At 65.6% G+C, this 57,671-nt stretch carries 12 protein-coding genes and 1 pseudogene (2 of these 13 running past the window's edge); 9 read left to right on the top strand and 4 right to left on the bottom strand.

Annotated features, from left to right (window positions below; translation table 11 throughout):
• Nucleotides 1-372 carry the 5' end (the start) of a type VII secretion integral membrane protein EccD gene (gene eccD, locus KO481_RS28130; RefSeq protein ID WP_245401625.1) on the bottom strand. The gene continues 1,089 nt to the left of window position 1, outside the view, so the window shows 372 of its 1,461 coding nt (coding positions 1-372); it begins with the start codon at nucleotides 370-372; its stop codon lies beyond the left edge, outside the window.
• 207 nt (nucleotides 373-579) lie between these two features.
• Here eccD and KO481_RS28125 point away from each other — a divergent pair.
• The 9 genes and pseudogenes from KO481_RS28125 to KO481_RS28085 form a co-directional block, all read left to right on the top strand.
• Nucleotides 580-873 (top strand): annotated as a pseudogene (locus KO481_RS28125) (type VII secretion AAA-ATPase EccA); the annotation flags it as partial.
• A 345-nt stretch (nucleotides 874-1,218) separates the two neighbouring features.
• Nucleotides 1,219-1,710 carry a YbaB/EbfC family nucleoid-associated protein gene (locus KO481_RS28120; RefSeq protein ID WP_215921490.1) on the top strand — a complete coding sequence of 164 codons (492 nt, stop codon included), beginning with the start codon at nucleotides 1,219-1,221 and terminating at the stop codon, nucleotides 1,708-1,710.
• A gap of 14 nt (nucleotides 1,711-1,724) precedes the next feature.
• Entirely contained in the window at nucleotides 1,725-2,081 is a 357-nt protein-coding gene (locus tag KO481_RS28115; protein ID WP_215921488.1) for a YbaB/EbfC family nucleoid-associated protein, read from the top strand.
• Nucleotides 2,082-2,115: 34 nt separating this feature from the next.
• Complete coding sequence (locus KO481_RS45035) at nucleotides 2,116-3,852, top strand: hypothetical protein (RefSeq protein ID WP_245401624.1); 1,737 nt, start codon at nucleotides 2,116-2,118, stop codon at nucleotides 3,850-3,852.
• Nucleotides 3,849-4,634, top strand: a complete 786-nt coding sequence (locus KO481_RS28105; protein WP_215921486.1) for an ESX secretion-associated protein EspG — start codon at nucleotides 3,849-3,851, stop codon at nucleotides 4,632-4,634. The genes KO481_RS45035 and KO481_RS28105 overlap by 4 nt, the downstream gene beginning before the upstream one ends.
• Nucleotides 4,627-5,148 carry a hypothetical protein gene (locus KO481_RS43390; protein ID WP_245401623.1) on the top strand — a complete coding sequence of 174 codons (522 nt, stop codon included), beginning with the start codon at nucleotides 4,627-4,629 and terminating at the stop codon, nucleotides 5,146-5,148. The genes KO481_RS28105 and KO481_RS43390 overlap by 8 nt, the downstream gene beginning before the upstream one ends.
• 182 nt (nucleotides 5,149-5,330) lie before the next feature.
• Nucleotides 5,331-7,736, top strand: coding sequence for a hypothetical protein (locus tag KO481_RS28095; protein WP_215921484.1), 2,406 nt, complete (start codon nucleotides 5,331-5,333; stop codon nucleotides 7,734-7,736).
• 37 nt (nucleotides 7,737-7,773) lie between these two features.
• On the top strand, nucleotides 7,774-8,073 hold the full coding sequence (locus KO481_RS28090) for a YbaB/EbfC family nucleoid-associated protein (protein WP_215921482.1): 300 nt from the start codon (nucleotides 7,774-7,776) through the stop codon (nucleotides 8,071-8,073).
• Nucleotides 8,074-8,303: 230 nt separating this feature from the next.
• Nucleotides 8,304-9,206 carry a class I SAM-dependent methyltransferase gene (locus tag KO481_RS28085; protein ID WP_215921481.1) on the top strand — a complete coding sequence of 301 codons (903 nt, stop codon included), beginning with the start codon at nucleotides 8,304-8,306 and terminating at the stop codon, nucleotides 9,204-9,206.
• Between the two features lie 118 nt (nucleotides 9,207-9,324).
• On the opposite strand, the gene KO481_RS28080 is transcribed toward KO481_RS28085, so the two are convergent.
• The 3 genes from KO481_RS28080 to KO481_RS28070 all read right to left on the bottom strand — a co-directional run.
• The gene (locus tag KO481_RS28080; protein ID WP_215921477.1) at nucleotides 9,325-9,978 is read right to left on the bottom strand and encodes a hypothetical protein; all 654 of its coding nucleotides are present in this window, start codon (nucleotides 9,976-9,978) and stop codon (nucleotides 9,325-9,327) included.
• Nucleotides 9,979-10,002: 24 nt separating this feature from the next.
• Nucleotides 10,003-11,403, bottom strand: a complete 1,401-nt coding sequence (locus tag KO481_RS28075) for a hypothetical protein (protein ID WP_215921475.1) — start codon at nucleotides 11,401-11,403, stop codon at nucleotides 10,003-10,005.
• A 415-nt stretch (nucleotides 11,404-11,818) separates the two neighbouring features.
• Nucleotides 11,819-57,671 carry the 3' portion of an IQM protein middle domain-containing protein gene (locus tag KO481_RS28070; protein ID WP_215921473.1) on the bottom strand. It continues 7,706 nt past the right edge of the window, so the window shows 45,853 of its 53,559 coding nt (coding positions 7,707-53,559); its start codon lies off the right edge, out of view; its stop codon occupies nucleotides 11,819-11,821.

The following is a 57,671-nucleotide window of genomic DNA, read 5'->3' as shown; positions in this document are numbered from 1 at the left end:
GCGGAAAGAACTTTCCGTCAGCCGTGCCACCGCATCGATGACATCGTCGAACAGGGCGGGTGCCTCCACGGTGTCGACCGTGCGCAGGACCAGCAGTTCGCCGTCGAACACGTCGGCCTCGGTCAACGACCGGTGCGGTTCGATCGGCTCACGCCCCAGCCGCGCCAAGGTCCAGTGCTGGGCGCGCAGCAGCGCGCCGCCGCCGTCGTCGTGCTCGGACAGATCCGGGTTGCGAGAGGCGATGAGCGATACCACATCCGGGATGAAGTTGGCGACCGGGATCGAGGCGGGTAACGCCATGTCGACCTGGGTGTTGCCGCCGATCACTGAAACCCGGCACAGTTGTGGCTCGGTGGCCGATAATTCGATCAATGGACGAACTCCCGCATCTCAGGTCGTGCGTTTCTGGAAGTAATCAGATGCTGCTGCGCTACGCCTCTCAGAGTTGCAGCGCGGTCGGCAGTTTAGCCATCGGCGTGGCAAAATCCTTAGTAGCGGCCCAGTTTTCATGGTAGCCAGATGTGAACCTCCTGTGCCTGCCGGAGATTTCGGTTCACCTTCTTCAGGGAATGTTCAAGCATGACCGCCATTCGGCAAGCACAACAGATCTTCGACGCGGGCGTGCTGTCCCTGGGTTTGATGGTCGATGGCCGGCAGGCCGCCAAGGATCTGGACTACGCCAAGGCCGCGTTCCGGCGGGCCACCGAACTCGACCCGGAGATGTGCGATGCCTGGCTCGGCCGCGCCGCCGCTGGTGAGCTGACCCGCGAGGTGCTGTTCAACCTGCACAAGACGTGCGCCTCGGCGCTGCTGCGCGAGCAACGCCGGCTCGGGCTGCCGTTCCGTCAGCTGGCCGGCCGGTTCCAGATCGGTCAGTGCATTTGTTCGGTAAACGCTTCCATCATCATCTCGGCATCGGCTCGCAGCCATTCGTTCGCCACCAGGAGCCTCCGCATCGTAGGTCGATCCGCACCACGTTGTCGCGCTTGATATTTGCCGCTGATCAGAAGTCAACACGAGGCCGGTAAGTTTCGAGTTATATCGGCATAACACGGCATCGCAGATCGGTAATAACGGCATGACAAATGCGTCATTTGCTGCGGTTTCGGGGTTCGGCATGTTAGGTGCGCAAGGGGACGGCGACGCGAATCTTTTGCGGCGCAGTGTAAGACGTTGTAGCGTTGCTCAGCAGTAAATCAAAAGGTGTGGTGAGGCGTTGTGTCCCAAACAAACGATCGGTTGATCACCGACGTAACCCAGTTCCTGGACTCCTTCCAAAGTGCCATGGCGCAGGTGAGCGACGCACGTCGGCAACGTGACGCGCTGACCGCGTCGGCCAGTGTGGAACGCGGGCGAATCACCGTGGTGGTCAACGCTTCCGGTTCCATCGTGCAAACCCGCTTCAGCGAAGACGTTGACGATCTCAGCTACAGCCAGGTCGCCCGGGCCACCGTAGAGGCGGCGCAGCAGGCGGCGGCGGAGGTGAAGCGAAAGAGCGAGGAGCTGCTCGCCCCGCTGCGTGCGGCGCGAGCCCAGCTGCCGCAACTGCCGGATCTGATCGAGGGTGCACCCCGGCTGCGGGACGAAATCACCGAGCCGCCAGTGGCTCCGCTGACCCCGCCCGGTGAACGGCAGACCGCCTCGGCGACCGCCGAGTTCGAGGACGCGGTGGAGTATCGACCGTCCCGGCGTAGCACATTCGATCGCTGAGAGGAGTCCTGCGAATGAACGATGAGACCGCCAAGACGATCGAGCAGTACCGCACTCGGTTGGATGAGATCAACCGCCTGCAAACCGAACGCACCCGGCTGATGGGCGTCGGCACGGTCGAGCGCCGCCGGGTCACTGTGACGGTAAATGCCGACGGCATCACGATCGACATCAGATTCTCTTCCGATATCGGCGATCTGGACTACGACGAGATCGCCACCGCGATCACCGAGGCATCACGGCTGGCGGTGGCCGACGTGGCCGAGCAGACTACCGCGCTGTTCGCGCCGATCGCCCCCGATCCGGCCGGGCGCATCGAGACAGACGAAATCCTGAGCGGTATCGCAAATATGCGAGACCAGTTGCGCTGAACGATAATCACACATAGCACGTGGGAGTTTGACCATGGCACCCCGAACGAACACTTCAGACAACATCGGCTGGTCGGGCCTGAGCACGGTCGCGAGCGACGGTCAGCTGATGATGGAGCCTGGAATCGCACAGAAGTGCGCCCAGCACGTCGAGACCATGCTGAATTCGGTTGTCGGCGTGAATGCCTGGATCAACAAGAACTCCAAGCAGGCGAGCCCGACCATCGCAGGCACAAAATCGGGCACCCTCCTGGCCTGGGCCTTCGAGCTGAAGATGGCCACCGAGATGCAAGACCGGATGTGGCAGCATCAAACCGTCCTCACCGATATGGGCAAGACGTTCGTCGCGGCAGGAAAGGCATACGAGGGCAGCGAGACCGACTCGAAGGCGAGCTTCGACAGCATATCGTTCGACCATCCGAGCGGGACCGCACCCGTCGGTGCGCCCGTTGTGCAGGCGCTGCTCCCGAATCAACCGGTGCCGAAGTATCCGGACACGGTGATGGAAAAGCTGGGCATCACCCCGGAGGACGGCAGCAATTACAACTGGCAGCAGTTGTATGCGATCGGCCAGAGCATCGACCCCCACGCGGTGGCCAATGCCGCGGGTGTCTGGTATTGGCTGGCGATTGATCTCGCCAACAACTTCACGACGCTGCGCGGCAATATCAACGCGGCGGCGAATCTGTGGACCGGAACCGGTGCGACACGGGCGATCTCCGCCACACAGCGATACGCCACCGCATCCGAGCAGTTCACCAGCGATATGAACAAGATCGGCGACGTCATGCTCTACACGTCGCACTGGTTGCAGCGGACCAAGAACAGCATGCCGCCCACGCCCAACCCGCCGACCACCAGCGGCTCGGGCCATCAGACCACGGCCGCCGATATCGCCGCGGCGACCGCGCCCTACCAGAGCGCGTTCACCACGAACTACACGAACTCGTTCGGAGACGCCAGCAACAATTTGGTCGTGCTCCCCAAACCGGAGCAGGTGACACGCAAGCCGGCCAACGGCGGCGGCGGCCCGAACGGCAGCCCCTCGAACACCGGCAACAATCAGATCCCAAACAACAACATAACCACCGCCTCACCGAGGCTGATCACCCTGGCGCCCACCTCCGCGGTCACCCCCTCACCGGTCACCCTCACGCAGCACTCCACCTCACCGGTCACCACCACTGCGCCGGTCACCACCACCCTGCCGGTCACCGCCATCCCGCCGGTCAACACCATCCCGCCGAACAACACCATCCCGCCGAACAACACCACCCCGCCGGACAACACCACCTCGCCGAACAACACCCCACCGGACAACACCCCACAGACCACCTCCGCATCCGCGATTCCGAAGATCCCGTCGAACCCGCTCAGCAAGCTCAGCAACTCGTCGAGCAACCTGCCGACGTCGGACAAGATGCCATCCACCGGCGACCTGGCCAAGCAGCTCAAGGATGCGAAGGGCATGTTCTCCGGGTTCGGCGGTGGGCTGGGAGGCGGACTCGGCGGCGGCCCCGTGGCCGCAGCGCAGCAACCCCTGCAGTCCTCGAAACTGTTCCCGCGCTCGAGCCTGGCCGAGCAGGAGGGGACCGGCCGGACCGGGCCGGGGCAGGGGCAGGAACCGGGCTACCCGGGTGGCTCCCGTGGCGGCGCAAAGAAGGACGAGGAGAAGCAGCGCAAGCACTCCGATCTACTCAACTCCACCGAGCATCTGGACGAGGCAATCGGCAAGCTCGACCGCAGTGTCCGCCCGGTACTGGATCGATGACCGTCACCTGGAATCTCAGCGATGCCGAACTGGTTGTCGCATGGGACAAACTGTTCGCCGAGCGCCTGCCGTCCCCGCTGTGCGCACTGCTGCCGGTGCACTACACCGAGGAACGCGACCGGTTGGCCGCCCGGACCTGGGCGGAACTGCAGGACCGCTTCGACGGCTCGCTGCACGATGCGCTCGGCCGCGTGGCGCATGCCGACGTGCGGGTCGTTGCACATGCCGTGGATCCGGAGCATCCCGAGGACTCGCAAGCCCGCGTCCGCGTGCTCGGTGCACGGCAGGGCTCGGTCGGCGTGCTGATCCGGCAGCTGCCCGGCGAATCCATGTGGCACAGCGGCGGATTCGTGATCACCATGGGTGAGGCCGAACGCCTCGCGGGCGCGGTCGTGGGCGCCCTGCCCGAGCGCGCCCCGGGCCGGCTACCGGATATCCCCATGGTGAAACCGCCGGATCGCAGCGACACCGACCACTGGTATGGGCAATCCGAGGTGCACGACAGCTATCCGGAACTCGAGCGGCGCAGCACCGCATTCCTGAATTGCCCTGTCCGGGTGCTCGGTTCCATCGAAACATCCCAGGGCAGCTCGGTTTTCGGCCCCCGGGGTATCACCACCCGCTACATCTATTGGCGCGATCTGGCCGACGACGGCCGCTATGCGATCCCCGACGGTGCCCGCCCGGTCGCGGTCGGCGTGGACCGGCACCAGCTGGCGGCGCTGATCGCGACCGACATCGCCACGGTGCTGCAGACGTTGGAGGACGAGCGCAGTGCCTGAACAGCCCTGGTACCACACCGGCGAGACCACGGATTTCGGAGCCGCGATCCACGAGACCGCCGTCTACGAGGGGCCCGGCGGCGGGGCCGATTTCGAGGATGACGCAGATCCCGGCGGCGCCGATCCGGCCGAGCACACAGCGCCGGAGACCGACGGCACGCCGCAGGACAGCGGATTCACCGCATATTCGATCGGCGAGGCCACCCTGCGCAACGGTGAGATCGTCGTCAAGGCAACCGAATCCGGTCTGCTGCTGGACCTGCACGTCGACTCGGGGCAGCTCCGTCGCGACCTCGACGACCTTGCCGAGGACCTGCTGCGACTGTGTCAGCTGGCAGCCAACCGTGCCGGACTGGCCAGGCGCGCCGAGTTGACGCGTCTGGGCCTGACCGAACGGGCCCTGGACCTGCTCGGCCTGCCCACCCAGGACGCTGTGGAACAGACCGAACTCGGCGCCGAGAACAACTATGAATACGAGCCGCGCAGCTGGCTCGATCACGAGGGGAGTATGTAGTGGTCAGCGAGGGAGCACCGTCGCCGGGAGTGCATGATAAGCCGGGGCCGTCCGGGGCATCCGGGCCGTCGGGAGGATCCGGGCCGTCGGGAGGATCCGGGGGGTCGGGAGGATCCGGGGGGTCGGGAGGATCCGGGGGGTCGGGAGGATCCGGGGGGTCGGGAGGATCCGGGGCGTCGGGTGTGGGTGATGACAATTCCGCGTGGCCGTCCCTGTTCACCGGTGCCCTGGTAGGGCTTCTACAGTTCGACCCCAAGGTGGCAACCACCTGCTACAACGCCTGCCAAACCCTGCTCAACGGTGTCACCGGCATGATGAACGCCGTCGGCAACCTCAAAACCCCGGCCCAACCCCTGCTCACCAACAACAGCAATGCCGCCGTGGACTCCATCGGCTCGGCCGCCAGCTTCCGCGCGCTGCTCGTGGGTAAATGGACCGACCTCTACAACGACCTCTACGAACACTCGCTCATCCTGACCGACATGGCCGAAACCTTCGTCCTTGCCGCGAACTCCTACGCCGACACCGAGGGCGGCAGCGCCGGGAACTTCGCCGCCCTCATCCCCGCACCACTGAACGTCAACCCCGACGGCGGCAGCGGCGCCACCGGCGGCAACATCCCCGACTGGTCCACCTACGCCTCGGGCTCCTCAGGCGCCTCCGGTGCCTCCGGCAACCCCGGCGGCAACCTCGTCAGCGCCGACAGCTACGCCACCACCATCGCCGACATGGCCGAAGACGGCACCTCCTTCACCCTGGAAGACTTCCTCCACATCGGCCAATCCATCAACGACAACAACACCGCCCTGGACGCCACCGCCAAACAATGGAGCTCCCTGCAAGGAACCTGGAACACCTGGGCCACCGAATTCCACGAACACATGCAACAGGCCCTGAACTCCGGCGCCTGGACCGGCGCGGCCGCCACCGCCGCGACCACCGCGGTCACCAACTATGTCAACGGCGCGGTCGCCGCACTCGGCCAAACCATGGGCGCCATGAGTAAAAACATCACCGAACTGGTCAGCCTGCTCAAAGACATCTACAACAACATGCCCTCCGAATACAACTACACCGACGCAACCAACAGCGACGGATCCACCACCGAATCCGGCTCAGCACAAACCGGAGACGGCAATTACTACACCTACAGCGGCTGCAACTCAACCACCCACAACGTCGGCACCCTCCAAACGTACTGGAACCAAACCTACCCACCCGGCCTCCAAAGAATCGCCGCCAACACCCCCTCCTTCTCCGACCCCGGCACCCAAACCCCCAACGCCGCAAGCGGACCCAGCGGCGGCACCGGAGCCAGCGGCAGCGGACACGGCGGAGCCAGCGGCCCCATCGGCGCCAGCGGCCCCACCGGAGCCAGCGGCCCCACCGGCGCCTCCGGACCCGTCACCACCACCACCACAACAACAACCACCACAACCGGCGCCTCCGGACCCGTCACCACCACCACAACCACAACAACCACCGGCGGCGCCTCCGGACCTGTCACCACCACCACCACAACCGGCGGTGCCTCCGGACCCGTCACCACAACCACCACCACCGGCGGCGCCTCCGGACCCGCCACCACGCCACCCCCTCCCGCCACCACAACTTCCCTTCCCACCACCACGCCACCCCTTCCCGTCACCACGCCACCCCTTCCCGTCACCACAACTTCCCTTCCCGTCACCACGCCACCCCTTCCCGTCACCACAACTTCCCTTCCCGCCACCACACCACCTCTTCCCGTCACCACGCCACCCCTTCCCGTCACCACGCCACCCCTTCCCGTCACCACAACTTCCCTTCCCGTCACCACACCACCCCCTCCCGTCACCACCGCCCCCGTCACGACCCCCAGCTTCACGACCCCCAGCTTCACGCCACCCACCGGCGCCACTACTTCCGGCGCCTCCGGCCCCATCAGCTACACCGTCTCATCGCCCACCAAGACCACCACCTCGGGCCCCACCTCCACCTCCGGCCCCGCCAATACCATCACCGGCGGCATCTCCGGCCCCACCTCCACCTCGGGCCCCAGCTCCGCCGACGCAACAGGCAGCAACCTGTCCTCGCTGTTGCAGGGCGCCTCCGGCCTTGCCGGACTGATCAGCGGTCCGTTCGGAATCAGCGGTCCGTACGGAATCAGCGGTCCGTTCGGACACAGCGGACCGATCGCTGTCTCGGGCCCCGTCGATCTCGCCCACATGCCGGGTGCGAGCGGCCCCCTGCCCGGCCTGCTGTCCAAGACCGGTGGCGGTGGCGGTGGCGCGGTCGGGCCCAACGGTCCGAGCCCGCTGTCGAAGGATTCCGTCGACGGAGCCGCTCAGTTCCCCCGCGCCACCTCCCCCGGCGACTCCGCGACCAATCAGCAACAGTCGGCCGAGCAGGCGAGCCGGGCCGGGATAGCCCCCGGGGCACCGGGATCGCCGATGATGCCGATGGGCGGCGGCATGGGCGGCGGCGGTGCGCAGGGCGGCAATCAGCAGAAGGACCGCAAGCGTTCCTCCGCCCTGGACGGTAAGCAGCACTTGGAGGAGGCGATCGGTGAGGATCCGTTGAGCGTGCGCTCGATCATCGACCGATGAACTCGCACCGGCAAGGGTACGGAAGGACGTGGGCTTTATGAATGACGAGTGGGCGCGGCTGGAGGCTTCCGTGCAGGCACAGCTGACACGCATGCAGCAACTCTCCGACGACCTGGCCGCCATCCGGGTCCGGTACACCGCGGCCGGCGGCGCGGTCACGGCGGTCGTGGACGGTTCCGCGCGTTTGCTGGATCTCCAGTTGTCCGAGGCGGTATCTCGTATGCAGCCCGCCGAGTTCACCCGCGCGGTTCTCGGCGCGGTCACAGCCGCCGCGCAGCAGGCTCTCGGTGCGCGGAGCGAGCTGATTGCCGAATATAACTCGCAGGCAAGCGATTAGCCCGCCAGCTCCCGGGTTGCCAAACCTCTTGTGCACGTGGACGATGCGGCTGGTCACACGACTATCGACGGTGGTGCGTGCACCGATGGCAATGCGTCATGCCGAGGGCCCGATCCTCAACGCACACAAGGTGACTCCGCAGGGCTCCGAGCACGCGCTGCACCCGGCGATCCGAGCCGGGTCGGGTTTCAGGTTGTGCCACAGCTGTTTCTACACATCGGAGGAATGCCATGCGTGCCGAGGGAGATTCCTGGGACATCGGGAGCGGCGTGGGCGCGACCGCGCTGCGCGTCGCGACCGCCCGGGCCCTGGAGACCGTCAAGCCCGACCCGCTGGTCCGCGACGAGTACGCCGCGCGGTTCGTCCTCGCATCCGGGGACGCTAAAATGATCGGGCAGCTGGAAGATCCAGGGGGAGAACAGGAATGGGTGCTCGGCTCGGGCATGGTCGCCCTGCGCACCAAGTTCTATGACGACTACTTTCGGTCCGCCGCCACCGACGGCATACGCCAGGCGGTGATCCTGGCCGCGGGCCTGGACGCGCGCGCCTATCGGCTGCCCTGGCCCACGGGCACTACCGTATTCGAACTCGATCAGCCCGAGGTGCTCCGGTTCAAGCGCCAGGTGCTCGCCGACAGCGGCGCGGATCCGGGCGCGGATCGGCGCGAGGTCGCGGTGGATCTGCGCGACGACTGGCTCGCCGCCTTGCTCGACGCGGGCTTCGACCCGTCCATCCCCACGGCGTGGACCGCGGAGGGTCTGCTGCCGTACCTGCCCGGCGCGGCGCAGGACGAGTTGTTCCGGCAGATCGTGCGGTTGTCGGCACCCGGCGCCCGCCTGGCCTTCGACGCGCTGGGCAACCATCGCGACCTGGACCAGGTGGCCGAGGTCCAGGCCGAGCACACGCAGAACTCGCCGATGGCCGAGATCAATGTGCGCGAGCTCTTCTACGCCGACGAGCGCGCCGAGCCCGAGGACTGGTTCACCGCCCACGGCTGGTTGGCAACCCCGGTGACCGTACCTGCACTGGCAGCCCGATACCACCGCACGCTGCCGCCGATTCCGGAGCAGCTCCAGGCGATCTTCAACGGTTCACGCTATTCGACGGTCATCAACCCCCGCACCGTGAAGTAGCGGTCCGTCGGCCCGCAGGTGGTGACCGAACGAGCTGTTCGGTCACCGCGCATTGCGCCGTGCCCGCCCACTGCCGAGCACGATCAACGGGAGTCGGCGCCCTCGTTCTCACGGCGAATTATCGAGACAGCCCGATCCCCTCGGTCTCGAGCGGTAGGCCGGTGTACTCGACCAGGTAGTCGATCACCCCGGAGGGATCCTGCTGTTCCTCGGTATCGGGTAGCAGGATCAGGAAGCGGCTCGGCTCGGGACCCTCCTCGCCCACCAGGCCGACCAGTTGGCCGGTGCGCAACCGCAGCACCAGCAGCGGCCTCTCCATGTCGGACGCGGCAGTGAAGGATGCCTTCACCGCCTCCTGTACCAGCGGCAGCGGCAGCTCCATCCATGCGATCGGCAGGCTGGAGCCGAGCGATGGCCACTCCTCGGCATCGGCCTGCACCAGCGCCGGATCCGGCCACGGTCGTCGCCGCTCCAGCTCGGCCAGCAGCCGCCCCAGAAATAGCAGAATCGTTGCCTCGGAATGGTTTTCCGCGGCGGCCAGTGCCATCGGCGGCAGCCTCGCGGCGCTCACCGCCCGGACGAACGCCCGATGAAAGTCCGCCACGGTGGCCGTGTAGCTGATCCGGTCGATCAGGTCGTCGGCGGCCTGGGAAACCAGCGTGCGGTCGGCCAAATCCGGAACGTCATTCGCCGAGGCACAGAACATTTCGAGCAGCGTCTCATACCGCTTGCCGCCGGTGAGCGAATTCTGTTCCGCGGGTTCGGGGTTCACGGGTCATCTACCTTTCGTGGCAACTCACGTGTCCGGCTGTCGCCCCGAACGCTTCCACACATCGTCATCCTCCTCGGGCGGGTCCGCGGGGGGAGTGGACTGCTCGGGCGTGCGTTTGGTGGCGTCGCGGCGCTTGGTGCGGTCGGATTCCGAGGACTTGCCCCCGCCGGAGGAGCCCGGGCTCGACGACGAGGAGGGCATGTTCCCCTGCGTACCGGCGCGCGACAGCGGCGCGGGCACGCCGGTCGACCGCGCGAGGTGCTCGCCCTGGAATGCCCCCTTGGCCATGCCCTGCTTGGCCAGGTCCGCGGGGGTCGTCGCGGGAGTGCTGGCGGCGCTGGACAGTTGGGAGTTCGGCTGGCCGCTGGAATTATCGGTTCTCCGGGAGTACGGGTTCAGTGCGTCGCGGGACGAGGACGGCCCGCCGCTGCCGGACCCTGACGATCCGGTGGCGCTCGTGGGGTCGATAGGGCTGTTGCGCGTGGTGTCGGCAGGGCCGGTGGCGCCGGTGGGGCCGTAGCTGTGGGGCGTGGAGTTAACCGTGCTCCGTTGCGTATCGCCGTTGCTGGAACCGGTTCCGCCCGAGTTGTCGTAGGCGTCGTTGTGGGTGAGGGGGGTCGTATTGGGCGTGTTCGTGGAATTTCCGCTGCCGCTGTTGCTGCTGCCGCCGTTACCGCCGCCGCCGTTACCGCCGCCGCTGCCGCCGGAGTTGTCGTTGTTGCCGTCGGAGTTTCCGCCAGGGCGCTCGATGGCTTGCCTGGATTGTTCGTCGGCGTTGTTTCCGTTGTTGCCGTCGGAGTTCCCGCCAGGGCGCTCGATGGCTTGCCTGGATTGTTCGTCGGCGTTGTTTCCGTTGTTGCCGTCGGAGTTCCCGCCAGGGCGCTCGATGGCTTGCCTGGATTGTTCGTCGGCGTTGTTTCCGTTGTTGCCGTCGGAGTTCCCGCCAGGGCGCTCGATGGCTTGCCTGGATTGTTCGTCGGCGTTGTTTCCGTTGTTGCCGTCGGAGTTCCCGCCAGGGCGCTCGATGGCTTGCCTGGATTGTTCGTCGGCGTTGTTTCCGTTGTTGCCGTCGGAGTTCCCGCCACGGCGCTCGATGGCTTGCCTAGATGTTTCGCCGGAGTTCCCGCTGCCGCCGCCGGAACTCCCGCTGGCGCCGCCGATCGCCTTTATAAATTCTTCGCCGTAGGCGTCTTCGCCGTTCTGGAACGCTGCGGCCGCGTCGACGATTTCACTGCCGTATATGCTGAATGCGGACTCGAACGACGTCAGCGCGCCGCTGGCGCCGATGAGAGAGTCCCTGGAGGCGAGGTATCCCGATGCGCCGTTGGCGAACTTGTCACCCAGGTCGTCATCGCCCCAGGGCTGGCCGAGAGCGTTCAGGCTGTTGGTCAGGCTCGAGATGAGCGACGACACGGGGTCCGACATATTCTCGAAGTTCTTACCCGCCGTGCTCAGAGCATCTGTCTGAACTTCCAGCGGTGCGTTCGAGTCTGAGGAACCAGGCGACACGAGCCCTCCTGACAGTGCATCGAGATAGCCGTGGCGCTGGAACCATCACGGCGATGTATGCAATAAAGATAGTGAACGCGAAGGGATTTCGCGAGCCGGGACGGTCTCCTAGAGGTTCGGTGGGGGAGTCTCAGACATCAGCGAATCCGGCCGCCAGGACGGGATTACGTCGTGCAGCACGGTCCGGGCATGGTTGAAACGCTCGAGGTGGATGAGTTCCCGGACGACGGCGCACGTCCGGCCGAAGGGATCGGGATCGCGCGGATCAGGGTGGCGGCGAAGGTATCCACCACCTACCAGGGGCGACCTCCTGTTCGCTGGACGCACGGAATCAATCGCTATGCGGCCGGTAACGGGGGTTCGGAATGATCTCTCCGGTCTCCCGGTCGAGGATCTCGACAATGTCCTCGCGAGGGATGGTTCCAGTAAAGGCGACCTCCTTCTCCCAGGCGTACGGGTAATAGATTCCCTGCAGGGCGAAGGTCTCGGCCACGTGGACGCCGGAGGTCCGTGGTCGGATCGTGCAGCGGTAACGGGAGTTTTGGTAAACGAAGTCCGGGTCCAACGATGTGGCTACGAACTGTGTCATTCCGGTCGTTCTGACGTGGAACTCAATGGACCTGAGCGCGGCGGGGTTCAGGGGCAGAATGCCCTCCTCGAACAGTACGGCCGGCGCCACGTCGGTGGTGTGGTAGACGAGCTCGGGTGTGATCTCGACGACCCGGCCGTGGTCTTCCGGGACGAGCAGGTCATCGTTGACCTCCGGCGGCAGGTCGAACTCGTCCTGTGCATGGTCCTCGCCCTTCGGCTGCCGGCTCGCCGAACGCGCAATGTCGGGGCGAGCCGGCAGGAACGGGGCGGCCACCTCGACGATCTGTGCCAGGTGGTCGGCCAGGACCGTGTACAGGCCGCCGGTATCGCTCAGCGCACCCATCACGTCACCGGGTTGCGCCTCGGCACGCGGACCAAACGGACGCAGCAGAGCACGCGAGGGCAGGTACGCGTCCTGCGGTCCATACGAGTGCAGGATCTCGTGCTTGAACTTCACCGGCGGCGCCGCGGCGAACCATCGGCGCTGATTCATCGGAAGATCCTCGCGCGGCAGCCCCGGCAGGGCCTCCACCACCAGGTGCGCCTTGCTCGGGTCGTTAACGAACTCCACCGACGACGACATCGTCGCGCCGGTACCAGGCAGTGTCATGCCGGACTCGTCGATGTCCCGATTAAGGCTCTGGTTGGCGATCCCCGCCTTCTCGATGATCTCGGCCAGCGTGGACTCCGTCGCACCGGCACCGGGCTTCAGATGGACCCGCAGCCGGAACTTCCATTCGTCCGGCCCGGGAGTGAGGTCGTACCGCACGACCTGCCGGATTCCGCTGCTCCTACCTCGACTCACCGTGGGCGGCCCGTCCGGGGAACCTGGCCGCGGACGAAACACGAAGGCGTCCTCCCCGTCCTGATCCGCCCGCAGCGGCCGCCACCGCTCTGTGTCGATTGTGTACGGGGGCGCCGGCTCGGGCGTGGTCTCGTTCTCCAGATGACTGAAGCCGACCGGCTCGTCATCGCGGCTGCCCTTGCCGATGCGGATGTCTCCGAGGGCTGCGGCCCCGGTGAGCGGGTAGCCCGGAACAGTGAATGCCCGGCCGGGCCCAGCATGGGAGGGCGCGGTGAAGAATGCGGCGGCGGTGGCCCGGGTGTCGGCAGGGGGACGGTATTCCTCCAAGGCACCACCGGACAAGCGCAGCATCCCGGAGATACCCGATGCCGGGTGGTGGATTTCGATGCCGGTCGGCTGGAATCTCTGGATGTGCGTGGCGAGCAGGCCGACGGTGTTGTGAATGTTGCGGGCAGGTCCTTCGGGTCGAGCGCTCGGGTTACCGACGAACTGGTAATGGGGGGTGAGCACCAGGCCGTCGCCGCCGACGACGGTGAGGCGCAGTCTCCCCCGGTTGTCGCGCAGATAGAAGCGAGTGCGGAGTGGGTAATTGCCGGCCATCGCACCCGATGCGAAGTATGCCGGGAACATGTCGACGGGGCCTTGGAACACTTCGATGTGGCGAGAGGTTTCTCCGGCCGACTCCGGACCACTTTCACCATCTGCCGGCGACAAGGGGCGGTGCCCTTGTATTTCGATGACGTTGTGCGTGTGGATGCGGTCACGAATCAGTTGCAGCGCATCGTCACTGCCGAGCGGGGGGCCGGGTAGCTGAACCTCCGCGCCACCCGCAGGACGGTAGTGCACGATGAACCCGTCGGCGGCAACGGTCACCCGCACCCGTCCGTCGCTGTCGAGCAGATCGATGCTCGAGGTGCGGGGAAGACCGGCGAGCCCGGGATCATTGGGCGCTCGGAAAAGCTCCGGAGACAACTCGAACGTCTCGAAACCCACAGCGACGGTAGCCGTTCGAGTGTCCGCATCGTCGCGAGCCGGTGGTGCGCGGAGTACGGACGATTGGGGCGCGGTGGAGGGTCCGGGTCCGTAGAGGGCGTGTGCGCCGGGGCCGGCGATCCAGATGGAGTCGAACTTCGGGAGGTGCTCGATACCCACGAAGATGATGCCGCCCCGTTCGGGGATGGTGGCGTCGGGCGGGGCGCGGGTGTCGTCGGGGGCATCCAATTCCGTACCGTCCGCGAGTTTCCACAGCTGCTGCGCGCGGCGCTGGAAGGTCCAGAGTTGGTGGCCCTCGGGCGTTTGCCAGATTCTGGCTTCGGCCGTCACCCACTGCTCCGCGCCGTTGCGGTAGCGAACGTGCCGGTGTTCTCCGGTGGGAGACATGCGATAGGTGGTCCCGTCCGGATCCTCGCGTGATTGCGATTGAATGCGGAACTTGGAGTCGCCGGGGACCCGGCGGTATTCGGTGCGGTACTTGATGCCGTCCGGGTCTTCGCGATGATCGGTGCGGTATTCGGTCTGGTCCGGCGCGGTGCGATATTCGATGCGGTGTGTCGTGCGTTCCGGCTCCTCGCCTGTGCCGTCCGGATTCTCGCGGTGTGCGGTGTGGTCCAGCTCTTCGTAATGTTCGACCCGGTACGTGGTGCCGTCCGGATTCTCGCGGTGTTCGGTGTGGTACGGAGCGGTGGTGTGGCGGGGTCCGCCGGGGGAAAGGCGATATTCGATGCCCTCGGCCGGGGCGGGGTAGCTGTACTTGTCGACGCGCGTGTTCTCCAGCAGCAGCCCGTCCGGGGTGCTCCGGTCGCGTGTGATCGCGAGCAGCGCGTACGCGTGACCACTGACCAGGCCCGGTACCAGCGTGAAATCGCCTTGGTCGCCGTCGAACAGCCCCGTCCCGAGGATGACCGTGGTGCCGCCGCGCAGCGCACGGTCGAACCGCTCGCCGATCCATTCGGCGACGAAAAGGTATTTTTGGGGTACGAGTCGCTTTTCGACAGCCCCGCCGTACATCGCGTCGAAGTATGCCCGCAGGGCGTCCTTCTCGGGTGCCCATCGTCCGGGGAACTGCTCGTCGAGATACTTCCGGAAGCCGGCCGGTGCGAGCAGGTCCTCGGTGCTCAGATAATCGCGCATCGCGCTCTTTCGAGCTTCGGCGTCGCGGGGATTGGCGGCTTTGCTGGCCGCATCCGCGGCCCTGCGCAAGTCTTGGATCTGCTGCAGCGGGTTGTCGAGGAGCTCCGCGATGGCGTGGCGGAATCCTGGTTCGGCGGAGCGGAATTCGGGGTCGGCGTCCAGGAGTCGCTGGAGGGTGTCGGCGTCGAGATGGAGTGGATGCAGGAAGGTGTTGTCGACCAGGATGCGCGAGGGTTGTGGCATTGCACCGTGTTCGGGGCGGTAGAAGGCCGTTTCGAGACGACCGATGGCAATGCCCCCCGTCATCCCGGCGTAGCCGTTCTGCCCGCCGAAGCGCTTCGCCATGGCCTTCTCGATAATGGCGGGCCATAGTGGTTGCCCCGGCTTGTGGCCGGCGAAATGCGCGTCTTTGGTGCCGGGAGTCACGGCGAGGTCCTTCACGGCGAGGTCCCACACCACGCTGTCGTCGTCGAGGGTGAGACGGACATAGACGGTGCCGTCGTCGTTGTCGAGCAGCATGTCCTCGATCAGCTGCGGTTCGTGGTGGGCTTTCGCCATGAGCCAGGCGATTACGGCGCAATCGCCGACGGCGCCTTGCCGCGCGTCCTGTGGTCGCGGCCGCCCGGTCGGGCCGTACAGCTTCTCCCGGCGCCGGTCGACCAGCGTCGGCAGCTCGGGCAGGACCGTGTCCGGAGCGATGACCCAGTGAGCGTCGCCGGCCTTCTTGAGCCAATGCCACGACTGCCCATGATTGGGCCGGACGACAAGTTCGGTGCCGGGCGGCACCCGAATGAGATGATCCCCGCTTTCGGCATCCTGGTGGAGGAAGCGAACTTCCTCCGCGACGTGCCAGGACAGGGTGCCGTGCGAGCCATCCGTACCCGGCTGGTATTCGTCGAAGCCTTCCGTCAGGATCTCGGGCAGCACGATGGGGTTGTCATCCGAGATCACCAGGTTGTAATAAGGACGACCGTGCCCGGGCGAACCGGGCGGCGGGACAACCAAATCCGCCGCCACGCGCCCGGCGATCGGCAGCTGAGCCAGGTGGCCCAGTTCGTTGACGAGGGTGAGAGCGCCCCGGTGGCCGGTGGGGAAGGGGACGCGAATGGATTCGATCGGAATCGCGAGCGGTGCGGCCAGAGCCGCCTTCTCCTCGGAGCTGAGGTTGTTCAGGTACTCGCGGTGTTCGGCGGGTGTGGGTTTGCTGACGGCTTCCCGGTTGTCACGGGACTCGCGGGGTTCGGTGGTGCCGGTTCGTTCGAATGCATCGATTTCTCGCTGAGTGCTTTCGATGAGGTGTTTGCCGAGGTAGGTGTCGTCCGGCACGTCGACCGGACGCTGCGCCGGAACACGCCACCGCTTCCCCGCCGCGGCGCCGTGGATCGTGACGATGGATGAATCGACATGCGGTGCAGCAGATTTAGCCGCCGACTCCGGTGCGGACAGGTCGATCCGCGACAGTACGCCGGAGCCGGTCCCGGCGCGATGCGCATCGGCGAATGCCGACACCGCCGCGCTCAGCCGGTCGGGGGCGCGGGCCGGGACCACCCGGCGCGGCGACGACTCCCGGGGCTCCTGGTCGATCCACACCACCGTCGCGTGATCCGGTTGTGTGCCAGCGGTTTCCGCGTGCCGCGCCGCAGCCGGGCCGACCGCCTGATACACCGCGTCGATCGACGCGTTCACCGAGGCGGACCAGTGCACCGTCGCTGCCATATCGACTTGGCCGAACGCGATGCTCGCACCGGGACGACGGCCCGACGCGTCCTGCTCGAACGAGAGCAGCCGCACTGCCGCGCCATCGGCCTCCGCAGCGGCGATCGCGGACTCGAGTTCCGCGGTCCGCAGATCGGCCAGGACCGTCTTCAGGTTCCCGAACCTGCGGATTTCCTCCGGCGTCCGCTGCTCGGCGGGCAGCGTGTCGAACCGCGCGATCTCGAGCTGAATGTACCTGCGGTTCAGGATGTCTCGCACCGATGCGGGGATGCCCTCGCCATTGCGAAGACCGGGATGGTCGGTGAGCAGGCTGCTTTGGAAGCCCGGCGACAGCTCCTCGAAACGCACCACCTCCCACCACTCGCGACCGTGCTCGTGCCACCACGCCGCCCGATCCCGCGTGGGGAAGTCCGCGTCGTCGAAACCCCGGGGCGCCTGCGGGATGGTCATGCGGTCGTGCGGTCCCGTCGGCGCCGGACGCACGACGAGCTGGTCCCGCAGCTCCGGCTGAATGTGGCCCGCGGCCAAGCCTTCCCGCCAGCGGTCGAGTTCGGACTGCCGGTTCTCCAGATCGTCGTACGCGTCCCGGACGACGTCCTGCGCCGCGGCGTCGTGCGGCGAGTCCGCCAGCGCGACGTCCAGCTGGACCAACGCCTCCCGCGCGGCATCGACCAGGATCTGGCGATGCGCGACCTCGGCGCGTTCGCGGTCCAGCTCGCCGAATCGCTCCTGCGGCTCACCGGCGTAGTCGGCGCGGACGAAGTCGTCGGCCAGCGCCAGGCCCTGCTGCAGCAGCCATTGCAGCGCGTAATCGTTGATCTCGGGGCGCGGCAGGTAATGCCCGCTCGCGTCGCTCCAGAGGGTGACGCGGCCGTCGACCGCGCGCAGGCCGCCGGCCGCGGTGACGATGCGCCCGCCGAGGAACGACGAGTGGAACTTGATGTCGACATTCTGGAACCCGGCATAGAGATTACCGAATTCGTCCATCACGAATGACGCTGTGCGCCCGGCGATGTCGGTGTCGAACGGCAGGCCGTCGGCAACCCGGAACAGCCGGCCGCCCGGGCCGATGAACAGCCGCAGCTCCTTCAGTTCCTCGGGGAACAGATAGTCGGCCTGCTCGCCGATCCGATCGTCCGCCACCGCCGCGCCGTGCAGCAGCGGCAGCTGCGGTGAGGCGAGCATGCGGCGCAACGCCTTCGGCATATCGTCCCGCGGGACCCTTTCGTCGGCGGAATAGGTTCTGGGTGCCGGGATCGGACCACTCGGCGCGGTGAAGACCGCACCCTCCGCGTTCACACCGACCTCGTACCGGCCGTCGGATCCGCGGCGCACGAAAGCCGTCTCCCGCGCCGGATCGCCGACGACCTCGGATATCCGCCCATCCGGATGCTCGAGGACCACGTTCGAGCCGTAGAGATCGGCGGCCAGTTGCAACGGTGCCTCGGCGACGCCGGGTTCCGTCGAGTCCAGCTCGGCGGAGAGGTCGTAGGACGACATCAATCGCCGCGAATTCTCCATCCACGGACCGAACTTCCGCTGCCGCCGGCGGTGCCGGAACCATTGCGCCGCATCGATCCGGCGTTGCCACCGCAGATCGTCGATCTCGTCGTCCAGCTCGCGTTCCCGCTGCTCGGCGTCGTGCAGACTGCCGCGGATCTGCTGGCGCATATATTCCGGTGAGGACTGCCCCCACGCCCGGGCCAGCGCGGCGAACAGTGGGTCGTAGCCGCCCTCGACCGGTTCCCAGTGCGTCGGCATGACGCGGTCGGAGTTCCCGTCCCCGGGCGCTTCGGAGGTGCCGTGGCCGGACGCCGCCGTGTCGCGCGCAGGCCCACGGTCCGCGGGCTCGCCGCTGTCATCCCGAGTTTCGCTGTGCCCCAAACTATTCGGATCATGGACCGACACGGTGCCTGAATCGCCGGTCCCCCGCCGGATCGTTTCCAGCAGGTGGTCGCCGAGGTGGGGCCCCTCGCCGTGGCCGGGGTCGGATCCCGGACGTGGTCCGGTATCGGAGGTGGCCGGTGCGGCGTGGCCGGGTGCCATCGATGCGGTGGCAGGTGTTGTGTCACTGGCGTTCTCGGATCCGGCTTCGTGGAGACCCAGCAGATGCCGCGAGCCGGTGGCGGGTGCGGGACGCACCGGGTTGTGCGTCGGAGACGGGTCCGGGCTGAGACCGATGCCGCCTTCGGGGAACGTATCCGGCACGACGTAGCCGTAGAGCACGGTGACATTGGTGTCGGAATCGTCATACCCCGTGATCACATAGCGCGTGCCGCGAGCCAGCAGCAGCTCGTTCTGATGGGCGTAGTCCGGGTCACCGTCCTGGCCGATGTACACGCCACGGGCGCCCGGCGGCACCACGAGCTCCAAGCGGAAGTTGGTGTCGTGCATGAGATCCGTGAGGTCGGCTCCCACAGAGGTCGACAGAAACGCCGGTTCCTGCTGCGGCACATCGAGTAGCAGGGAGAGGTCCGCCTGCCCTTTCATAGGGTTGCCGTGCCGGTCGGCCAGGAAGTCGATGTCCTGGACCGAGCGGACGACCCGGATCGGTTCGGTCAGCGGCAGCGGCCGGTCGGTTGCCTGATCCAGCAGTTCGATCTGCAGGCGGATGATGTCGGCGTGGAACGGCACACCGAAATGCCGTTGACAGAAATCGTCGAAGTTGCGGCAGATTTCGGCGTCGGTCCGGATGTCTTCCCAGTAAGCGTCCGGCCGGTGTTGCGCCAGAATGGTGTTCAGCGCATCCAGTTCCAGCATTTCGTCCACGCTGCGGCCGGCGCTGCCGTGTAATTCGTTGCGGCGATTCAGCAGCGTTGCCAGGTCCAGTACGGTGCCGAGCGGATGATTCACCAGCGCCGCGAGTTCGGCGTTCCGCCGGATTTTCTCGCAGGAGCGGTCGAAAGCCGCCTCATCCGCGTAGAGGCGCAGTTTGTTGTTGGCCAGCGGCCACTCCTGGTACGAACGCAACACGTCTCGCACCTCTTCCGGCAGCGTGTCCCAGATGCGGAGCCGCAGGGCAGCGAAGACCGCACCGGCGTAATCGGTGTCGAATACGCGCACGCCGTCGAATGCGCGGGGCGGCTCGGAGGCCCACGCCGGGTCCGTGTCGTCCCCGGACAGTGTGATCTGCGGGTGTGCGGTATCGCCGGACAGCAGTACCTGCGCCCCCCAGAGGTTCTGCTCCATCTCCCCGAGACGTTCCACCGGTTCGCCATTGTCGATCGAGAACTGTTGCACCACATCGGATTCCGCGATATGAGTGGGCACGGAGTCGTCCGTCGGAGACGATTCCGGGCCGAGCCCGACGCCGAGTTCGAGGGATGTATCCGGTTCGACGTGGCCATACAGCACGGTGACGTTGGGGTCGGAATCGTCATACCCCGTGATCACATAGCGCGTGCCGCGGGCCAGCAGCAGCTCGTTCTGGTCGGCGAATTTTTCGATGCCGTCCTCGCCGATGTAGACCCCGCGGGTGCCGGGCGGCACCACGACCTCCAAGCGGAAATTCGTGGCGTTGGTGAGGTCGGCGGGTTCGGCCGCTACCGAGGTGGACATGAAGCCGAGTTCCTGCTGCGGGGCGTTGAGCAGCAGGAAGAGGTCCGGCTGCCCCTGCATGGAGTTGCCATACCGATCGACCAGGAAGTCGATATTTTGCAGCGAGCGGACCACCCGGATCGGTTCCGTCAGCGGCAGTGTCCGGTTGGTGGCCAGCTCGAGTTGCTCGATTTGCGCGCGAATGACGTCCGCTCCGAACGGCACCCCGAAATACCGCCGGCTGTAGTCGTCGAAGATGCGCGCGAGGTCGGAGTTGGTCCGGATCTCTTCCCAATGGGCCTCATGGGCCTCCGGACGGGGACTAGCCAGAATGGTCTGCAGCGCCTCAAGCTCCAGCGTTTCATCGTAGCTGCGTCCGGACCTGCCGCTCAGGATGTCATGACGCCGCAGCAATGCTGCGAGGTCCGGAACGGTGTCGTGTGTCTTGCTCACCTGATCCGTGATGTAGGCGTCCCGCCGGATTTTCTCGCACAGCCGGTCGAAGGACCCTTCGTCCGTGTAGAGCCGCAGTTTGTTGTTGACGATCGGCCACTCCTGATAGGACCGCAGCGCGGTCTGCTGCTCGACCGGCAGTTCGGGCCATATGCGTAGCCGCACGAAGGCGTAGACGGCGCCGGCGTAATCGGTGTCGAATATGCGCACGCCATCGGACGGGCCTGGCTGTTCGGGAACGAACGTCGGATCCGCGTCGTCCCCGGACAGCGTGATCGCCGGGAGCGTGTCATCGAGCGACCATCCCTCCCGTTCCTCCGGCTGCTCGTCGATCGGTCGGTGCTGCCCGGCTCCGGGCGCCCAGGGACCAAGGCCGACGTGCGCCTTCGGGATGGGCCGCGTTCGGTTGACCGGCGGTTTGGCGCGTAGATCCGGAGGGATCTCTTCGCCGGTCATGGTGAAGAAGCTGGCGAAGCTGATGTCGATTTCGCGCCGGTGTTTCGGAGGGAAAGGGTGGGATACGCCGAAAGCGCGGTCTACGACGGTGATGGCGCCGTCCGGGTGGGCGACGAGGTAGTAGGAATGTCCTCCGATGCCGTTCTTGTCCGCGCGACCCATGTATTTGTCGACAACGTGGGCGACGGCGGGCGCGTGCGCGCGCAGACGATCTCCGATGAGACTGTGACTGCGATAGGGGTACAGCTTTGCGCGCGAGTGGATTTCGGCTTCTCGGAAGGTACGGCCGCCGAGGCCGGGAGGACGCCCGAACGGAATCATGCGACGGCCGATTATCCGCTCGATATCCTCCAGCGTGAGGTCGAGGCAATTATTGACCGTGAACGGAACCTGTTGCTGCGCAACCGTTACCGCGCCGACTGGGCTTTCACCGATACCCGGCGCAGCCGCGGGAGCGGTGGAGTGGTGCGGGCTGCTGCCGTCCGACGGCGGGCCGCGCAGCGGGGTGATGAGCGCACTGACCATGTCTTTGCCGAGCTCGCCCCGCCTGGCCATGAGATATGCCTCGGCTACCGCTTGCTTTTCGATATCTACGAACAGCCTGTTGTCCGCATGGTGGATCCCGAAGCGTGTCAGCAGCTTCGCCTTCAGGGCTTTTACCGGCCGCAGCGTAATGGAGACTCCGGCAGTTCGTAGCCGTGCGAGGATTTCGCCGGGTTCGACGATGTCCGCGACGAGGTGCTGGAGTATCTTGTGCTGCGATTCCAGTGGCGGCTCGGGTGTATCTTCTGCAAGCGTGTCGATTGTGCCCTGGTCGAGAAGGCTCCAATCGTGGGCGATGGCAACGAGCATCGACAGATTCGCGCTCCGATTAGTGCTCGCATCGATCCCGAGCCGTTCATATATCCTGTACATGATCGTATCCACCGCTGCCGAAGTAATGACGGTCTTTTTCCGGAGCTGTTTGCGATGCTTGGCGACGAGCACGCTCTTGGTGTAGCCGGCGACGAAGTAGTGGAGTACTTCGTGCTCATCGTCTTCCAGTTCGATTTGGGGACGCTCCACGAGCGGCGGATCCAGGATCGTATCGATGACGCCCAGGTCGAGTTTGTTCTCCGTGCGGGCCTTGTTCGCTATCTCGGTGCGCTGAGCGAACGGGGTGGATTTTTGCGGGAGCCCCAGATCGTGGGCCGCTGTCATGAGTATCGTTTCGAGGGCTTCATAAGAGGTGTTGAAATGTTCGACGATCTGCTGGTTGCTATAGCCCTTGATGACGTGGTGGAGGACGCTCTGCTGCTGCGGTGACAAGGTAGCCGGTGAAACGGCAGCGGCAAGTTGCGCGGCGACGGTGGCCTCTGCCTCCAGACGCTCACTGCGGGCTGCTGCCACAGCACTCTCGTCGAGTAGATGCCAGTGGCGGGCTTCGGTCACCGCGGCCGCGACGTCGGAGACTCCCAACAGCTTGCGAATAGCACCGTCGGTAACGACCTGTACCGCAGCAACGCTGGTTCCCGAGAATTCGCCGCCTCGGCGGCGCAGGTGGCGGGCTATGGAGTCGCTTGTCTTGTAGCCCGCGGCGTAGTGCTCGAGAACGGTTTTCAGCAGACGGCTCAATTGGGGGCCGGGCAATGTTGTGACGTACGAGCTGTTGTCGAGATTTCGCCCGTATTCATAGGTGCGGTTTCCAGGAGTTTGTCTCAGGTAGCGAATATCTTGGCCGGCGGCCGGATTACCGATGAGTGTGCGCCAAGTGCCGTCGGGCGCGATATTGACGATATTGTGCTTGGTCAGATCGATGGCGGCGTGGAGCGCGAACAGGATATCCGGGTGCACGGCTGATCGGCTGCCGGTGGTGCGGCCTTCGCGAAGCGCGGCTATTTCGTCGTCGAAAGCGCGCTCGCGTTCGAAAGCGATGCGATCGCGGAACAGGTCGGCTCGGGTGTTCTCGTCGTCGAGCAACTCGGCATCGATAACGCCGTTTTCGTCGCGCCAGTCGGGTGCCGTCCGGAATTGGTGGCGATACACCTCCTCGTGGACTTGTTCGGCCTCGATGTAGTCGGTGGTGATGTGGCCGAGGTATTCGTCGCGGTACCGTCCCAGGTACTCGGCGAGTTCGTGATACAGCTGCTCGGGATCTTGGCCGAGCGCGAGAGCGAGAGCAGTGACGGGTGAGTGCTGGTGGTCGCTCCAGTTCGTGGGCATGGGCATGTCGAGCGTGACGCCGGGGCTACCGAGGGCATCGAGGTGATCCAAGAATTCGGCGCGGTGCAGGGTTTTCACTCCGCTCGGGCTGTCGAGCCGGATCTTGCCGTCGTTCAGGACCGTAGCCGTGGCGCCTGACAGCACGATCCTGGTACCGGCGGACAGGGTGTTGTGGTTGCTCCGGTCGGCGAGAGCATCGCTGGTGATGCGGGTGCCGGGCCGCGAGGCGCCGGGCGCGGGGCGATATTCGACTGTTGTGGTGACAGTGTGGTTCCGGACGTGGTGGTCGAGGAAGGCGAGAATGTCGGCCCCGCGCAAGGGTGGCCCGTCCAGGGCGGTCTGGGGGGCGTGGTTACTGCGATACCGGGGAATGACTTCGTTGTGGCCGGTGACGGTGAGCCGGAGCCGCCCGTGGATGTCGGTCAGGTAGATGTGGCTGCCGAGAGCGTAGGTGAGGGATCCACCGCGCGCGACGTCCGCCAGTTCCGCGAGGAGTTCGCCGGGATTCCGGAAGATCCGGATGCGATCGTCGATCGTGCTGCTGTCCGATCCGGGAGTGAGGCCGATGCGAGGCCCGTCGTCGTCGCGGCCGAGCGAAAGCACCACGGCGTGATCGTGACGGTTGAGGGCGGTTTCCGCGTAGCTTCGCGCGACGCGGGACACCGCCGGCTCCAGCGATTCGAATTCCGCGCTTCCCGTCACCTGCCGATCGATCGTGATCGCGGTGTCCACGGGCCCGAAGGCGATGGTTATGGTGCCGTGGCGACCCAGCAGGTTCTGGCTGAACGACAGCAGCTGCACCACGGGTTCGGCGACATCGGGCCGCCGCGGCGCCAGCGAAGTCTCGAGATCGGCGGTATGCAGCGCGGCCAGCGCGGCCTCGAGATTGTGCAATCGGCGTCGCAGGGAGGGGCGCGGCGCGGTGGTATCGGTGGCCCCCTGCCGCAGCCCGGCGATCTCGAGCTGGATGTACCTGCGGTTCAAGGTGTTTCGCACCACCGCGGGGATGCCGTCGCCGCACAGCCCGGGGAGGTCCGCGAGCAGCCGCGTCTGGTAACCCGGTGCGAGATCCGCGAATTGCAGTGCCCGCCACCACTCTCGGCCGTGCTGCTCCCACCAGGCCGCTCGGTCGTCGTGAGAGCCTTCGGTGGAGCGCAAGGCGTCGGAGGGCGCCGGCGGTTCGATGCGATCGGCCGGGCCGGCGGGTTCGGGGTGGGCGAACATGTTGTCCTGCAGCGCCTTCGAGACCTTCCCCCCGAGCAGCTGGGTACGCCATCTGCCCAGGTGGAACTTCTCCTGGAAGAACTGCTCGCGGGCGGCCTGCACCGCCTCGCGCGTCGCGGAGTCGCGCGCGGCGGATGCGCTCTCGACGCGCTGCAGCGCCGTCCCCGTGGCGTCCGCCAGTATCTGCCGGAGCACGACCTCGGTGCGCTGCCGCCGCAGTTCGCCGACCCGGTCGCGGATCAGCGCATCGCGGTCGGCCCGGGTGAAATCGGAGCCGAGCGCGAGACCCCGGCGGCGTAGCCAATCCAGTGCGTAGTCGTTGAGCTCCGGATGGGATTCGTCCTGGCGGTCGGAATCGAACCATTCCGAGAGCAGACCGTCGGCGACCTCCAACTGGCCGGCGGCGGTCGCGACACGGTTCCCCAGGAAAGACGCGTGCTGAATGCGCCCGCTCGGCTCGGTGACGGCGGCATAGAGATTGCCGAATTCGTCCATGACGAACAGCACATGGCGATAGCCGCCGGGCCCGTGGTCGAGCCTGGTGGTGTCGAACAACAACCCGTCGGAGGCTCGGTACAGCCGGCCGTCCTCGCCCGGGAACAGCCGATGCGACTCGAGTTCCGCGGCATCCATGTAGTGGACGGGGAGGGAATGATCGGAATCCGGGTCGGAATTCTTGCCCCGCACCGCTCCGGCGAGGAGCGGAATCTGCTGTGTGGCCAGGCCGCGGTGCAACGGCGCCGGGATCCGGTCCGCGAGCACTCGGCCGTTCGGCGAGGCAAGCTCGTCCCATCGTGGTTGCTCCGGCCACACCGTGAACGGTTCGCCGGTGTCGGTGACGCCGATCTCGTAGTGCCCCTCGGAGGTACGACGCACGAATACCGTCGCGTCCCTCGGAGAGTGGATGAATTCGCGCACCCCGCCGTCCGGGCGCTCGATCACCACGTTCAGGTGGTAGGCCTCGGAGACCAGCCGCAAGGCGCCGTCGCCGGAATCGGGCGCCGCGAGGCTCCAGGCCGTATTCGCCCGCCAGCGGTCGAAATCTCTCCGCTCCCGCAGTTCTTCCTGCCACTCCGCATCGTCGATGTCACCGGCTTCCCGGCTCTCATCGACGTCCTGGCGGCGATCGAGTTCGCCTTCCTCCTCCCCGCGGAGGTGTTCCACGATGTGCGAGCGGACTTTCCCGGCCTCGGAGACGCTCAGTATGCGGGCGCCGGCGGCGAACCCCGGATCACCGGTGGTCCGCACCGGCTCCCAGCGCGACGGCATCGGGAACGAGGGCCGGGCCACGGCGGGCGGGGATCGCGGCGCCCGCTGCTCGGCGGGTGCGGGGCTCGAGCTGTCCGCGGTGAATTCGGCCTCGCCGGCTTCCATTTGCCGCTGCAGATCCTCGCCGAAATAGGTATAGACGGGGACCTCCGGCCGTTTGATCCGGACGGTCTCCGCTTTCAGGCGGCCTACCAGCTCCTGCAGCGTCTCGGCGTCCAATTCATATTCCCGGTCGGCCTGCGATCCGTCGATTCGCCGGGCGACCACCCGGAAAGTTTGAACGTCGGTAAGGGTCGCGGTGGTGTCGAACAGAGCGTCCTGGAAACCGAATGTCGTGCCGGGCACGAGATGTCTCCAGGTGAAGTTGGAGTGCGACGCTTCGGTCCGGTGGATCTTGACCTGCGGGGTAGCGGTCGGCCCCTCGCCGAGAATGCGCTCGGCGCGCGCGAGGGCAGCGCTCCGGATACGCTTCTCGGTTTCTCGATCGCGCACGGTGAATTGCCCGTCGCTCGAAAAGTAAACCCGCTGGAAGTCGTCGGAGAACCGCAGGCCCTGTGTTTCGAGGAAAGCGAGGGCGTAGTTGTTCGTCTGCTGATCGGGCCAGTAGTGACCGCTGGAGTCCACAATCCTGGTGACTATCCCGTCCCGCGCCGAGATGGCGCCCGCGGCGCTGACGGTCCGGCCGCGCAGGAAAGACGAATGCTGGATCAGCCCCTCGACCTTCTTCGCGATATACAAATTGCCGAACTCGTCCATGACGAAAATATATTTACGTTCCCCGATGAACTCTTCGTTCCGTTCGGCCTGGAACAGACGGCCGTCACTGGCATGGCGGATCCGCCCGTCACCGTCCACGAAGACCCGATGCGCTTCGCGTTCCACATCGTCCATGTAGTGGACCGGCGTGGGCCGGCTGAACGTCGGCCGCGGCAAGTGGCTCGACCCGATGGTCCGGCCCGCGAGTTTGGCAGCCGGGACTATTCGGCGTCGTATCCAGTGCGTTCTCTTCGCTCTTCTCTTTATGATCGTCGACTCCGGGGGTTTCGGCGCTCTCACCGACACCGGTCGCCGTTCCGGAATGTAGATTCGCCGCAGGGCGGCGCCCTCCAGGAGCGGTTCTGGCCCGCCGGCGAGCATTTCGGTGAGGGGATCCGGGATCTGGACGTTCGCCGTCCTCGCCGCATCCCCCGGGGACGGCTGGGAGAATTCCGGCGCGACGACGGTGGCGAAATGCCCGGTCGCGGTGATACCGACCTCGTAGCCGGCGTCTTCGGTATGCCGCAGGAAGAACTTCGGAGTGTTCGGATTATTTATGATCTCCATCCGCGGCCTGCCCGGCCGCACGAATATGAAATTCAGACGATTAGCGCGGGCAACCGCGGCGAGTCCGGATGCGATATCACTCGACGTGACGTTCTCGGCGATACTCTTCCGTGCGGCTGCGGCATCAATTCCGAGAATGGTGGCCAAGGTCGGGACAATATTGTTCCGCTGGTTCGACGGTATGCGATACCATTCGGAAGGCGACGGCGCGGTGACCCGGACATGCTGCAATCCGGACCGGCGCAGCCGGCGCCCGAACTCCGGCCGGCTGATTATTTCCAGCGTATCCGGTGGCAGATCGCCGTCGGTGTGCGGCTCCCGGACAGCCAGATTCCCATCCCTGCGCACCACGGCGACCCGGTCTCGGCCGCCGTCGCGGAAGTGTATTTCCGCCTGGGTGTCCAGCATGTTTTCCATCAGCACCTGGCGCAGGTCGGAGATGCCGAGGATCCGATCGTTCGCGGAATCCTGGAACGACGGCTGCGCGGCCTCCGCCGTGCTGATCTCCAGGTCCTCGTAGCCGGAGCGGAGCAAGCGCCAGAAGTCCCCGATCGTATGGTCCGACGACGCCCGGGCCGGGCCCCGGTGATCCCAGGAGACATGCACCCCGGCCGCGCCGAAGGTGGCACGCATCGCGCGGTCGGGGGTGCGGAAGTACAGCTTCGTACCGGGCGGATACGCCGCGCCGTCGAAGGCGGCCAGGAATTCACCGATACCGAACCGATCGAGATTTCCTTCGGCATGCATCGGGTCGGCGGATGGTTGGGGGCCGGGGGGCGAAGCGAGGCCGATGGTCCCGCCGCCGCGCACCAGACGCCCCGACAGCGGCCGGTCCATCCCCAGCGACGGCGCAACCGCGCCACCCCCGGCCGAACGCGGCCTGAACAGCACAGCAGGAACATCACGCGGCTCTGGCAGCACCCCCGGCCGGAACTCGTACCGAGAAGACACCCACTCACCATCGGCCCCCAACACCTCATCATCAATCCACACAACGCCATCATCATTCGTCATCAAGTACGAATGCGCACCCACACCATCACCGTCGACGTCGAACTCATCCAGCAATAACGCCGTCGAACCCGGACCCAGCAGACGAAGTTCTTCCGAAATAGCCGCACGATCCCGGAAACGCCGGAAATCACCCGGCACCGCCCGCTTGAAATTCTCCTCCGACACCCCGGCGAGGCCGATGCCGTCCTCATCGAGAACACCGATACCTAAATTTCCGGTGCGCAGACCCAATCTCCCCAGAGCACGCGGCGCGCACACATTCCGGCGAACCACCGAACCCGAACTACCACCGCCGAACACACCCGGACCATCACCCACCGAGCCGACCTGCCCATCCACCGGCAACCCCCACGCACGGGCAGCCCGGACCAACCTCGCAGCCTGCACCCCGGCCTGCACCGACGACGTCAAGCCCAGCCGCGCGGACATGGCGCGTATCCGCCGCTCCACAGCACTCAGACCGATTCCGAGTTCTTCGGCTATCGCGACCTGAGATACCTTCCGCGCGAGCCTTACGAGCACACTCATCTCGTCGTCGAAAAATGAGGCCGTGGTGCCTGATGCCGGATCGACACCGCGATATTCGTAATCCAGATCACCCGGCACCGGCGTGGCGGCCAACCAGCCTCGTATACGAGCCATCCGCACCGCGTTCAGCTGATCAGCACCCCCTGCCAACAGTAATTTTCCGTACAATTTCTCGATACGTCTTTTGACCGAGTAGAAACTGAAATGGATATACCCGGCCGCGTTCAACTCCGTCTTGATGTCCTCATAAGTTTTGTGCTCCATATTAGCTTTACGCCGAGCCATGGCCGATAGGACTGCCACATCCTCAACGGACACCGAAGGCACACTTGGGGGAATATCATGGTCCAGGTCATCGGGTTCCGCATGTCGAGCCAGCAACCCCCACCTGCGCGCCGCCCGCACCAGGCTGAAGGGTTTACGGGCGTCATCGGTCAGATCAAACTTGTCGTACAGCGCATGAACTCGACTTTCGACCATGTCCTGGGTCATTCGAGTAGGTCTGATCGCGCTTATTTCCTCGGCTATCTCTTTGAAAGTTCTGCGCTGCAGATCGGGTTTGCGCAGCGACAGCCAGGAAATCACGTCCACCTCGTCGAGCCCGAACTGCTTCAGCTCACCGGATGCCGGATTGCGCCCGAAGTACACATGGTCGATGTCGCCGGGCAGCGGCTCCGGACGCAACCACCCCCGCTTCCGGCCCAATCGCAGCGCGGTCATTCGGTTGCGATCGGCACCCTTCAACTTCATCTTGTTGAACACCCGTCCCATGAAGGTGCTGGCCGCGGTGGGGGTGATCCCGAAGGCAGTAGCCATCTCCGCATAGGTTTTGCCCTGCGCGACCATCTGCAGCCCCTGCCGCTGCCTCTCGTTGGGCGAATCGACAACGGGCGGCCCGGTGGCGACGGCAGCCACTGTCACAGCCCCGACATCCCGCAGACGCATCGGGAAATCCGCCGCCGGCACCATCGACGAGTCCGCACCACCGTCACGAATCTCGAAAACGCCCCCGCCCCGCAGTTCGGCCCGCACCGTCCGCTCCCCGCCTTCCGGCGTCACCTCCCGCCACGACACCTCCGTGCCCACACCGAAACCGCCGGCAGCCGACCTGTCCAGGAACCGGCCCGTCTCCCACGCCCAGCCCGTACTCACCGCCGGCTGCACCACCCGAACGACACCTTCGCCGCCGAGTCGCGGCAATCCGTTCCGCAAACCGTCCCGGAACTCCGCCATATCCACTACACGACTGCCGGCTCCGTTCCCTATCCGTACCCGCCGGCCCTGCTCCGACTGCTCCACCACGACCCGGAAGTCCTCGCCCTCGCGATCGGTGAACTCCAGCCTCGTCCCCACTGGGAAATCGACCTCCGCGAACTTCTCCCGGAAGACCCGCCAGCCGAACTCGTCGACCCGATCTCCCCATTCCACGCCCGAGAAATCAGCGGCTGTCGCCACGAACTGAGTCGAACCGATAGGTGGTGCGTGAGGTCCGGTGCCTCCGGTGGGTGGGCTGGTCACCGGTTGGAGCCGGTCGTCGGTCACTGGCGCGGTCGAGTCGCCGAAAGCGAAGCGGGTGCCGGTGCCGTGGATCGACAGGAATGCGAATTTCGTCAGCTGCGTGGCGTCGAGGGTGAGGCTGCCGTGCGGGCCGTAAGTGAGCCCGTCGATGGTTCGTGCCACCTCCGGGTTGTGTTCCCACGGATTCTTCAGCTCGAGGAGAATGCCGCCGTCGCCGCCGGAGCGCACATCCAGGACCGAATACACGTGGGGCCCAACCAAACCGGGATATTCGGTGGTGTTCTCCAGGTCTCCACCGAAACTTCCGGTGGACAGCAGGACCTTGTCGCCGCGACTGCGCAGGAACCGCACCAGATCCGCGAAATGTTGCCGGGCAACAGCATTGGTCACCGTTCGCCGCGGATCGAGGACCTGGCCCAGATAATCGAGTACCGCGGTGATCTCGGCCTGCCACCGCGCCCGCTCGGCCGGCTCCAGGTAATAGTTCAGGAAATTCGAGAATCGTTCGACCGAGTCTTCCCTATTGATATTCCAGGTAGGCTCCAGTCCGCCGAGTCGTTGCGCGAACGCGAACACCGACTCCGCATCGGCCTCGGCACCGATCTGCTCGACGAGCAGGTCGTGCAGCCCATCGACACCGAACCGCATCGGATGCAGGAAATCGGCCATGTCGATCCCACGCACCGGCTGATCCACGGTCCCGCCCACCTCGTACGGCGGCAGCAACTCCATCATCGCCCGACCGGCGAACCCCGCTTCGATCGATCCGGCCGTGCCGCCGTGCAGCACCATATAGGCCTTCTCCACCAGCGCCGGCCACAACGCCCGGCCCGCGTCCTGGGCCGCATAGATCATCTGCCCGTGCTCATCGGCCCAGAAATCTCTGTTGACCCGCTTCCACCGCGGCACACCCTGCTTCGGGAAAAATCGCACGACGCTGGTGCCGTCGGGATACTCCGAAACCATATCCCGGATTGCCTGGGGGTCACCGGCGGGAATGACTATCAGCGGCGCGACCAGATAACAGTCACCGACCCGGCCCTGCGCCGCGTCTCCGGGAACAGGTCCCGCATCGCCGAATACCGGGCCCTCGGCCCGCCGGATCGTGCGGCCGAGTTCGCGCAACGCCTGCTCCGAGACCCGCGTGCCGCCATCCAACAGCAGCTCGCCGCCGGGCCCGACGTCTACCGATATCGACGCACCACCCGGAATATGCGTCGTGCCACCCGGAATATGCGTCGCCGCCGGGTCCGGCGACAACCGCCGCAGCCCCAGGAACATGCGGGCGGCGGCCGGCGACGACCAGGAGGCCGGTGTCTCCCAGTGGTACGCGCCGTCGCTGCCCCGGCCGAACACGGTCAGCTCACCCAGCAGACTCCGATGCACCGAATGGACCGGGGCCGCCGGACCGTCACCGATCCACACCGCGAGCAGGTCCGGATTCGCCGGATCGTCGACGCCGTGCAACTCCTCCCCCGGCCGCACACTCAGCAATCCACCGTGCTGGTCCACGATGGTCAACCGGTCCGCCGGCGCCGTGATCGTCGTGCTCGGCATCGGCTGCAGCGGCGGCGGATGGACCGGCTCACCGAACGGCCGCACCGACACCGTCACATCGGCCTGAATATCGGGCCGCAACAGCTCATATGCCTTCTGCGCCAACGCCGCCCACAACGGCTCGCCATCGGTATGCCCCGCATGCGCCGGCAACCCCGACGAATCGTGCAGCAGCCGCCGATCCACCCCCACCCAGCGCGGTTCGCCATCAATAAAGAACCGCACCCCCACCGTCCCGTCCGCGTACTCGTGGAACATCTCCACCAGACCCTGCGGATCCCGCACGGCGAGCCGGCCGAGGTTGCGCATCAGCACCGCGTAGTCCGCCCGCGCACCCTCTCGCGCATCCGAGGCCCGCGGCACCGGCCGCGAATCCACCTTCGCGAACAGCGGACCCGTGTGCATCACCATTGCCGCGGCGGCCGCCGGTCCATCCAAGCCCAGCGCCTGCACGCCATTCTCCGGAACGACGACCCGTGAGCTCAGCGACTCGATCCGCAACGCACCAGCCGCCTCCGGCCGGGTGGCCAGCAGCTCGCCGGCTCCCAGCTGCACCACCCGCCGGTCGTAGAACAGCAACTCGCCGGCCGACCCGTCACGCCTCGGCGCGCCCAGCCACCCGCCACTGGGATCCGCGCTCCAGTCGAGGTGGCGCAGCAGTTCGGTGTGCACCCGATACGACACCGCGGGGTCCGAGCTCAACTGGATCCGGGCGTTGCCCCGCACGTCCTGCCCGTCCCACCGGACGCTGTCCGCGGCCCCGATCACCACCGCCTGCCCGTTCCGGGCGATCAGCACCGTGTTGCCAGTCTCCCCGATCGTATCCGCCTGCTGCACAACCGGATTCGACGGTGCCGACCAGGAGTCGATGCTGCGCCCGGCAGCGAGATCGTTCGCCCTCCCGGATGTCACGGGTTCGCCTTCAAAGAGCCACCCCAGTGCGTTCGCGGTAGACGCGAAGTCCCCGTCCTCGAGATATCCGGGCCCGGGACCGGCGTCCGCGGGGAAGTCCTCGGCGTCTGCTGGCCGCGTCGCACTGCCATCGGTTCCCGGAGCGCCCTCGCCTCCGGTCGTGCGGGGTGTGTCATGACCGAGGACGAATGCGGAAGTGGTTGTGCCGCCGCCTGTTCGGCGCACGATCCGGTGGAAGATAGCTCGGATGCGACGGCGACGGCCGCCTGCGGCAGACGGGGTATCAGCGTGCCGCGCACCGGGCGCCGTCGTCACGTCGTCGGATGCGCCAAGCCCACGAAGTTGGGATGCGAAGCTCCGCAACCGTTCTCGCGTGCCGAGCCGCCGTGCGGATGGCTCGTTCGGGGTGCCATCGGCGCGAACGCGAGTGCTGCCGTCGTGCGGCTCGACCCCCGGCGTGGTCCGCGGGGCTGCTTCGGCCTGGTCCGGATCGGATTCGAGGACATCGAGCAGAGCGTCACCGAAATAGGTCTCGTCAGGTTCGGGCTCGAATCTCGAATCCGGTTGCGGCGCAATCGGTTCGAGCCCATCCAGCACATAGTCCTCGGGCCCCTCCAGCAACGCCCGATTCCCCTGCCCGCGACCGGACGTGTGCACGGCGGGGGCGGTCGATAGTTCGAGGTATCCGTAGAGGACGGTGAAGTCGGGGTTGTAGAAGGACTTGAAGGGGTCTTTTCCGATTCCGGTGATCCGGTAGCCGGTATTGCGCGCGAACAGGAGTTCGTTCTCGCGCACGTTGTGCGCGCGGCCGTCGCGGCCGAGATAGGCCCCGCGCAGGCCGGGCGGTACGACGAGTTCGAAGCGGAAGTTCGGTCTGGTGCTGGTGGCGACCGTTTCGGTGGTCAGTGAGGTGGAAAAGAGGCCGGGCTCCTGCTGCAGAACCTTGAAAAGGAGGCTGAGATCTTTCCGTCCGTCGAGCGTGTTGCCGTGCTCGTCGATGGCCAGATAGTCGACGTTGCCGACCGCGCGGATGACGAGGAACGGTTCGGTTGCCAGCAGTGGCCGACTCGTTCCCCGGTCGAGCAGCTCGAGATACTGCCGGATATTTTCCAGCGTGGGCTCGGCGCCGAAATTTTCTCGGTACGCCTTGTCGAGCCGGCGGTAGAGTCCCGCGTCGATTTGGATCTCTTCCCAGTACGCTTCCGGGCGGGCGTGCTGCAGAATCTCGTCGAGCGCTTGCAGTTTCCGAGTTTCGGAATCGTCGAGATTTGCACTCTCCAGTCTTTCCCGCAGTTCTTTTCTCGACTCGACCAGCGTGCTGATATCGGGTGCCCGGCGCCCTTCCATGAGGAGGCCGGCAATGGTGGCATAGTGCTGGAATCGGCCGAACAATTCCTCGAAATTCTCGCCCGCGCCACGCAGCGTCCGCAACATTTTGTTGGTGAGGGAAGACGATTGCTGGTAGGTCATCAGCGCTTTGCGAACTCCGAGTGGCTGCTGATGCCAGGTGCGAAGCACTTCATGGCCGAAGTCGGCCCCGTCCCGATCACTGGTGAATACGCGCACAGCGCCGCGGGGCAGCGCACCAGCCGGGGTGTCCTGGGTCAGGGGGTGCACCGTCACCGTGGACGATCCAGGGTGTGGCAGGGATGTGGCGACCGCTGCGGGTGCGTGCACGTGGATCTGCTGCGCGGCGGGATGGTTGGCGGTGAATTCGGCGATCGCCGTACCCAGCCGGTCCGCGGAATCACCGGATACCTCGGAGCCGTAATCGATCCAGACGACGGTTGCGTCGCCGGGATGCGTGCGAGCCGTGTCGACGTGCAGTGCCGCGACGCGGCCTGGCGCGTCGTACATCGAATCGGCGGAGGTCGCGGAGTATGCGTGCCAGTGCACCGTCGACGCGGTGTCGACCGGCCCGAAACCGATGGCAATGCGGCCGCGCCGCCCCAAGTCGTCCTCGGCGAAGTACAGCAGATGCGCGGCCGGCGGCGCGCCGCCGGCACGAGCGGCGGCCACCCCGGCGTTCGTTACCGCGGCGCGCACATAGTTGCGGGGGATGTCCAGGTTGTTCCACCGTTCCTGCAGGTCCGGCGGCAGCCCGTCGTCGAAGTCGTCATGCTCCTGGAACCAGTCCCGCGTGACGACGAGGTACTGGATGTTGCGGGTGTGCCGGATCGGGGCGGGGACGGCATCGCTGTTGCGCAGCGCGGGGAACCTGTCGAACAGCCGGAGAACTTCGTCGGTCATCCAGTCGTCGACGAGCAGGTTGTCCCACCAGGTCCGGCCGGTACCCGCATAGGTGTAGGGCGAGTCCGGCTCATACAGCTGCCGCACCACATCCGATGGAAGCTCGTCGTTGTCGTCGGCGAGACTTCCGAGTCTGTTCAGCTCGAGTTCGATCAGCCTCCGCCGGAGCGGACTCTGCATCCCCCACGGGATGTTGTTGCGCAGAGCGGGGAATTCGGTCAGCAGACGGAGCTGTTCGGCATCCGAGAGATCGTCGAAATGCAGGTTGTTCCACCAGGTTTCACCAACATCACCCCACCAGGTGGCCGACGTGCCGAGCCCGGCAGGTGGCCGCAAGGGCGAGCCGCGGCCGGAGCTGTCGTCGCCGCTCGGGCGGTCCGCGCCGATTCCGACATCGCCGAGGGCCTCGGCACCGTCGGCGTCACGACCGGTGGGGATGTATTCGGAGCCGTCCGCGGCGTAGATGATGGCGGTGATCGCACGGAGACCGTCGGTGGGATGTTCCGCGAGCGGATAGTGGCGTCCGGTCTCTGGATCGTATCCGCCGACAGTGCCGTTGTGGATCACGAAAACCGTGGTGTGCGCGCCGATTCCGTGTTCGTCGACCGGACCACTGCGGGCATCGACAACCAAGGCGAAAGCCCCGAATCGGCCGAGTATGTCAGCGATCTCGGCGTGACTGGAGAAGGTTCGCAACTGGGCGCCGGCATGACGGTTGAACTCCTCGGCGCTCATTCCGCCGAGGCCGACAGCATTCTCGGCCGGCGGAGTAATCGGAGCGGCGGGGAGTCTGGCAGCGACATAACGCATGGCGCCGGGCGCGCACTGCGAGGGACGAACACCCGCGGTACCGGCCGAACCGGTGGTGTGAGCGTGCCCGCTGCCGTCGCCGGTGGCCCGCGCTGCCGCTGTAGTGAGTGCGGCGGTGGTTTCCTGGTCGAGCAGGCCCTGGCCGGCCAACTCGAGGGTCTTGGCTACTACGTTCTCGCACCTGGTTTTCGGAGACACCCCGCGCACGGGTCCGATTCCGAATTTCTTGAACAGCACGAGCCTGGCCTTCTTTACCGCAGGCAGGCTGGGCGGAGATCCGTGCTCGCCGAGATGGCGGATAACCTCATCATTAGTGGTGCGGCCTGCCCGGAAAGCTAAAAGCACCTTTCGCTCGATATCATTCAACCTGACAGCCGCGGGCGCCGGGTGCGCGACAGCGGCGGCTTCGGCGAGTAGACGCTGCTGACGGGCTGCGGCTATAGCATCCTCGTCGATCAGGCGCAGCCGGCGAGCTTCGGCCAAGGCGGACTCGCGGTCGGAAACTCCGAGCTTGAAGAATACGCCGTTCTTCCCGCCGCTCATCGCATCTTTTATCGACTTCTCGCTGCTGCCTTGTTGTAGTTGGCGGGCGATAGCACCGTGAGTTTCATACCCGGCGGCGAGGTGCTCGAGGACATTTTTTTGTAGGGCAGTGAGTTTGGGGCCGGGAATTGTTGCCGCGTACGGGTTGCCGGTGGACGTGCGCCCATGGTCATAAGTGTCGCTATCGGGGTGTCGGCGGAGATAATGGACCGTGGCGCCAACGGCAGGGCTATTAATGAAGGTGTACCGGGTGCCTCCGGGTTGAATGATGACGAGATTGGGATTTATGCGATCGATAGCGGCGTGGAATGCGAGGGGAAGGCCGGGGTATTTGGTGGAACGGCTGCCTGCGGTGCGGCCGGCACGGAGTTCGCGGATTTCCTGATCCAGTTCGCGGGCGCGGGCGCTGGTGATGTCGTCGCGGAACTGCTCGACACGGATTTCGTCAACGCGGAACTCCTCGAGTCCGAGGAGGCCGTTATCGTAGTCGGTCAGCAATTGGTCGCGACGCGCGTCTTCGAGAGCTAGTTCGCCCTCGAGCTGATCGCTGGTGATATGCCGGCTGTAGTAGTCGCTGTGTCGTTCGAGATGATCGGCCAGGTCGTCGTACAGCTTCCGGTCTTTACCAAGCGCATGCACGAGGGCTGTCGCAGGCGAATGAAAGTCGTTGCTCCATTGCCCAGGAGTGGGGGTCTGGACAGTGACATCGGAGATGTCGAGAGCGTTCAGCTGGGCGAGGAATTGGTGCGTGTAGACGGTATCCGACGGTTCTGCCGGACTGTGGAGTCCGATCGTGCCGTTGGCCAGGAGGGTGGCGGTCGTGTTGTCGGGGAGGTGGATCTCGGTGCCCGTGGGGAGGGCGTTCTGGTGGATACGGCGTGCGAGGTCGTCGCGGGTGGTCGGATCGGTGGCGTCGGCGGCGGGGTAGCCGGGATCGGTCGGGCCGGTGGCTTGGTCGTCGGATGGCGCGCCGATGCGGATGCCACGTGGGAACACCGGGCGCCGAACATCGCGCTGGCGCAGCGGGCGAATCGGTTCGCTGCCCAGGCGAATCGGGCGGGCCGTGGCGCCGGTCGGGGTGTAGAGAACGGCGAACAGGCCAGCGGAGTCGCGGCGCCCGGGCCATCTGCTGGTGTGACCGCCGGCGTCGGGAATGTAGTCGCGGACGACGATGATGCCATCGTCGTTGACCATCCGGTAAGCATGTGCGCCAATACCGTTCGCGTTGACGTCCGGGTGTGCGTGGACGACCAGAGCCTGCGCGCCCGGGCCGAGCAGCTGTAGCTGCTTGGCGATTTGGTCCTCGCCGGCGTATCCGCGGAGCTTGCCTCCGGCGGCCTTCTCGGCTTGCCGCTTCGAATAGCCCGGCAGCGCCGCGCGCCCGCGACGCGGCCGGGTTGCGGATTCGGTGCCCGTGATCGCGCGGAGCCGGATCGCGCTGCTGGTGATGCCGCGTCGTGCGAATCCATTGCTGATGCCGGTGAGCGCACGGGGGAGGCACTGGTTGTCGTCGAACTCGGCACTGCGCGCAGTGGCATACGGGCGGCTGATGACGGCAGTGTGGGTGCCCGTGCCGTCACCGCGGGCGACCGCGACGGCCGTGCGGGCATTGATGCCGCTACCGCGGATTGGGGCGATGGTCGTGCGGGCATCGGTCCCGCCACCGCCGATTGGGGCGGCGACCGTGCGGACGGGAGTTGTTGCGCTGCTGCCTGTTTGGTGCACGAGCTGTTTGAAGGCGGCCCGGATGCCGCGGCGTGGAGCGTGATCGGCCGACGCGGCGGGCGCGTGCGCCGACGCAGCAGGCGCGTGCTGCGACGTCGTCTCGTCGCCGGGTATGCCACGGCCGCGTAGGCGAGAGGTGAAGCGCCGCAGGTGTTGCATCGCGCGCGCTCGCCGTGAACGCTGCTCGCGCGTGGTGTCGCCGGTGCGGACATCTACGCTGCCGTCGGTTCCCAGGGCGCTGGAGTCCCGGCGTTTGGTCGTGGATGTTGTTGTGCCGCTGCGAGACTGCGGGCGCAGTGTACGGCCGTCTTCGGTGTGTGAGGTGTCGCCGATCTGCCCGCCGGGTGTCGCGGGCTCGAAGCCGGGCGCATCGTAGACGAGGTCGGCCACATCCTCGAACGGCCCCGGCGGCCGGATCATTTCGGCCATTCCGGAGGGACGGCTCATCTCGGCCGGACCCAATTCCGAAGCCGCCTGCGATGTTTCGCCCTGTTCCTGTTGCGTCCGGGGGTCCGGAGTGGCCCCATGCCTGCGCACGCCGCGCGGGGGCGCCCGTGTTTCCCGGCTGCGAGACGGCTGCTTCGGCCGGAGTTTCGGCATTTCCGGAGTCGATATCGACAGATCGAAGGTATCGGGCAGTCCGGTGCGCTCGACTTTTCCGTCGGCCCGGTTGTGGATGCTCCTGACCGGAAACCGGTTCTGCCGGAAGGGATCGTCTCGCAACCGCTCGTCCGGTATCGACGCGTGCCGGCCTGGGATATCAATGGTGAACTTCTGGACAGGCGGAGCCTGCCCGGAGGGCTCGGGCTCCCGCGCAGGCCGCAGCGAACCGGATCGGGGCGGAATCACGAAGGGAGCGAACGCAGCATTAGGCCGGTTCTGCGGTTCGATCCCTGACTTCCGCTCGTCCTCGGGCGCCCCGACATCATCCGGCGCGGCATCCTGGGATTCTTCGGTCTGCCGGAGCGGTTCCCGCTCGTGGACGCCGACTGTCGAATCCTCGTCGCCGGAATCGATTAGGGACTCGGGGTGCTCTTGGATCCGGCGGATGGCCGGGTCGATCGCGGAGGTCCGTTCGTCCCCGGTCTGCCCGGATCCGCGCAAAGCGGGTTCGTGGGATCGCGCGGTGCGATCCGGGTCGGCGCTGTAGACCGACGCGTCGTCGTCAGTGCTGTGAACCGACTCATCGGTGTAGTCATCGGACTCGTCGTCGCTGCCGCGCACCGAATCGTCGTCGATACGCAGTGCGGACCGAATATCCCCCAGCCGCAGCGGGATTCGCGGACCGGCGGGGGCGGTGTGTTCATCCTCGGCTTGCTCGAGTTCGTACGTACTCGGCTCGCCGGAGCGTGTGGGCTCGTCCACACCGATGCTGTCGACCGACCCGTCGGAGCTGCTCGGCGATGGGACGCGGCCGGGAAGCGAAGCGGCCCTGCGGAGTTCGCGTGGCCGATCGAGGGGGCTGAACAGGTCGGACAACCGCTTCGCGGCGCGCTGACGCCGGTCCGGATCCAGGTCGAGGTCCAGGCCGTCGGCCGGCGTCTGCGGCCGCGACGAAGCGGCTGGTTCGCGGTGCTCGGTGTTGGTGGTGCCGGTTGCCTCATGCTCGGGCAGCGGTGCGTACACGACGGTGCCGGTGGATTCGACCGTGTCCGTGGACTCGACCGAGCCTGTGGGAGTGGGAGGCCGGACGACAACCGTCGGCGGCCCCCGCGGCGCGTCGATCGAGTCTTCCTCGTGTGCCGCGTCGTCGTGCGACATCTCGCCGAGCTGCTCCTGCGCCAGCGCGTCCAGCATTTCCCGCTGCAATTGCTCCTCACGGGCGAGGTCGGCGACGCCCTGCTGTTGCGTATCCGTCTGGGAGACAGTCAGATTCAGATGCACCTGGTCCGGGTCGATACCGCGCGCACGGAACTGATCGCGCACTTCGGTCCGGAAGTCCTCGTATGCACCGCCGCGGTGCAGGTCGAGCGCCGCGACTATCGCGATGGCCCGGCTCATGCCGAAACTGTGCCGTGGGGTCTCGGCGCCGAAGCCGACACCGGCCAGCACCTGCTCCGATCCGGTTGGCACGTCCCAGTGGAACATGCCGACGTGATCGTCCTGGAACTCCCGCAGCCACCCGGTCACCCGATGCACCGCGTCCAGATCGCTGACGTAGACCACAATGCTGTCCACCCGGGATTCCAACGGCCCGAACACCTTCACTTCGTCAACCCCCGGGAAGCGATCGGGATCGTCGAGGACCTCGCGCACGAGATGACCGGCGACCGTGGACCGTCCGTTACCGGAGGTATTCACGTAGATCTTGAACTTGTTGTCCGCGATGGGCTCACCGGGCGCATACTCCCGGGCGAAATGCACGACCGGGACGTCCTCGGGTGACAGCTTGCCGGCCTTGCGCGGCGAAAGTACACCCGCCTCGTCCATGGAGGCCCCCTGGGCCGTTCCGGGCGCGCGCTGCGCGAGAATGCGCACCATCTCCTCGATGAACGCGTTCGGATCCGCGGGCCGCTCTCCCGCTCCGACGCCCAGGTAATACGTGTTGTAGAGATCGATCGCATTCCGAATCGCGTCGCGGTTGTCCCAAACGGCGCGCAGGAAGGCAGCCAGGTTTTCCTGCGCCACAGTGGGAGGTTCCACCCCGTTGTGCGCGTAGGTGTGCGCCCGCAATTCCCACAGGTCGTCGAACGACAAGTCCGGCCACTCCGGCTCGAGCACGGTGTACAACTGGTCCAGCGTGAGCGGTTGTTCGAACAGGACCTCGAGTTCCCGGGCAGCGCGCGTCATCGCGGACTCCGTTCGGTACGTCGTCGGCGGCACGCCCGGCCGTCCGTGCGCGGACGAACGCTGTGGTGGAACCAGCGGCTCGAGCGGCAGGAGCGACGGCGCCTCGGTCGAGGACGAACCGTCCGATGAACCCGGCACCTCGAACGTCGGAAGCGGCGGCGCCTCGGTCGAGATCGAAAGGCCCGGCGGGCCTTGCGCTTCGACGGGTTGGATATCGGTCGCCAGGTAGTAGTGCTGGCCGGTGACGAAGACCGCGCTGGGGGGATGACGGTTGCTCACCGCGTCGAATTCGGTCGTCACTATGCCCTGAGTTGTTCGGGAATGCACCGTGAGCGGCCGGTCGAACAATCCCGCCGCTATATACATGACAACATCGGCCGCCAGGTTGTGGTTCCATGCGCCGAGTTCTCGAAGGCTGTCGATATTCTCCCGCGTTGCACCGCGGCTCGACATGTAGTCGAACTGCTCGTGCATTCTGTCGGTTATCCCGATCCGCAGTGCCTGAATACGACGGGCCAGCTCCGTGCCCGCATAGCGCCGTCCGGGGAACAGGAGGGCGTGCAGGACATGGAACATACAGTCGTTGTCGAGCGGCGCGGACGCCCACGCCCGGCCGTCGATGTCCGGGCGGCCCGTCTGCAGAGATACGTTGGAGAACGGCGCGCCGTACCCGGAGTAGTCCTTGACGGCTATCCCGTCGGAGAGCATGTTGTGCCCGGGGCCGATCCCCAGCTCGTCGGCTCGGATCATCCAGAAGTCCAGTGCCGCATCGAGTTCGGTGATCGGCTCGAGCCCTGCCTGGACCGAACCCTCGGCCTCGGGCTGCACGACCTGCGGGGTATGCTGCTCATCCGCAGCCGTCTCCGCCACCACCGGCTTGCTCGTCTGCTCGGCCGAATCATCCAGTGCGACACCCTGATCGGCGTCGGTGCCGCGTTCCGGTTGCGCTTCCTCGGTGCTCGTCTCCGGCTGAGACTCCTTGACGTCCTGCTTCAGGTCACGCTCCTCGGTACCCTGCTTCAGCTCAGGCCCCTCGGCGCCCTGCTTCAGCTCAGGCTCCTCGGCATCCTGCCTCAGGTCAGGCTTCTCGGTACCTTGCTTCGGCTCAGGTTTCTCGGAGTCCTGCTTCGGGTCGGACTTCCTGACGTCCAGCTTCAGCTGCGACCCCTCCGCACCCTTCTCCGGCTGCGACTCCTCCTTGCTCTCCTTGGGCCGCGATTCCTCGGTGCCCCGCTCCTGCTGCGACTCCTCGGTGCCCCGCTTCCCCTGAGACTTCTTGGCACGCCGCTTCCGCCGAGGCTTCTCGGTATCCGGCTGCGGCTCGAGTGCGATGTTGCCGGTGGCTGTTGAATCCCTGCTGACGACAATGGGTTTCACCAGCGTATCGGTGGTGCGTGCGAGGGCGTTGCCGAGCACCCAGAGCATGCCGGCGGGGCCGATGAGCTTGATCAGCATGATGGTCCAGACGCGATGGTTGTCCCCACCTGGGCCGTAGCGCATGAGGTTACGGCGCTGGCTGCCCGTACTCCGGCCCGACCCGTAGCCCCCGGCACCGCCGCCCAGGGGCCAGCCGGACGGTGCGCCACGGTTACTGGCGTCCGAAACGGTCGGGATACTCACGCCGAGGGTGGGCATGAAGGTGACGGTGAGGTCAGCCTCGACCTTGAAATTGTCGGCCGAAACCAGCAAGCCATCGTTTGCGAGCTTGTCGGTCGTGTTTTCGATCTCGAGCGAGTAGAGGGTCGCCTCCGCGGTGACGTCGGTGACCTTCCGGCCGCCGGCGTGCGGCACAGGCGTCGGCAGGTTACCGGTCGACGCGTCGACGCTGTTGAGGAAGGCCGACAAGGATGCCGGGCCGAGAACCTTCGATCGCTTGCGCTGGGCCAGCGTGTTCAGGGCGAGAAGCATGGTCTCGAAGGAATGGTTCCGGCTGCTCGCCTCGATGCCCGGTGCGACCGCACGCAGCGCCCGGCCGAGGCGCTCGAAACCATCGAACCAGTAGACCTGGATGGGCCTCGTCGGCACCCAGGGCTCCATCAGCAGATTGCGAACGTCGCGCGGTACCTCCATGTCGATGGCCACGCTGCCCGCGGGCGGAGCCGGGGGCCGGACCGACGGGTCAGACCTGTAGACGTCGGGCGCGACGCGGGTGGCGGCGGCGTTGTCGGCGGCGGTTCTCGTGTCGGCGGCGTGGAACTGGATGAAGTTCGTGGAGTTCAGGGTCCTCGATTCGGTGTAGGACTGTCGCCACAACCCTGAAATATCCTTTCCCAGCAGGGCTCCCACCACGGATCCCACCAGGACCCCACCCGTGTATCGGGCGAGGTTCAACAGGTACGTCGCCTGCGACTTGTCCAAGCGCTGCCAGCTGACCGTGACCCTGTACAGGTACGGAAGGCCGAAGAAGGCGGTGTCCTCGCCGCGCATCCACGTGTCGTCATCGCGCTGGGAGTCGTGGGTTTCGGTGGCGGTGCCGGCACCCCGCCTGGCGAGGCTGACGGTGGGGCGCACACCGTTGACCTGAAAGCTGGGGTTGAAGCTCCACTGGTCGTCTCCGCCACGACTCGTGCTCACCGCGGTGACGCGGCCACCGTGCGCATTGCCGTCGGCCGAGGTGACCAGGAAGGTGTTCTCGATCGCGACGCCCTTGGGGGCTCGCCAGCCACGAATCTTGCCGAGATTCGCCTTGGGATGGGGAACCGCGCTGAATGTCACTGTGACCCGGCGTGGACCGAGCAAGGGCGACCAGTCGTCGTAATAGAATCCGCTGCCGCCGGGCCCGGCATTCGGCAGGGTACGCACGCCGGAAGTGGACGTGTGTTTCTCGATCTGCTCCAGCACCCCGCGGAAAAGTTCGGGCGACCCGGGAGTCGCGAAACGGGGCGTCACCGACTCCACGAGGTCCATGGCCTGCTTCCGGAAAGCGTTGCGGCCGCCCTCGAGGTTGGCGGCGAGCACGGTGCCGAGGGAAATAGCGCCGCCGCTCTGGACGTAGGCGCTGGGCGGATACAGGTCGGCCTTCTTCCGCTTGGGGATTTTGTGCCCGGCGGCTTTGACGAGTCGGGCCAGTTTGGGATGCAGGTGTAAATCCTTGTCGTACAACAGGAATCGCACCACACCGGATTCCTCGACGGCGAGGCTGTTACCCCTGTGGGGTTCTCCCGCCACCTTGCCGGGTTCACCCAGCACCTTGCCGCCGAGGCGCTCCACCAGCCCGGTAAATTCCCGCACCGCACTCTTGGTGAGCTCCTTGGCCATACTGATGACGACAAGGTTGTTGCCACTGCCGGATTCACCCCGCACCTCACCGAGTTCACCCGGCATCTCGTCCAATTCACCAGGCGCCTCGCGTGGTCGCCCCAGGACCTTGCCGCCGAGGCGCTCCACCAGCGCGGCAAATTCCCTCGCCGCACTCTTGGTGAGGTCCTTCGCCACACTGATGACGAAATGCTGGGTGCCGCTCTCGACGGTGACGACACGAACCACGTCCGCGGTGAATTCATAGGCTGGGGTTCCCGAGTTCGTGGTGACCCGATTGCTGCCGATCGTCTCGGCGGAACTGGAGTGTTGTGACCTGGAATAGGTGTGCTGGAAGGTCTCGCCCGGGATGAAGCTGAGGTCGGCCTTGTTGCCCAGGCGGTGGGTCAGGCTGATGCCGAGCAGATCGCTGTGCGCGGTGGCATTGCTCTGGGCCGCGCTGTTGTTGGAGGGGGACCAGTTCTCGGAGTTTATATTCACTGTTACCGGCAGCACCCGCACTTTCCGGAAATAGGAATCGAAGCGGATGTTGTAATCGGTGCCGGCGATGACGCCGGCGGTGCCGATACCCTGGATGTCGTCGGATTGCCGGGAAGTCTGCACCAGCGAAGCCAGCATGGCGTGCGACGACAAGGCAGTGTGAATGACTTGATAGGACAGCGACTCCGGGGTCGTCACAGGCTCCCCGAAGGAATGTTCCCACAACCATTTGCCGCCGGCCGTGAACTTGTCCAGCCCCCACTCGACCCAGCCGATCTCGGGTTGCGGGCCTGGCGCGGGGTCGGCGGGCGCATCGTGCAGCACACCGGATGGATCCGTCACGACGATAGTGGGGGCGTCGGAGGCCCCCGTATCGGTTCGGCGCGGGGCGATCGGCCGGGCCAACTCCGCTGCCTCCTGTTCCTGTTCCTGCTCCTCAGGGTCGGCGGGGAATTCGCCGGGAATCGTCCGCGGAGCAGATGTGAAGTCGAATTCGGTATCGATGTGTGCGCTGTGCAGCACACCGGATGGATCCGTCACGACGAGGGTGGGTGGATCCGGCATCGGCGTATCCGACGGCTGTGGCTCGGTCTGCTGCGGCGGCGCTGCCGGGGGTGTGTTCCAGCGCGGCAGCACGGGTTCCTCGTCGGGAAATGCGCCGGGAATCGTACCGTCGGCGTCCAGGCGAGAATCCTCGGTCTCCTGGTGGGAACCCTCGGCCTCGGCGCGGGAACCTTCCGCCGCTGCCCGAGAACCCTCGCCGTCCGGGCGAGACCCCTCGGTGCCGGTATGGGGATTCGTGAGGTCGGACGCGGTTCCGTCGATGAGCGCGAGGGTGGCCCGGCGTACTCTCGTGCTGGTTCCGCCGTCGACGACGATGGCCTGCTCGGGAATTACCCATTCCGGGTTCTCGAGCTGCTCGAGGTCCTCGGGCGTGACTTCGCGAATGGTGGCCAGCGGCGGCGCGGACGAGTCGGCGGGCTTCTCGGCCAGCGTGCGATAGGTGGGGAGATTCAGCCGAGCGTAACCGGCGGTGCTCTGCGGGCCTAGATCGTCGCCGTGATCATAGGTGATCTTCATCCAATATTTGACGGGGACGGAGAAGGTCTGCGTCCCTTCGTCGGCGGAGCTGATGATCATATTGGTCCCGCCGGTCTCGAAACCGAATGATTTATCCGCCGCTCGATGGTACGAATGAACGTAGCTCGGGGTAACACCCGCGATCAGTTCACTGCCCGGCACGTCGAACGGGTTGTTGAACGCGACATTGCCGCCGCCGCTCGGATTGACCCACACCGAAGTCCTGCCGGATTGCGTACCACCGGACAGGACGATGCCCGCCACATTCTGGTTCTGGCCCTTGGGATGCGTCCAATCGTGCCTGGAGCCCTGGTGCGGATCGTCCTCCGAATCGCAGTGCCGTTTCGCGACGAGCTGGACCGAAATCTTCTCCGTACCGAACCGGTTGGGCTTTTCGAACCAGGTGATAGAACCTCCTTCGATCTTCCCCGTCGTCTCGTCTACTTCGCCATCGATCATCTCCTGTAGCGCCGAACTCAGGTCGAACTGTGAACGCATCCGCTCGAATGCGCCGATATTGTTGTCGCGCGCATCCGCGAGTTCCTGCTTACGGTCGATCATGTCCAGCACGCCCGGGTCATCGTGCTTGCTGGAGAAGAAGCCGTGGTCGGACAGGAACTTCTCGGCCACATCGAAGAGCGGGTCGGTGCCGATGACCCCGGTCGGGGTGGTGTCGAGGCCGAGTTGCCGCAGATGCAGGACGTTCGTGGGCAGGTACCGAACCTGTTCCGGTTTCGGTTTGTAGCCGAGGGCCTTCTTCGACGGACCCAGCACATTGGCCAGATAGAAATTCTCCTCGTTGGCCAGCGGTGTCCCCTCTTCCGGCCCGAATCTTTCGCCGTCGCGGATCAGGATGATACGGAGTTTCATGCGGGGTGTGGTGTGCAGCAGGTCGTCATGTAGACGCAGCGAGCGGCCCGTGTGGGATTTTCTGCCGTAGCCCAGGGACTGCGTGGTCCGATGAGATGCTCCGCCACGGCCGGTGATCTGGCCGCCTTGGCGCGGATACCCGGTGTCCTCGAAGGCATCGCCGGCGCCGAAGGTGGCGCTGAACGCTGGGTGAAAACCGAGTTCATCGGTGATCCTGGACCTCCCGTGCACCCCCAATTCCCGCTTCGTATAGGTTTCCAGGCCGAATTTTTCGTGTATGGGACCGGTGAGCTCCTCACCGCCCTCGAAGTCGGCCTGGATCAGGAAGAAGCCCAGCGATTCTTTCGACTCGGTTTTCCAGGACGGGGAAATCCACGCACCGCCGTACCGCATCAGCGGTATGTTGCCGATAATATTTTCTTCCTTGAAGAAATCCACAAACTTGCGGGCGGAACGTTTGGAGATGCCGGCGAGAAGGGTCCGGTAGCCGGCTACGGCATCGAGGAGAATTTGGTCGTGGTTCGGAATGCTCAGCGGCGCGAATTGGGGGTGCTCTTGCAAGGAGGGAACCTCGTCGTCCTCATCGGGATGGAACGATGGAGGGATGGTGGCGCGATTCTTCGGGTCGACCCGCGGCGTTTCGGTGCTGTCGGCCAGGAATTTCGGGACCATGACCGGAAGCCGTTCGGACACGTCCTCCTCGAGAGCGTGCCAGACCTTGTCCGCCGGATCCACGGACGGTAGTCCATCCGGGCTCTCGTTGTCGCTGATCTCCCACCGCATTCCGTAATGGAACAGCACCGACGGACCCTTGCTGGACTTTTTGTAGGACGCTTCGAGCGCTGTAAACGCTGCGATATTCGAGGACGACTGACCGTATATGGTCGAACCCTGCGGTGTGAAATCCAGACTACGCAGCCCACTTTCGTTCATCGACCACTTATTTCCATAGGAGCCCGCGATGGACCGCAGGTTGTGCTCGCTGGCATGATTGCTGATCTGGGCCAAACCGCGCGAATAGCGGAAATAGGCTGCGGCCGGGACACTTTGTGGTTCGCCGTGGTCGCCCACGGGCGCGAGTTGCTCCACCACCGGCTGGGCATCGTGCAGACTCCGGCGTAGCGAAATCGGGTAGTCGCGGCCTTTATAAGTAAAGCTCAGCGGCAGGCCCGACGCGGTGAACAGACGCGAATTCTCGGCGCTGACGAACCGGGAGGTCAGCACCTGCTCGATCTCAGCTCGGAGCTTCGCCTCCGGACTATCGGAGCCCGCTTTGCCCATGACATATCGGTAGACCTGCTCGACCAGCCGCTGCGCCGTCACTTCCGGAATCGGCCCCACATCGACGAACTCATTGAGGCCGTCGTGCCTCGAACCAAGTTCCCGGACAATGTGATTCAGCTCCGGCACGGGCGGTGTGATCACTATGTCGGGGATGTCGGTGTGTGGCTCGGCACCGGCGCGCGGCGGTTGGGTGGATTGGTGGGTGGTGAGTGGTGCGGGGGCACCAGGTGCGGCCGACGGCGCTGTTGCCTTCGGCGTTTTTATTTGCGCTGCCGGGTGGTCGGCTCCGTAAAGGAGGTGCGCGCCGGGCCCGCTCATCCCGAGGACCGCGAATTTGGGGATATGTACGAGATCGACCGTGAGGACGCCGCGGCGCAGGCGCGGGTCGGCGGGGCGCTCGTCACCGTAGTCGGGGCGGTATTCGACGCCGGGGGCCAGGTCGGGGACGTAATCGTTCTTGTCGTGCGGGTTCTCCAGGACAAGCCGCACGGGCTTGCCGGTTGCCTCGTCGTATTCGACGCCGAGAACGGTGTAGTTGTGCAGGCCCTTCAGACCGGGCACGGTGGAGCCGGACCGGCCCCGTTCGTGGTGCCTGAACGGGTTGGTAGCCAGGGTGACCAGAGTGTGGCGGTCTATGGCCAATGCGATCCGATGGGCGATGGACTCGCCGACGACGCGGTAGATCTCCGGCAATGACCGGCTCGCATCGGGTCCGCTGGTGACCCGCCGGTAATAGTCTAGGATAGCTTGTTTTTCGCGATGCCATTTCTGTGGGAATTCTTCGTCCAGATACTGCCGGATGGCCTCGAATTCGTCGGAGAAGGACCTCTTCGAGCCCTGCTCGAATTCGGCCTCTTTATCCTGCTTCCAGCGATAGAAGTACTCGTAGCCGTCGGCGACGTCGACGGCGAATTCCGGATCGGGTTGCCAGCCCGCCGGAATATCGGTGGACCCCTGCTCGCGCAGGGTACCGACCACCGTGTCGTGGAGCGTGTCTGCGTCGAGTTGCAACGGATGCAGGAAGTTCGCATCGCCGACCGCGCGGGTAGGTTGCTGAATTCCATGGGTGCCCCGCTGGGAAAAGCCCTTATCGATGCGCTTGCCGATCAATGCGATAACGCTGGCGTTGTCGTTTTCCAGGTCCGTGTGCTGTTCCACGAAGTTGTGGTATCCATCACCATTGGTGAACCGGGCGGCGTAGGCCTTCTCGATAATCGAGACCCACAGCGCCAGCCCGGGTTCGTGACGGGCGAAGTATCCCTCCTTGGTGCCCGGTGTGATGTAGATGCTGTTTTCTACGCGTACCCATTCGGGCTTGCCGTCGACGGTGAAAAGGACGCTGCTGGTGCCGTCCTCGTGGTCGTGCATGTACTCGTCGATGATGCTCGGATCGTCGGCGACTCGTGCCTTGAGGTAGGAAAGCAGGATGCAGTCGCCCGCCGCGCCCTGACCGACATCCTCGGGCTTGGCCCCGCCCGGTTCGATCAGGGGGTCTTTGTGCCGGGGTTCGGGTTTCGGCGTCTTGGCGAAGACCGAATCGGGCACCGTGACGGTGACCCGCTCCGGGCGGCCCGGATGCTTGAGGATCCAGGTGGAGTCCCGGTCCACACGCGGCGCGGCCACGATGGTCTCCCCGGCCACGACGAACACCGCCGGGCGGTCGTCGTCATCGACGCCGAGAAACCGCGTCTGGCTTTCGTTGACATGCATACTCAGTTGGCCATGGCGGTGTAGCCCGGTGGGGGGAACGTAACTCAGGCCGGTGGCCTCGGCGAGGGCGACGGGAATTCGCTGGTTGTTCTCGCGGAACTGGTAATAGGCGATGCCCTGCCGATCGCGGACCACCCGCGCGCGCACGGTGAACGAGTCATCGATGGGGCGCAGGACGTTCTCACGCAGCGTATGTATCGTGCCGTCACGGTCGACGAGCTTCAGGGTCTTGATGTCGCGGTCTTGGTTGAAACCCACCGGGACGCCCGGTGCCGGGAGCAGCCGCTGCCTGTCCGCGGGTGAGAGTCGTTCCAGGCGTTCGTGCTCCTGCAGCGGCCGCGGACGTTCGTGTCCGGCCTCGTCGAGACGGCGGCGTGGCGAATTGACCGCGTACCCGGCGGTGGATCCGAAGGCTTCGTCCAGATCGTGCCCGAAGAAGGTCTCGCGGCCCACAGGTTCGAACGCGAGTGCGGGAGGTTCGGGTGCGGCGTGCGGGCCTGGTGCGCCGGAGCCGATGCGTTGCCGTTCGCGGGGTGTGGCCGCCGGGATGTGGTGTTCCGCCGGGGGTGCGACCAGGTGGCCACTCTCGTCGAGATAGATGACCTCGCTGCTGGATATGTCTCGGTGCCGCCGCGGGGGGTAGGGGTGTTCCTCGTCGAGCTCGGGGTCCCCGACGGTGAGCCCGTCGGGGCGCTCGTGGCTGTCGCGGGCCTTGCTGTTGTTGCTGATGAGGTAGGCACGTGCGCCGAAGCCGTGGTTGTCGGCGGTGGTGTAGTTGTCGACGACGATGGCGTGGGCCGCGGGGCCGGGCCCGCGGAGGGTGGCGGCGATGGCGTCGTGGTCGGGCACGGTGTGCAGGCGCGCGCCGGGGATACCGCGTTCGAGTTGTTCGTGGGTGATGCTTTCGGACCCGGCGGGGAGGTGGTCGATTCGGATGCCGGAACTACCGGTGGCGGTGCGAGCCAGGTTCAGGACGCTGGGGCGCGAGTTGTTGGCGAGATATGCTGTGCCACTGTCGATTACATGACTGCCCTGAGGTGTGGGCGGTGGTGGTGTCTGCACGACGCCGCCGGCATGGAGGTGCGAGCCGTCGGAAGGTGGTTCATCCGCACGGTCGTGCGGCGCGCCGATTCGGATGTCGCGGGGGAGTTCCGGGGCCGGTTCGCCGCGTGGGCGCGGCCGGCGGATCGCGGTGCTGCCGGTCAGGTCGAGGCTGCTGCCGTCGACCGCCTCGAGGGCCGGTCGTCCGGGCAGCGGTGTGGCCTGCGGGGGCAGGTCGACCGCCGCGTCCTGCGCATGCGGGATGTTCTCCCGGTCGTGGACCGTCACCTGGCCCGAATCAACCTGTCGGGTAATGGATTTCGCAATGGATTCCGCTGCGAAGACGTGGATCTGCCGCGCTGCGGGATGGGTGACGATGAAGTCGGACAGTGCCGTGCTCGCGTGCTGGGATGCCGGCCCGGAGCTGAGCCACGGCCTGCGGGTCCCGGTAGCGGAGTCGTTGTCGATCCAGATCACGGTCGCGTGATCATGGTGTGCGCCTGTGGCTTGCGCGTGATCTCGGGCTCCAGAGGCTACTGCGCCGGCAGATGATCCGAGAGCTACCTTGGCATGGATGTGCCAGTGCACCGTTGCCGCGGTGTCGATCGGCCCCACACCGATGACGATGCGTCCGCGCCGGCCCGCGGCGTCCTGGTCGAAGCCGAGCAGGTACACGCCCGGTCGCTCGATACCGGCCTGCCGGGCAGTCGTTTCGGCTTCCAGTTCGGCGGTGTACAGGTTGGTGAGTGTGGCCTCGAGATTGTGCAGTTGCCGGCGCTGATTCGCAGGCAACAACTCGAAGGTGCCGGCGAGGGTTCGGATGCGGTGGATTTCGAGCTGAAGGTATCTGGTGTTGAGGGTGTGCCGCACCGGGGCGGGCATGGCGTCGCCATTGCGCAGACCGGGATAGTCGACGAGCATGCCGTGCTGGTAATCGGGCGCGATATCGTCGAAATGCAGGTCGTTCCACCAGGATTTGCCGGTGTAGACCCACCAGTTGCCGGCGTTGTGGACCGATGGCCGGGTGCCATCGATTCCGGGCGGTAGTTGCGGTGGGATGAGCCGGTCGCCGGGGCCTCTGGGGGCCGGGTGCGCGAAGAGTTCGTCCCCGAGGTCGGGCTGGATCATGTTCTGCTCGAGCCCGTTTCGCCAGCGAGTCAGCTGGTTTTGCCGGTTGCGCAAAGACTCGCGTCGCACCTGCAATTGCGGCGCGTCGGCGTTCCCCGTGCGGGTCAGTGCCGCGTCCTCGGCGTCGAGCATGATCTGGCGTCGTTCGACCTCGGCGCGTTGGCGGTCGAATTCGCCGAAGCGGTCGCGGGGCAGACCGTCGAAGGTGTTCCTGGTGAAGTTCGCGGCAGGCCGGAGCCCTTGCCGCCGGAGAGTATCCAAGACGTAGTCGTTGACCTGGACGTTTTCGAGAGCGTACTGGTTGGTTCCGGTGGGGCGTCGGTAGTGACCGGAGTGCTCGTTCATGACGGTGAGTTCGCCGTTGCGCACCGCAATTTCACCGGCGCCGCAGACAGTGCCCCCGCGCCGGAACGACGAGTGATGGATGAGGCCGATGTCCTTCATGCCCGCGTAGAGATTACCGAATTCGTCCATCACGAAGATCGCATGACCCTCGCCCTTCGGTCCTTCGTCGGTGGGAATCTTGGTGGTGTCGAAGAGTCGGCCGTCGACAGCCCGGAACAACCGGCCGCCGGGGCCCACGAACAGGCGATGCGCCTCGAGCTCAGCGGGACTCATGTACCGGACCGGGGTGTGGTATTCCACTCTGGGCAGTTCGTCGAGCGTCCGGGCGTTCGCGATGGGCCCGATCTCGGAACTGCTTGCGATCGGCCTGCGTTCGGCGTGGTTCTTCTTCCGGATGGCCGCGCCGTCCAAATGCGGGATGTGCCGCGAGGCGATCATCCGGGTCGACGCCTTCGGGATCTCGCCCGAAGGCACCACCGGACCGTGCTCGGAGCTCAGCGACACCGGGGCGAGGCCGGCTCCCCGCTCGGCGTATAGATGGCCGTCTTCGGTGACGCCGATCGCATAATGGCTGGGCCTGTCATTCTCTTCCGTGTAGAGCACATACACGCGTGGGTCGCCCTGTGCCGGGCTGTACTCGTATTCGTTGCCGGTCTCGTTCACGACAGTGATGTTGATTCTGTAGGCCCGTGCGGCGAGGCCGAGGAGCTTGTGCTTGGCAAATATGAACGGCGCTGCCAGCGCATCCCTGGGGTTCGCCAGCATCGCTCTCTGCTGGGCTATCCCCTCATCGAAATACTGCCGATTCCTCAGTGCGGCCTGCCATTGTTCCTCGGCGACCTGCCCCTGCTGCCACTTTTGTCTTACCGCACCGAGCCGCTCGTCCTCCTCCCGAATGATGCGGTTCAGATATTCCTCTATCCGGTCGTGTACGCCCTCGGGGCTCCGTACATTCATGATCCGCGCCATGACGGCGGAGGCCGGGTCGCTCGGGTGCTCCACCGAAATCCAGCTCAGGGTGGAGAGAATCCCCGGACCACCGTCGATGCTCGACGAGGCATCGTCACTGGATTCGTCTCCGTCGCTGGTGCCGTCGTCGGCACTGCGCGAAGGCGCGTGCGAGCCGCGCTCGGAGCTGTTGTCGTCACTGTCCTCGTCGTGGGAGCCGGGGTCCCGGGGGCGCCCGGCCGTGATCGTGACCGGGATGGGCGGGAATAGTTTCGCCTCCATCTCGGGCGTGAGCTTTTTCAGGAATTCCTTGTGCTCTTCGAGCGTGGGTGGTTCGAGATTCGTGCGGTCGAATGAGGTTCGCTCGGGATGCGTGGTGCTGGGCCATTCGGCGCCGAGGGCATCGACAGGCAGCTCGGCTTCGAGAGCACGGAGCAGGTGGTCGCCGAAGTAGGTGTCGCCGTCTTCGGGTTCGAAGGCCGGTGTGGGTTGTGCAGCGGCGACGGCCATGTGGTCTGCCGGTGTGTCCTCGTGGTCGGGGCCGAGCCCGACGTACACTTCGGCGGCGGAACCCGCCGCTGGACGTGGACGCGCATCCGAATAATCCAGATCACCCGGCTCGGGCTTGCGAGCCAGCAAGCCCCATCGGCGAGCCACGGGCACCAAATTCAGGTAATTTCGATCCTTACCCTCGAGTTTGAATTTATCGTAGACCGACCGAGCGCGGGAATCGATTGTCGTCTTCGAGCTACCGATAGCTCCGGCTACGACCTCTTGATATTTCCTCCCCCTCCCCGGATTGTATCGCGCCAGCGCAGAAAGATAGTCGATCTCACCCTGCGTAAACGACTCCGCACGATCGGACTTCGGATTTCGCCCGAAATACACAAAATCGATATCGCCGGGCAACGGATCCGGTCGCAACCATCCTCGCTCCCGTCCCATTGACACCGCAATGGGACCAGCCTCATGGACACCCTTCAGACTCAATTTGTCCAGTACACTCCACCAGATATTATTGAACTGCTGTCTTTTGATTTCGAGGTCCTTGATGATCGTCGCCTGAGTTTTGCCCTGCGCAACCGAATCGAGAACCTGTATCTCCTCAGGTGTGGGCTGATCGGCGTCAGGAAGATCTCGTCCGACAGCTGCCACCTCCACCGCTCCCACACCACGCAAACGCTCCTTCAACCCCGCTACGGACAAGACCTCCGACGACCCCACAACCTCGAACCGGCCCCCGTCTCGCAACACCGCCGTCACCGCACGCTCTCCGCCCTCCGACGCCTCACGCCACCGCACCCGCGTCTCCACGCCGAAACCACCATCACCCAGCACATGCACAAACCGGCCCGCCTCCCACACCCGAGCAACCCCAGCAGCCGCCCCCGGCTGCACCACATGCACGACACTCCCGGCACTCAGCTCCGGCCACCCCTTGCCCAAACCCTCCCGGAACTCCTCCACACCCACCACTACCTGGCCTGCGACCGCATCGACATCCCCCGTACCAACGAGCCGCACCGACCGAGCCCCCTGCAACTCCTCCACCGTTCCCACGTACCCCACCCCGCCCGCACTGTCGGTGAACTCCAACTTCGTCCCGACCGGGAAAACAACCTGCGAAAACTTGTCCTTGAACGCCCCCCAAACAAACAAATCAACCCGATCCTCCCGGCTCACATCCGAAAGGATCTCGGCCACAACAGCAGACGGAATCAATCCTGTGGTCCCGCCCTCGCCGCGGTGGTCGGGGCCGAGGCCGAAGGTCTTTTGGGCGTCGGAGGCGGAAAGCGGCTTGGCATGAGGCGGCGACGGAAGGAGCCGACCAGTACCCGTATACCTGGTCGCAAACAACGGATTCGTAGCAGCCAACTCATACCGATCCACCGGCGGGAAATCCTGCACTTCCTCGGAATTAGGATCCTTGTACTTCATAACACCCACCTCATTGACAAACACATCCAACGCATGCCCGCCAATCCGATACTTCCCCACCGGACTGGCATAAACCTGCACCAACAGCGCACTCGCCCCAATCCCATCCGCAAGCAACTGCGCCCCGAACGCGGCATAACTGTCATACGGATCCAACGGCCCACCCGTATAAACCGGAGCCTCACTCAGCGTGACCCCCCGCAGCGAAGTCGTATCCGGAGGATCCGATATCACATCCCCACCGACCCGGCCCTTGATACTGCCAAGAGCAAGCCAGAAACACTGATTCGGCAACACAGCAAGCCCGACACCACCCGGCCGCCACACAACAGGCGCCAACCCACCCGCAAACTCACCGATACCGGTGGAAGGTTGGTGTGAACTGCTGCCGTCGGTCGCTGTCGAGGCTGGCTGTTCGGGCAGTGGCGTTACCAGTGCGGCGAAGAAAAGCTTGTCGAATTCGCCCTGCCTGACCAGTTTGTGGGCATCGGCTATCAGCCACTCAGCCGCTGTAACCTGTTCCGTCGTCGCGGCCGCACCTCCGGCTCCCGTATTTGCGCCGGGAAGAGGTTCGTGGGCCGCACGGCGACTCTCGATACGTCGGAACAGCTTCGACCTACCGTCGGATACCGTTAGCTGGGAAGCGGCAGGGCCGCGTTGAGTAGCAAGAGATCCGTTGACCCGAAGCTTCTCGTAGATATCCTTTGATTGGGTAATGCCGGCCGCAACGGCCTGGAGAACCCTGTTTTCCACGGACCACGGCACTTCGACTGCGCCGGCAAGTCCTGTGATGACGGTCCGCACGAGCAGGTCCCGATCGGCGGCGATAGCCGAGAGCGCCGCAGCCCGCTCGACTGGTTTGAATTCGGTGATCCCGAACTTTCGGTGGATCTCCCGCAGTGCGTCATTTACCCTGGACCTGGTGTTGCCGGTGTTTTTGCCCGCTTTTACGCGATGGTCGCTGATGTCGCCAGAGGTACCGAAGCCCGCGGCACGATACTGGATAATCTCATTTTGCAGGGGCTCCGTCGTGTTCATGGGGTGAACGGTGAGCGGCGCGAGGCGTGGCAGGCCGTTGCTGGTGTCGTGGTCGAGCTGGTTGCGCCGGAGAGCTGCGTCGGCGATTTCGGTGCGATGGACGAAGGGATTGAAATTGGAGATGGGTTGGGAGATGAGGTTGAGGCCGTAAGCCGCGGTGACGAGGAGAGTTTCGAGTTTCCGGTAATTGAAGTGCTCGAATTTCTCGCCGGTGAAACCCTCCGGCGCGAGGGCATTATCGAGATATTCGACGATTCGCTGGTTTTGATGACCTGCGATGACGTGCTCGAGGACGATTTTCTGTTCGGACGTGAGAAGGGTACCGGCGATTGCTGCGGTGTGGGGCGCACCGGCAAGGGTAGTTGCGCTGTGGTGGGTGTGGTCGGTGGGGTGTTGCCCGAGGTAGTGGACCGGGGTACCGGGGGCGGGGTTGACGATGCGGGTGTGCTGGGTGCCGTCGGCGTCGGTGAAGTGGATGTTGAGGTTGAGGCTGTCGGCCGCGACCGCGAGACGGAATGGCAGGCCGGGATGCGCGGCGGAGCGGTTGTCGGTGGTGCGACCGTTGCGTAGTGCCGCGATTTCGTTGTCGAGTGCGGCGGCGCGGTCGGTCGTGAAGTGGTCGCGGAATCCTGTCCCGCGGGTGCGCTGTTCGATGTCGTCGGTGGTGACGGCGTAGATGTAGTTGCCACGGTAGGTGTGGAGGTGATCGGCGAGGCGATCGCGGAGTTGCTGGGGGTCGTCGAGGCCGAGTGAGCGGGCCAGGGCGGCGATCGGGTCGTCGTGGCCGTCGCTCCACCGGGTGAGAGGGGGTTCGCCGACGGTGACCTGGAGGGCTTGGAGGGCGCCCAGGTGGGTGAGGAATTCGGCCGGGGTGAGAACTTCCCGTTCCGTGCCGGTATCGAGTTCGATTTTGCCGTTGCCGAGGACGGTGGCGATGGTGGTGTCGGGCAGGTGGATTCGGGTGCCGGTGAACAGGGTGTTGTGGTCGAGATGGTGCGTGAGGTCGGCCAGGGTCGTGGCACCGGGGGTGCCTGCCGGGGGGCGGTGCACGGTGGCTCCGGTGATCGTGTGGTTGAAACCGGGGTCGGCGTTGTGGAAGTGGGTACCGAGGAAGGTGCCAATAGCGGTGCCCTGGAGGGTGGGTCCGTTGAATGGGATGTTCGGGTTGCCGTAGCTGCGGTAGTGGGGCATGACCCGGTCGGGGCCCGTGACGATGAGCTGAAGTAGTCCGTGGGTGTCGCGGAGTTCGATGCGGGTACCGGGCTCGTAGCCCGCCAGTCCGTTACCCGCCTGCCCGATGAGCCCTGCGAGAAATTCGCCCGGGTCGTGGAAGACCTGAATGCGATCGTCCGCCGAAGCGTTCGGAACCTCGATGGGGCCGAGGCCGATGCGTACCTCGTCGAGGTGGGCATCGCGTGTCGGGTCCGGCGGTGCGGGCACGTCTTGTAGGTCGTCCCGTCGAGCACCGACGCTCTGGGCCGGCGACTTCGAACCGTCCAGATGCCCGGCCGAATAGGAGTCGGCGGCGTCGAAGATCTTGTCCAGGGCCGGACCGAAGTAAGTCTCACCGACCGGCGGCTCGAACACCGAGGAGGTGCGACCGGACGCACCGGATCGATTGGGCAGCAATGAATCTGACGAACCGTCGAACGACGACGCGTTCGGACGCGAACCCCGGGGGGTGTTCGAGGAGCTGCCATCATGGCGAGTG

This window comes from Nocardia albiluteola, from assembly GCF_018860155.1.
In the GTDB taxonomy this organism is placed as follows: Bacteria; Actinomycetota; Actinomycetes; order Mycobacteriales; family Mycobacteriaceae; genus Nocardia; species Nocardia albiluteola.
Note: the sequence above shows the minus strand (reverse complement) of the source record. Positions and strands in the feature narration are given on the sequence as shown.

Excerpts from the sequence above, each read along its gene's own strand:
- KO481_RS28115 (WP_215921488.1), top strand. The coding sequence starts at position 1,725 with ATGAACGATGAGACCGCCAAGACGATCGAGCAGTACCGCACTCGGTTG.
- KO481_RS45035 (WP_245401624.1), top strand. The coding sequence starts at position 2,116 with ATGGCACCCCGAACGAACACTTCAGACAACATCGGCTGGTCGGGCCTG.
- KO481_RS28105 (WP_215921486.1), top strand. The coding sequence starts at position 3,849 with ATGACCGTCACCTGGAATCTCAGCGATGCCGAACTGGTTGTCGCATGG.
- KO481_RS28090 (WP_215921482.1), top strand. The coding sequence starts at position 7,774 with ATGAATGACGAGTGGGCGCGGCTGGAGGCTTCCGTGCAGGCACAGCTG.
- KO481_RS28085 (WP_215921481.1), top strand. The coding sequence starts at position 8,304 with ATGCGTGCCGAGGGAGATTCCTGGGACATCGGGAGCGGCGTGGGCGCG.
- KO481_RS28075 (WP_215921475.1), bottom strand. The coding sequence starts at position 11,403 with ATGTCGGACCCCGTGTCGTCGCTCATCTCGAGCCTGACCAACAGCCTG.